Origin of the sequence: Comamonas sp. E6 (genome assembly GCF_001010305.1) — a bacterium.
GTDB lineage: Bacteria > Pseudomonadota > Gammaproteobacteria > Burkholderiales > Burkholderiaceae_C > Comamonas > Comamonas thiooxydans.
The window spans coordinates 1-54,701 of the sequence record NZ_BBXH01000033.1 but is presented as its reverse complement, the minus strand read 5'-3'; the positions used below and the strand labels follow the sequence as shown (position 1 = coordinate 54,701).

Sequence of the window (54,701 nt, the reverse complement as noted above, 5' to 3'; positions counted from 1 at the left end):
ATCTACCGAAGCCCAACATTGTACAACGTTGTTTGCTGCGATGGATGAATTGTAGCGCAGTTCTGAGCCCTCCCAGAAAAAACGCCACAATTTTCACAAACAAGCATCAATGCTTGATGGCCGCCTCTACCGGCTTGGCATCGGTGGACGCCACGGCAGCTACAGCTTCCTCAGTCAAAGGATCCGGCACGCGCTCCAGCGCCACCTTGAGAACCTGATCGATCCATTTCACAGGAACGATTTCCAGACCGCTCTTCACATTATCGGGAATGTCCTGCAAATCCTTGGCATTCTCTTCAGGAATGAGCACGGTCTTGATGCCACCACGCAGAGCAGCCAGCAGCTTTTCCTTGAGGCCGCCGATCGCCGTGACTTCACCGCGCAAGGTGATTTCACCGGTCATGGCCACATCAGCTCGCACGGGAATGCCAGTGAGAGCCGAGACAAAAGCTGTCGTCATCGCTGCACCGGCGCTGGGGCCATCCTTGGGCGTAGCGCCGTCAGGCACGTGCACATGAATGTCCTTTTTCTCGAAGGCTTCATCCTTGATGCCAAGCAGACGAGCGCGGCTGCGCACCACGGTGCGAGCAGCTTCGACCGACTCCTTCATCACATCGCCCAGAGAGCCTGTGCGCGTAATGACACCCTTGCCTGGCATGGTGGCGGCTTCGATGGTCAGCAGATCGCCGCCGACTTCGGTCCAGGCCAGACCCACAACCTGCCCCACCTGATTGGCATGCTCGGCACGGCCATAGCTGAACTTGCGCACGCCCAGATATTCATTGAGGTTGTCGGCATTCACCTCCACCTTGGGCTGAAGCTTGCCAAGTTGCAAGCCCTTGACCACCTTGCGGCAAATCTTGGACAGCTCGCGCTCAAGCGAACGCACGCCCGCTTCGCGGGTGTAGTAACGCACGATGTCACGAATCGCGGCTTCGGTCACTTCCAGCTCGCCGTCCTTCACGCCGTTGTTGGTGATCTGCTTGGGCAGCAGATAGCGGATGGCAATATTGGTCTTTTCGTCTTCGGTATAGCCCGACAGACGAATCACCTCCATGCGATCCAGCAAGGCCGAAGGAATGTTCATGGAGTTGGAGGTCGCCACAAACATCACGTCGGACAGGTCGAAGTCGACCTCCACGTAGTGGTCACCAAACTTGTTGTTCTGTTCGGGGTCCAGCACTTCCAGCAGCGCGCTCGAAGGATCGCCACGGAAGTCCATGCCCAGCTTGTCGATTTCGTCCAGCAGGAACAGGGGATTGCGCGTACCGACCTTCTCCAGGCTCTGCAGTACCTTGCCAGGCATGGCGCCGATATAGGTACGGCGGTGACCGCGAATTTCCGCCTCGTCTCGCATGCCGCCCAGCGCCATGCGCACGTACTTGCGACCTGTGGCCTTGGCAATGGACTGACCCAGCGAGGTCTTGCCCACGCCGGGAGGACCCACCAGACACAGAATGGGCGCCTTGACCTTGTCCACACGCTGCTGCACAGCAAGATACTCGAGAATGCGGTCCTTGACCTTTTCCAGGCCAAAGTGATCTTCGTTCAGCACTTCCTCGGCATTCGCCAGATTGTGCTTGATCTTGGTCTTCTTGCTCCAGGGCAGTCCAGTCAGCACTTCGATGTAGTTGCGCACCACCGAAGCTTCAGCCGACATGGGCGACATCAGCTTGAGCTTCTTGAGCTCGGCCTCAGCCTTTTTGCGAGCATCGGCAGGCATCTTGGCGAGCTTGATCTTTTTCTCGATCTCCTCGATGTCGGCACCATCCTCACCCTCGCCCAGCTCCTTCTGGATGGCCTTGACCTGCTCATTCAGATAGAAGTCGCGCTGATTTTTCTCCATCTGGCGCTTGACGCGACCACGGATGCGCTTGTCGACGTTGAGGATGTCAACCTCGCGCTCGAGTTGCTCGAACAGGTTTTCCAGACGCTCCTTGATGTCCACCAGATCCAGCACCGCCTGCTTGCTCTCGAGCTTGAGAGGCAGGTGCGCCGCAATGGTGTCGGTCAGACGACCGGCATCATCGATGCTGGCGATCGAAGTCAGGATTTCCTGAGGAATTTTCTTGTTGAGTTTGACGTACTGGTCAAACTGCTGGGTCACGGCACGGCGCAACGCTTCGATTTCGCTTTGCTCATGGGCATCGCCTTCGGGCTCCACAGGCGTCACAGATGCCGTGAAGTGAGACTCTTCGTCGGCAACCTGCTTGACCAGCGCGCGCTGCTGGCCTTCCACCAGCACCTTCACGGTGCCGTCGGGCAGCTTGAGCATCTGCAAGATGGTGGAGACACAGCCCACATCAAACATGTCTTCCGCTGCAGGCTCGTCCTTGGAGGCCGTCTTCTGCGCCACCAGCATGATGCGACGGTCGCCTTCCATGGCCAGCTCCAGAGCCTTGATGCTCTTGGCACGCCCCACGAACAGCGGAATCACCATATGCGGAAACACCACTACATCGCGCAGCGGCAGCAGTGGCAGGTCCAGCTCGGTAGAAGGCAAAGGGGTTTGTCCAGACATAGGTATCCTCGGTTTCTCAGCGGAAGATGGTCCGCTTACCGGTGTATTTCAACCCCTGGGGGCAAATTGTTTTTGCCGCCTCAGGGGCATTGCCTTTCAGCCGCAGGCGACAAAGCGAGCCCATTGGAGGGCCCGCCTTGCACGCAAGCACAGTATCAGGCCTTTTTGGCCGCTTCGCGGTAAACCAGCAGCGGCTCCTTGCCGTCTTCAATGGTGGCTTCTTCCACCACTACCTTTTCCACATTCTCGGCGGTTGGCAACTCGAACATGGTGCTGATCAGTGCCTGCTCGACGATGGAGCGCAGGCCACGGGCACCGGTCTTGCGAGCCAGGGCCTTGCGGGCAATCGCCTTCAGGGCCGCGGGGCGTATCTCCAACTCCACACCCTCCATGGCCAGCAGCTTGCTGTACTGCTTGACCAGCGCATTCTTGGGCTCGGTCAGGATCTGTACCAGTGCGTCTTCGCTGAGTTCGGCCAGCGCCGTCACCACGGGCATACGCCCAACCAGCTCGGGGATGATGCCGAACTTGATCAGATCCTCAGGCTCGATCTCGAGGAACATCTCCGAGATGGAGCGCTGCTTCTTGCTCTTGACGGTAGCGCCAAAGCCTATGCCCGAAGCCTCGGTGCGGTTCTCGATGACTTTCTCCAGTCCCGCGAACGCGCCGCTGCAGATGAACAGGATATTGGTGGTGTCGATCTGCAGAAAGTCCTGGTTCGGATGCTTGCGTCCGCCCTGGGGAGGAATGCTGGCCATCGTGCCTTCGATCAGCTTGAGCAGCGCCTGCTGCACGCCCTCGCCCGATACGTCGCGCGTGATGCTGGGGTTGTCCGACTTCCGGGAGATCTTGTCGATTTCATCGATGTAGACAATGCCACGCTGAGCACGCTCGACGTCGTACTCACAGCTTTGCAGCAGCTTCTGAATGATGTTCTCGACGTCCTCGCCCACATAGCCAGCCTCGGTCAGCGTGGTGGCATCGGCCATCACGAATGGCACATTGAGCTGACGCGCCAGCGTTTGGGCCAGCAAGGTCTTACCCGAACCCGTGGGACCGATCAGCAAGATATTGCTCTTGCTGAGCTCCACATCGTCCTTGCCAGCCTTGTCCTTGTGGTTCAGGCGCTTGTAGTGGTTGTAGACCGCCACGGCCAGCGTGCGCTTGGCCTGCTCCTGACCGATCACATAGTTGTCGAGATTGGCCTTGATTTCGGCGGGCGTAGGCAGATCGCCGCGACCTTCCTTGGCATCGGCGGCAGGCTGTTCGTCGCGAATGATCTCATTGCACAAGTCGATGCACTCGTCGCAGATGAACACGGACGGGCCGGCGATCAGCTTCTTGACCTCGTGCTGGCTTTTGCCGCAGAAGGTGCAATACAAATTCTTTTCGGTGGAAGAGCCTTTTTTATCGGCCATGGGGGCTGTGCCTCGTTACGAAAAAACGAAAATTAATGATAACCAAAGACAAGGCGGCGTAGGCCATCAGGGACAAACGCCGCCGAGCAAGTCCCGGGAGCCAGTCAGCAACTCCCAGGTTTTTCATTGCCAGCACCCGCAATCCCAATCAGACATGGGACTCGGTGCTATGTATTTCAGGAACGCTTGCTGATTACCTGGTCAACCAGGCCGTATTCCTTAGCCTCATCGGCGGAAAGGAAATAGTCGCGCTCGGTGTCGTTCTGAATCTTTTCCAGGGGCTGGCCGGTACGCTCGGCGAGTATTTTGTTCAGGCGCTCGCGGGTCTTGATGATTTCGCGGGCATGAATTTCGATTTCGGTCGCCTGACCACGTGCACCGCCCAGAGGCTGGTGAATCATGACCTGGGCATTGGGCAGTGCATAGCGCTTGCCCTTGGCTCCGGCCGACAGCAGGAAAGCGCCCATGCTCGCCGCCATGCCGGTGCACAGCGTCGAGACATCAGGCTTGATGAAGTTCATGGTGTCAAAAATCGCCATGCCTGCCGTCACGCTGCCGCCGGGGGAGTTGATATAGAAGGAAATGTCCTTGTCAGGATTTTCGCTTTCCAGGAACAACAACTGGGCTACCACCAGGTTGGCGGTCTGATCGTTAACCTCGCCCACCAGGAAAATCACGCGCTCCTTGAGCAGACGCGAATAAATGTCATAGGAGCGCTCACCGCGACCCGACTGTTCAATGACCATGGGCACCATGCCCAAACCCAATGTATCCAATGCGCTCATGTTTTCTCCAGTGCTATGCGCCTACTGTAGCCGCATTCTGAAAAGAAAATGGGGCTTGCGCGCAAAAGCACAAGCCCCGCAATTCAAGTTATCGGAACTTGCCTAGGGCAAGCACCGATAAAAGGTTCAGCCCTTAGGCCTGACCCATCAGCTCGTCGAAGGAAACGGCCTTGTCGGTGACCTTGGCCTTGGCCAGAACGAAATCGGTGACGTTGTTTTCGATCACAACGGCCTCCACTTCGGCCAGACGGTTGCGGTCGCCGAAGTACCAGCGCACCACGTCTTCGGGCTTCTCGTAGCTGGAAGCCAGCTCTTCGACATGAGCCTTGATCTGCTCGGCAGTGGCTTGCAGGTTGTTGGTCTTGACCAGCTCGGCCACCACCAGGCCCAGACGCACGCGACGCTCGGCTTGGGGCAGGAAGATGTCTTCAGGGATTTCAGCCTTGGCTGCGTCCTTGATGCCGCGCTGTTCCAGTTCGGCGCGCGCGCCTTCCAGCAGACGGCCCACTTCAGCCTGCACGGAAGCCTTGGGCAGATCCAGCTCGGCCACGGACACCAGAGCGTCCATCACGGCTTGCTTGTTGCGGCCTTGAACGCGGAACTTCACTTCGCGCTCCAGGTTCTTCTTGATGTCGTCGCGCAGGGCTTCGACGGAGCCGCCTTCCACGCCCAGGGTCTTGACGAACTCTTCGTTCACTTCGGGCAGGTTGGGAGCTTCCACCTTCTTGACGGTCACCAGGAAGTCGGCAGTCTTGCCGGCCACGTCGGCGCCGTGGTAGTCAGCAGGGAAAGCCAGGGGGAAAGTCTTGGACTCGCCGGCCTTCATGCCGCGGGTTGCGTCTTCGAATTCCTTGAGCATCTGGCCTTCGCCGACCAGGAACTGGAAGTCTTCAGCCTTGCCGCCGGAGAAAGTCTCGCCGTCGATCTTGCCTTCGAAGTCCACGGTCACGCGGTCGCCGTCCGCAGCTGCTTCACCGGCAGCGCGCTCGGTGAAGGTGCGACGCTGCTTGCGCAGAATGTCCACGGTCTTGTCGATGGCTGCATCGTCCACGCTGGTGGACAGCTTCTCCACTTCGGCTGCAGTCAGATCGCCGATCTTGACTTCGGGCATGACTTCGAACACAGCATCGAATTGTGCTTCGCCTTCGGGAGCGCCTTCCTTCTCGGTGATCTTGGGCTGACCAGCAACGCGCAGATCGGCTTCGTTCACGGCAGCGGCAAAAGCCTCGCCCACCTTGTCGTTCAGCACTTCGTATTGCACGGAGTAGCCATAACGCTGAGCCACAACGCTCATGGGCACCTTGCCAGGACGGAAGCCGTCCATCTTCACGGTGCGTGCCACCTTCTTCAGGCGAGCATCAACTTCAGACTGGATCGCAGACAGGGGCACGCTCAGCGTGATCTTGCGCTCGAGCTTTTCAAGAGTTTCAACGTTAACGGCCATGATTTTTCCTAAGAGGGATGAGGACCGTGCAGATTGCCAAGCAACCCGCACCGTATTGCGCAAAGTCACAGTGCGCGCATACCCAACGACATGCGGCACCACAAATTTCCAGAGCCTGCCCCGGTCATTTGCCCCAGCGTCTGGCGCCAGGCATTTGCTCAAATCAGGAACAGGCGAAGCCGACCATTATAACGAGGCGCCGCGCAGGCTCCGCCATCGCCCTACAGGGGTTTGCCTTAAAAGCTGACGCCGCGCCTGCAAAGCAGGGCAGGAAAAGAAAAAGCCCGTAACGGCTTGGGGTTACGGGCTTGAGGCAGCATGGACTGCCAATGTCTGGTGCGCGGAGCCGGACTCGAACCGGCACGGTGTTGCCACCGTCAGGACCTAAACCTGGTGCGTCTACCAATTTCGCCACCCGCGCGGTCAGCAATGCGCAAATTTACGCTTACTGAGGTCAAGACGCAGATTCTAGCCGCAAAATTGGCGGTCTTTCTTTCAGAACAGGCTCAGGCCGTGTCCTTTCTGATGCGGAAAGCCGCCGCATACATGGCGGGCAAGGCCAGCAGGGTCAGCACGGTCGCCACAATCAGACCGCCCATGATGGCCACAGCCATGGGGCCCCAGAACACGCTGCGCGACAGCGGAATCATCGCCAGTACGGCAGCCGCTGCAGTCAGCACGATGGGGCGCAGGCGATGCACGGCAGCTTCCACAATCGCATCCCATGCCGGCACGCCCTGGGCACGTCCGCTCTCGATCTGATCGATCAGGATGACCGAATTGCGCTGAATCATGCCCATCAAGGCCACAACGCCCAGCAGAGCCACAAAGCCAAAGGGGCGATTCAGCAGCAGCAAGGCCGCAGCCACACCAGGGATGCCCAGCGGGCCGGTGATAAACACCAGCAGCGAACGGCTGACGCTGCGCAACTGCAACATCAGCAGGGTGAAGGTCAGGAAAAGCAGCACCGGGACTCCTGCCACGATCGCACCCGACCCCTTGGAACTTTCCTCCACGGCACCGGCCACTTCGATGCGATAGCCGGTGTCGCCCGCAGCATGCCAGCCAGCCTCCATCTTGCGCAACTGCGGCAACAGCTCGTTGGTCAGCGTTGCACCTTGCAGGCCTTCGCGCACATCGCCTTGAACGGTAATCGCGAAGTTGCGCTTTTCGCGCCACATCACACCCGGCTCCCAGACCATGACGGGCTTGGCTATCTGCGTGAGCGGAATGGACTGCCCGTTTGCCGTTGTGACATAGACACCCGCGATATCGGTAATTGCATCGCGGTCCTGCTTGGGCGGGCGCATCACGATATCGATCAGCTTGTCGCCTTCACGAAACTGCCCCACTGTGGTGCCGCTGAAGTTCATGCCCGTTGCTTCGGCGATCGACTGGCTGGTCACACCCAGGGCACGCGCCTTGTCCTGATCGACCTGCAGGCGAATGACCTTGACGGACTCATTCCAGTTATCGTTCACGCCACGCATATCGGCATTGGCCTGCATGAGCGCCTTGACTTCATCGGCGTAGGTGCGCAGCTTGGCGGGGTCCGAGCCCATGACACGGAACTGCACCGGATATTGCACGGGCGGCCCGTTGGGCAGCAGCTTGGAGCGCGCCCGCACCTCGGGGAATTCCTCGGCCATCAGCGCCGGCAACCGTTTGCGGATTTCCTCGCGCGCCTTCAGGTCTTTGGCCACCAGAATGAACTGGGAGACGTTGTTCTGCGGAAACACCTGGTCCAGCGGCAGATAGAAGCGCGGTGCTCCGGAGCCTATCCACTCGCTGACGGACTCCACTCCGTCGAGCTGCAAAAAGCGCTTTTCCACGCGCAGCGTCACTTCCTTGTTGGCCTGCAAGGACGTGCCCTCGGGGAACCATATATCGACCAGCACTTCGGGGCGGCTGGAATCAGGGAAGAACTGCTGCTGCACCTTGCCCATGCCCGCCAGACCCAGCACGAACACCAGCACCGTCGCGCCAATCGTCAGCCAGCGGTGCTGCACACACCAGTTCACCGTGCGGCGAAAACGGTTGTAGAACGGCGTATCGAACAGCTCATGCTCACCTGCATTGGTGTTGATGCCTGCTTCTTCAGCCGACACCTCACCGGATGCCACTTCGGGTGGCAGCTTGGCGGCATGCGGCGGCTTCTTGAGCAGCAGCAGGCCCAGATAGGGCACGAAGTACACCGATGCAAACCAGCTGAGCACCAGCGCAATCACCGTCACCGCGAAGATGGCGAAGGTGTATTCACCCGTCATGGACTTGGCCATGCCGATGGGCAGAAAGCCCGCTGCCGTGATCAGCGTGCCGGTCAGCATGGGCTTGGAGGTGATTTCATAGGCAAAGGTGGCGGCACGGTACTTGTCGTAGCCCTCCTCCATCTTGCGCACCATCATCTCCACGGCAATGATGGCGTCGTCCACCAGTAAACCCAGCGCAATGATGAGCGAGCCCAGCGACACCTTGTGCAGACCGATATTCCAGTACCACATGGCCAGGAAGGTTGCGGCGAGCACCAGCGGAATGGTGATGCCCACCACCAGTCCGGGGCGCGGGTCGATATACCAGCGCTTCCACAGCGGATGCTGCCCCGGGCGCTTGTGCAGGCCCAGGCTCAGAAAGCTCACGGCAAGCACCACGACCACTGCCTCGATCAGCACCTGGAGAAACTCGCTGACCGAATCCGCCACCGCCTTGGGCTGGTTCTGCATATTGCTCAGCGTCACGCCCACGGGCAGGCTTTTGGCGATGCGCTCCGTTGCCTGCGTCAGCGCCTTGCCCAGCGCAATGATGTCGCCGCCCTTGACCATGGACACCCCCAGGGCCACCGTAGGCTCGCCCTGAAAGCGCACCATGACATTGGCCGGGTCAGCATAGCCGCGATGCACCTCGGCGATATCGCCCAGCCTGAACTGCGCTCCGCCCTGGCCGATGATGGGCATGGCACGCAGTTGCTCCAGATCGTTGAACTGGCCTTGCACACGCAACACAATGGTTTCGGCTGGCGTTTGCAAGGTACCGGCCGATGCCACGGCATTTTGCTGGTTGAGCTGATCGAGCACCTGCTTGAGGTTCAGCCCCATCTGCGTGGCGCGGTGCGACAGCTCCACATAGACCTTTTCGTCCTGCACGCCGAACTGCTCGACCTTGGCCACATCGGGCACCTGCAGCAGTTGCTGACGCACATCGTCGGCCAGAGTCTTGAGCTCGGCATAGCTGAAGCCCTTGGCCTGCAGCGCATAGATCACGCCATAGACATCGCCGAAATCGTCGTTGAAGAACGGTCCCTGAACGCCCTGCGGCAGGGTGTAGCGCATATCCCCCACTTTTTTGCGCACCGTATACCAGAGCTGCGGCACCTCCTTGGGGGGCGAATAGTCCTTGACCTGGAAGATGACCTGCGACTCGCCAGGCTTGGAGTAGCTGCTGATCTTGTCCGCATAGGGCACTTCCTGCAGCGTGCGCTCGATCTTGTCCGTCACCTGCTGAGCCACCTGCTCGGCAGTCGCACCGGGCCAGTAGGTGCGAATGACCATGGCGCGGAAGGTGAACGGAGGATCTTCGTCCTGGCCCAGCTGGAAGAAGGCAGTAAAACCCAGCAGCATCAGCACGACAATGAAATAGCGTGTCAGCGCCACATGATCGAGCGCCCAGCGGGAAAGATTGAAATGCGCGCTACTGGTCTTTTTGTGTCCAGCGCCGCTCATTTGCCCGCCTCCGCAGCCGCCGCAGGCTGATCCACACCTGATTCCTGAGCATCCTGCCCTTGACCCGCCTGCGTTTTCGGCTGATTTGATGCAGAACCCTGCAGCGGCTTGGCATACTTATCGCGATATACCGTCACCTTCTGCCCGGGGGTCAGCACGTGGACGCCTGTGGCCACCACCTGCATGCCGGCTTGCAGACCCGAGGCAATCACCGCCTCGTTGCCGTCGGCGCTGGCAATCTGCACCGGCTGCAGCTTCACCGAACTGCTGGCCGCGTCATACAGCCAGACGGCCGTACCCTGACCGTTACCCCCCTCCTGGCGCAAGGCCGTGGTTGGCAGCTTGATGACCTGGTTGCCTATGGCTTCGCCGCTGACGCCCATGCCCTCGGGCATGACATGCACGGTCGCGCCCAATGAAGGCAGGTCCGCGCCCTGCAGCGCAGCCTTGACCACATAGGTGCGTGTGGCCGGGTCGGCACTGGCCGCCACCTCACGCACCTGTGCGTTGATCACGCGCGACTCGTCCGACCAGGGACGCACCTTCACGCCCTGGCCCGGCTTGATGGCGCTGCGCCGGTCTTCGGGCACGCTGAACACCGCATCGCGCGCGCCGTCCTGGGCAATCCTCACCACGGGCGTGCCGGCCGCAACCACCTGACCGGGTTCAGCCTCCACGGCGGTGACCACGCCATCGGCATCAGCCAGCAACTGGGTGTAGTTCTCCTGATTGGACTGGCTCGAGAGCTGGGCACGGGCCTGATCGAGTGAGGCCTGGGTCGCCTTCAGATTGGCCTCATAGCGCTCCATCTCTGCGGCGCTGATGAAGTTCTGGGCGCGCAGCGTGCGAAAACGCTTGGCATTGGCCTCGGCCAGATCGCGCTGCGTGGTGGCCGAGGCCAGTTGGGCACGCGCGGCATCGGCGCTGAGCTGGTAATCGCGCGCATCCAGTCGCGCCAATACCTGTCCAGCCTTCACATGCTGACCCAGCTCCACTTCGCGCCTTGTGATCTTGCCCGCCACGCGAAAGCCGAGGCGAGATTCGACACGGGCCCGCACATCGCCCGAATATTGCTGAGCAGACTCGATCTGCCCCTCACCCACGGTCACCAGCTTGACTGCGCGCACCGGCTCGGGCGCGGCCTCTTTCTTGGAGCAGGCCGACAGCATGACGGCAGCCGCCACTATGGACAGCGCAGCCAAGGGCGCGGCAGGCCGGCGCGGCAAAGACAACATTGCAAAACGACGAGAAGACGAAACAGCCATGGTGTTCTGGGCTTGTAAAAATAGGAAAAGCGCAGCTGCCGGGCAGGCCGCTGCACCCAAGTCAGCGCTGATTGTGCACGCACGTGCGCTTTTGCGCCGTCTTTTTATGGGCTGCCGCCAGCCGGCAAGTCCACCCGGTCCACAATACGGGCGTGAACCATATGCCCCCAGCGAGCCCCGCCGCCAACGCGCCGGCCAGCATCAACCACTACGAAAATTTCCCTGTCGCCTCCTGGCTGTGCCCGCCACGACTGCGTGCGCCCATCGCCGCCATCTACCACTTTGCGCGCACCGCCGACGATCTGGCCGACGAGGGCCAGCACGGCACCGAGCAGCGCATCGCACAGCTGCAGCAATATGGCGCAGATTTGCAGCAGCTGGGCTGCTCCGGCGAAGCCGCCATGCTGATGCGCACCGCCTGGCCGCATGTCTTTGGCCCGCTGGCAGTCCAGGTCCAGGCCCATGGTCTGCCCAAGCCATTGCTGGCCGACTTGCTCAGTGCCTTCGAGCAGGATGTGCGCATGACGGCCGCCCAGACCCGCTACACCGACATGGCCCATTTGCTGGATTACTGCCGCCGCTCGGCCAACCCGGTCGGCCGCCTGCTGTTGCACCTGTATGGCGTGGTCAACGCCAAGGCACTGATTCAGAGCGACGCCATCTGCACCGCCCTGCAACTCATCAACTTCTGGCAGGACCTGAGCCAGGACTTGCCGCGCCAGCGCCATTACCTGCCGGATGCCGACCTGGCCCGCCATGGCATTGTGCGAAGTTCCATCAAGCCGGAGGCTGCGGCATTGACACCCGAGCTGCAGTCCCTGCTCGGCGAACTCAACCGCCAAGCCCGCAGCCTCATGCACCATGGAGCGCCCCTGGTGCATCAGTTGCCCGGCCGCACGGGCTGGGAGCTGCGCCTGGTCGTGCAAGGCGGTCTGCGCATTCTGGACAGACTGGACGCCATGCAGGGGCGCAACCTCTATCAGCGCATCAAACTGGGCAAGCTCGACATGATCGCTATGCTCTGGCAAGCCGTGCGCATGTGAGCGAACAGATAGCCCCTATCCCCTGATGGGCCTACGCAAGGCGCTATTGAATTTGAAGTCTGACTAGGCGCATGCCGCACATTTCACTGTTGTGTCGGCCAACTGCCCGCGTCATGGGACAATGCTCCCCCTATGAATCCGGATCAGTACGTCCAAGACAAAGCCGCCTCTTCGGGCAGCAGCTTCTATTACGCCTTTCTCTTCTTGCCCAAGGAGCGCCGCGCCGCCATCACGGCTTTCTATGCCTTCTGCCGCGAAGTGGATGACGTGGTTGACGAGGTCACGGACCCTGGCGTGGCAGCCACCAAGCTGGCATGGTGGAAGACCGAGGTACACAGGGCATTCACCAGCCAGTCCGCTCATCCCGTGATGCAGGCACTGATGCCCCACGCCAAGACCTATGGCATCGAAGAGCGCCATCTGCAGGCCGTCATTGAAGGCTGCCAGATGGATCTGGATCAGACCCGCTACCTGGACTTTGCCGGTCTGCAGCGCTACTGCCATCTGGTCGCCGGCGTGGTAGGCGAGGTTGCCGCCCGCATCTTCGGGCAGACCGAGGAGCGCACCACCGAATACGCCCACACCCTGGGCCAAGCCCTGCAGTTGACCAATATCATCCGCGACGTGGGAGAAGACGCCATGCGCGGGCGCATCTACCTGCCTATCAGCGAGCTTCAGCAGTTCGACGTCAAGGCCCACGAGATCAACAAGCGCGAGTATTCGGATCGCTTCACGGCGCTGATGCGCTTTCAGGCCGAGCGTGCCCACAGCCTGTATGACAAGGCGCTTGGCCTGCTGCCCGATGCCGACCGCCACGCACAAAAGCCCGGCCTGATGATGGCAAGCATCTATCGCACCCTTCTGCGCGAAATCGAGTCCGAGAACTTCCAGGTACTGCACCAGCGCATCAGTCTCACGCCACTGCGCAAGTTCTGGCTGGTCTGGAAGATGCAGGCGCTGGGTCGCATGTAAGCGCGCCATGGAAGTTGCCATCATCGGTGGCGGCTGGGCCGGCATGGCTGCCTCTGTACAGCTTTCGCTAGACGGCCATCAGCCCACGGTTTTCGAGGCCGGTCGTCAACTGGGTGGCCGGGCCCGCAATCTGGAACTGCCGGGCGGCACCATCGCCGACAACGGCCAGCACATTCTGATTGGCGCCTATGCCGAATGCCTGCGGCTCATGCGCATCGTGGGCGCGACGCCGGAGCAAGCCCTGCTGCGCAAACCACTTACCATGCGTTACGCCGATGGCAACGGCCTGTCCTTCCCCGACCTGCCGGCGCCGCTGGACGCCTTGATCGGCATTGCCAGCGCCAACGGCTGGTCACTGCGCGAACGTGCCGCCCTGCTGGGGCGCGCCCTGCGCTGGCGCGTTCAGGGCTTTTGCTGCGCAGAGGCTGCAACCGTTGCCGATATCTGCAGCGGTCTGCCAAAGCGCCTGCTCGACGAATTCATCGAGCCGCTGTGCGTGTCGGCCCTCAACCTGCCAGCCTCACAGGCAAGTGGCAGCATCTTCCTGCGCGTGCTACATGACGCGCTGTTCGCGGGTACGGGCGGCTCGCATTTTCTGCTTCCGCGCTACGAACTCGGTGATCTGTTTCCGAATCCGGCTGCGCAATGGCTGCAAGGCCGCGGACATGCGGTACATACTGCAAGTCGGATTCAGGAGCTAATTCCCCATGGCCGGCAATGGCTGCTGCGTACATCCAATGCGGCACTGAGACCAGCGCTTGAGCAATCGCGCTTCGATGCCGTGCTGCTGGCCTGCCCACCTCAGGAAGCCGTCCGCCTGGCCCTGCTGGCGGCCGAAGACCAGCGCCTGCCCGCACGCGACGCGGTGGCTTACCAGCACTGGGCACAGACCGCGCAGGCGCTGGAGCACACGGCCATTGCCACGGTCTATGCGCGCACCAGCCATCGCCTTACCGCCGGGCAGCCCTGGTTGGCACTGCAACCCGGCGAGCAGGCTCCAGCCCAGTTTGTGTTTGACCGCGGGCACCTGCAGCCATCAGATGACACCCAGCAAGGCCTGATGGCCTTTGTCGTCAGCGACTGCCGCACGGACCGCCAAGCCCTGGAGCAGCAGGTGCTGGAACAAGCCCAGCAACAGCTGGGCTGGCAGGACATTCAAGCTGTGCTGACCGTGGTTGAAAAGCGCGCCACATTTGCCTGCCGGCCCGGCGTGAAGCGCCCTGGCTTGGAGCTGGGCCATGGCCTCTGGGCTTGCGGCGACTATGTGAACGGGCCCTATCCAGCGACGCTGGAAGGTGCGGTGCGTTGCGCACTCGAGGCAGCCGAGCAACTGGTCCGCAAGGACTAGGACTGAGTAGCTCTAGCGCAAACCCTATCAGCACAATCCTGATGCCTGGATAGTCCTGCTGCACCAGGTTTGACAGCGATTTGACAGCCACAGTTGCAACCATGGCTTGAGAGGCAATCTCTCAGCCGCATAAAGCCAAAAGCAACGGAGACAACATGGCATCCACATTCGACAAGTCCACTCGCGAAGTTCTGAGCATCTCGCGCCGCCATCTGCTGACCAGTGCAGGAGCCCTGGCCTGCAGCGGCCTGCTGCCCGGCATGGCCCGCGCTGCCGATGACGGCTGGCCCAGCCGTCCGATTCGCTTTGTCGTGCCTTTTGCGCCTGGCGGCAGCTCTGAAATCGTGGCCCGCTCCACCGCCGCAGAGCTATCCAAGACCATAGGCCAGAACGTATTCGTGGACAACAAGCCCGGCGCTGCGGGCAATATCGCCATGCAGGAAGTGGCTCGCGCCGATGACCAGAGCACGGTCATCCTCGGCCATATCGGTACCCTGGCCGTCAACCCTTATATTTTTGACAAGCTGCCCTGGGACCCTAAAAAGGACTTTGTGCCCGTGAGCCTGCTGGCCAAGGTGCCCAGCCTCTATGTGGTGCACCCCGATCTGCCCGTCAAGAACATTGCCGATCTGGTGGCCTATGCCAAGAAGAACCCCGGCAAGCTCAGCTATGGCTCGGCCGGCAACGGCAGCGCAGGACATCTGGCATTCGAATACCTGAAAATGACGGCCAACATCTTCATGCTCCACGTGCCCTACCGCGGCACCGGCCCCATGATGACCGACCTGCTCTCCGGCCGCCTTGATGCTGCCTCGGTTGGCGCCGCCGCGCTGCTGCCCTTCATCAAGGCCGGCAAGGTGCGCTGTATCGCCACCGGCTCGACCAGGCGCCTGCCGCAATTACCCGATGTGCCCACGGTGGCCGAACAGGGCTTTTCGGGCTTTGAAATGACCCAGTGGTACGGCATGCTGGCCCCTTCCAGCCTGCCTCGCGCCCATGTAGACAAGCTGGCTGCAGAGTGCGCCAAGGCCGTCAAGGCGCCCGATGCACTCAAACGCTTGCAAGGCGATGCGGCCGAGCCCATTGGCAGCACGCCGGAGCAGTTTGCCCAGTTCATCGCCACCGAGCAGAACCGCTGGCAAAAAGTGCTCAAGCGCGCACAGGTGAAACCGGGTTAACCCACTGAGACACCGCTTCTTCCCCCTTCTTTTCGGAAGGGGGCTAGGTTCTCTCTGCGGGGCGGACCTTGCTCAAGTAGTGAGCCGGTCAGCGCCGCCCCATGTATCAGCTCAGCGGCTCTCTATCCACCACTGGATGATGATCTTGGCGAGATAGCCTACAAAGCCCACGCCCAGGCCCAGAAAGATCACAAAGGTGCCGAACTTGCCTGCCTTGGACTGACGCGCCAGCTGCAAGATGATGAACACCATGAACAAGATGAAGGCACCCACCCCCCAGGTCAGGAAAAAGTGGGCAAGCTGTTCTTCCGTATATCCGAATATCACGACAACCAGGTCCTTACAGCCTTTGCCAGGCCCTGGTCGCGCAGCGCTCAGACGGCAGGCACTATCGCTTCATCTCTGGCGGGGAATGCAGAGGCATCCACCAGGTCTCGATAGGCGTGCCAGCTGGCATGGCCCAGCAGGGGCATCACAACCACCAGCCCCAGCAGATAGCTGCCAAGGCCCAGCAAAGTCAACATCACAATCAGCGCCGCCCACAAGGCCATAGGGCCAGGGTTGGCCAGCACCACGGACCAACTGGTCAACACGGCCTGGCGCACGGTCACTCGCCTGTCCAGCATCAGCGGCATGGCCACCACGCTGGACGCAAAAATCGGAGCAGCCAGAAAGCTGCCCAAAGCCATCCATTGCACAAATAGCTGACCATCCCTGGCCAGCACCACATGCACAATGAAATCCTGCAGGGTTTGCACGCGCACGGGCGACATCACGGTGATCAGCGATGCCGAAATAAGCACCCAGCCCGTGGCTGCCAGCGCCAGCAAGGCGCCGAACCTGACCATGCACCAGTACCCTCCCCGGCCCGTGGCATGGCAGCTCTGCCATTGCGTCCAGGTGCGGCGAATCAGACCCCAGTCTGCCACCTCACCGCGCTCTATGGCCCGGCTGACGGCATAGAGGCTGGTGGCCACCAGAGGCCCCACCACCAGAAAGCCCGACAAGGCCCCTGCCATCAACCAAAAGCGATTGTGCCCCAGGGTCAGGATTGCTGCACCGATCAGGATCAAGGCCAGACCATGCGCCAGACTGATTAACGGAGCGTTAGAAATGTCCTGCAAGGCTCTGGACAGCCACACCATAGGCCGGCTCCAGGCAATGGTTCGCACAGGTGCCAGCGGAGGCGGCGTGAGAAGACAGGCAGACAGACAGGTAGGCATAGGCGGTCCTTGTTCGCTGACCCGCACTGCTCCCGCTCGTCCCGGTCAACGATCTGCCAGCCCCTGACACAACTGCCAAAGGCTGGCGACTGTGACGTGGGGTTCAGGTCCCACGCAAGGCCATGCTACCTGCCCGCGGTTGAGCCAGACTGCGTGCATACCCGCATCCATGGCGCCCCGGGCATCCAGCTCCGCATCGTCGCCGATGTGCAGCACATGCTCGGGGGCGACGCCGGCCGCATCCGCTGCGGCCTGAAAAAAACGCGTCTCGGGCTTGGCCATGCCGGCTCCGCTGGCAGACAGCGAGGCATGGAAGTGCTCACCGATACCCACCACATGCACATTCGCGTTGCCATTGGACAGGGCCACCACGGGCCAGCGCTGCGAGAGAAACTGCAGCGCCGGCAAGGCATCGTCAAACAGCTCGACCCGCTGGCGAGCGGCAAAGAACTCGTCAAAGGCCGGTTCGGCCAGGGCGGGATCGTCACCGGCGCGGCTTAGCGCCAGCCGGATGGACTCGCGGCGCAGGCCGCTGAGGTCGGCTTTCAGATCCGGGCGCAGCCCCACGATTTCATGACGCAAGGCACGCACCTTGTCCGTATCGCCCAGGTGCTCGGCCGTAGCGGGAGCATGCTGCGCGAGCCACTGCAGCAAAACGGCCTCAGCCTTGGCAATCGTGGGCCAGATGGGCCAGAGCGTGTCGTCCAGATCCAGACTGATGGCGCGAATCTGGCCACTGTGGCGCAGACGCTGAAGAGTTTCAATGGCAGGGGCTGTGGTGTCTTGGGGTTGCATACCCCGAAGAATAGCGGCCCGGCTAATGCCGCAGAGCGGCTGCGCCTATCCGATTAGCTGACACAATTGCACCATGCCATCACGCTTTGCGCCCGAACCCAGCTTCCGTCACGACCAATCCGCACGCACCGGCATCCTGCTGTGCAATCTGGGCACCCCGGCCGCCCCCACGGCTGCAGCAGTGCGCCCTTATCTGGCGGAGTTTCTCGGTGACGATCGTGTGGTCGAGATTCCCAAGCTCGCCTGGTGGCCGATTCTGCACGGCATCATCCTGCGCACCCGTCCGGCCAAATCGGCCGCCAAGTACGCTACCGTCTGGCATGAAAAGGACGGCTCCCCGCTGCTGCACTGGACCACGCGCCAGGCCACTTTGCTGCGCGGCTGGCTGGGCGAGCGCGGCCACAATGTGCTGGTGCAGCCGGCCATGCGCTACGGCACGCCGTCCATTGCGGCCCAGCTGGATGCCCTCAAGAAAGACGGCGTGACGCGCATCCTGATCCTGCCGCTGTACCCCCAGTACTCGGGCACGACCACGGCCAGCGTGTTCGACGCCGTCTACGACTGGGCCAGGACCCAGCGCCATATTCCCGAGCTGCGTTTCGTCAACCGCTACCACGACGATGCCGGCTATATCGAAGCGCTGGCACAGCGCATAGAAGCCCACTGGCGCGGCCACGGTCGCGGGGACAAGCTGGTCATGAGTTTTCATGGCGTGCCAGAGCGCACCTTGCATCTGGGCGATCCCTACCACTGCGAATCGCACAAGACGGCACGCCTGCTGGCCGAGCGGCTCAAGCTCGCCACCGACCAGTATCTGGTGACCTTCCAGTCGCGCTTTGGCAAGGCCAAATGGCTGGAGCCCTATACCGAACCCTCGCTGATTGCCATGGCCCAGGCCGGCACCCGGCGCGTCGATGTGGTCTGCCCCGGCTTTACCAGCGACTGCCTGGAGACGTTGGAGGAAATCAAGCAGGAAGCGCGTGAAGCCTTTTTGCATGCGGGCGGCCAGCAGTTCGAGTACATAGACTGCCTCAACGACAGTGCGCCCTGGATCACCGCACTCAGCGATATTGCCCGGCAGCATATGCAAGGCTGGCCCACCGGGCGCGAGGACGATGTCGAGCTCAAGGCCCGCGCCCAGCACGCCAAGGCGGCGGGCGCGCCGCAGTAGGCGGCCATCCAGCGAACTGGCACGGCATATGCTGCCTCCGGCTGCATGCATATTCACGCTCGCTCCATTCGCTATTTCGACATGATTCGCCGCTGCGGCTCCATACGCGAAGCCGCGCGCCATCTGCATGTGGCCTCGTCGGCAGTCAACCGCCAATTGCTGCAGCTTGAGGACGAAATCGGCAGCCCGCTGTTCGAGCGCCTGAGCTCGGGCCTGCGGCTCACGGCCGCCGGCGAAGTGTTTTCGCGCCATGTGATCACAGTGCTGCAGGACGAGCACCGCCTCAGCACCGAGCTGGAGCTGCTGCGCGGCGTACGTCGCGGCTCGGTCAGCGTGGCCGCCGTGGAAGGCCTGAACGCCGACCTGATGCCGGCCGTGCTCACGCAGATGCACAGGCGCTATCCCACGATTCAGATTCATGTGCGCACCTGCGGCTCCCAGCAGGCGGCACAGGCCGTGATTCAGGGCGATGCGGACGTGGGCATAGGCTTTTCGATCAAGCGCCACGACAATCTGCGCCAATGCACCATGGGCCGCTTTGCGCTGGGTGCCATCGTGCCGCCCAAGCACCCGATTGCCCAGCTGGAGCGCGTGGACTTTGCGCAATGCGCGGCCTTTCCGCTGATTCTGCCAACGCCCGAACTCTCCATGCACGACTTGCTGCAGCCCTTGCTGGCGCACCACAAGCGTGCATTGCAGGTGTTGCTGGAAACCTCGTCCATCGAGCTGGCCAAGAGTCTTGCCGAACGCGGCGTGGGAATTTTCTTCCAGAGCCGCCTGGGGCTGGAGCGCGAGCTGCGCGAAGGCCGGCTGGTCCATGTGCCGCTGGATACCCCTACCACTCTGTACTCCGAACTTGGCGTCTATGTGCGTGCAGGACGCACGCTGCCATCGGCACTCGACGCCTTCAACCGCATCGCGGCCGATGCCATAGAAAGCCGCGAGGACGAGGAAAGCGTCGCCCTGCGTGAATGGGTGGCCCGCACGCAGACCGCCGCTGCGGCGGCTTCCGCCAGGAGCTGAGAGCGCCCCGGTCCATGACTGCACCGGCATTGTGCGTATCGCCTCTCGCGAATGCACCAATGCCGTGCAACACTTTACCCATCAGCGATTAGCGCTCACATTTTTAGATCACCCCGCAGCAAAAGCTGCGCTATCCAGCACGGACTGTGCTTTCTAAACTGACTCCAGTTCTTCAGTTTCTGGACGCCATTCGTGAGCACCTCTGCCCTCCCCCTCATCGACATCAGCGGCCTGCGCAGCCATGACCCTGTGGATCAGCACCTGGTGGCCGAGCAACTGCGCCAGGCTTGCGAACAGCGCGGCTTCTTCTATATCACCGGCCATGGCATAGACCCTGCGCTGATCAGCAGCCTGTTTGCCGCCAGCCAGCGCTTCTTTGACCTGCCCATGACCGAAAAGCTGGCCGTGGACAAAAAGCTCTCCCGCTGCAATCGCGGCTATGAGCCGCTGCGCGCCCAGACGCTGGAGAGCGGCGCACCGCCCGATCTCAAGGAAAGCTTTTACGCTGGCGCCGAGGTCGCGGCCAACGATGCGCGCGTGCTGGCCGGCCGCTTCAATACCGGCCCCAACCAATGGCCCGAAACCCTGCCCGACTTCCGCGCCGTGATGCAGAACTATTACCAGGCCGCCTACGGCCTGGGCGCGACCATTGTGCGCGGCCTAGCCTTGTCGCTGGGCGTGCCGGTCAGCCACTTCGACGGCTATCTCAAGGAGGCCGCCGCGACCCTGCGCCTGCTGCATTACCCGCCCCAGCCTGCCAACCCTGAACCCGGCGAGAAAGGCTGCGGCGAGCACACGGACTTCGGCGGCGTGACCTTGCTGCTGCAGGACGAGGCCGGCGGCCTGCAGGTCTGGGACAAGGATCTCGGCAGCTGGATCGACGCCCCCCCCGTACCCGGCGCATTCGTCGTCAACATCGGCGACCTGTTCGCGCGCTGGACCAACGACCGCTATGTCTCTACCTTGCACCGGGTCATCAATGTCTCGGGTCGCGAACGCTATTCCGTGCCCTTTTTCTTCACGGGCAACCCGCTGCACAAGGTGGAATGCATTCCCACCTGCCTGGACGATGGCGAGCAGCCCAGATACCCGGCCGTCACGGTGGAGCAGCACCAGATCGAATGCTATCGCCGCACCTACGGTTGACGGAGACCACGATGACAAGCTCACGCAATATGGTGCTGATCCACGGGGCCTGGCAAGGCAGCTGGGCTTTTGCGGCCTGGACGCCGCTGCTGCAGGCCCGAGGCTGGAAGGTGCTTGCCGTCAATCTGCCGGGCAACGATGCCGCCGCCGAAGACGACAGCTGCGCCAATCTCGACGGCTACACCGCCCATGTGCTGCGCGTGCTGGAAGCGCTGGACGGCCCTGCCGTGGTGGTCGGTCACAGCGGTGGCGGCATGACAGCGTCTCAGGTCGCCCAGGCCGCCCCCGAGCGGGTCAGCGCCCTGGTCTACCTGTCCGGAATGATGCTGCCCAGCGGCATGAGCTATGGCGATGTGATCGCACAATGCCGCGCCGCCGATCCGGGCTTTGACTACCAGGGCATAGGCCCGCATCTGGCCTGGAACGAGCAGCGCAATGCCAGCAGCGTGTCGCTGGAAGCCGCCATGGATTTGTTCCTGCATGACTGCCCTCCGACCGCAGCACTCAAGGCGGCCAGCCGTCTCTGCGTCCAGCCCGAAGCGGGCCGGGCCATGGTGAACCGGCTCAGCGCCGAGCGTTTTGGCCGGGTGCCACGTATCTATGTGGAATGTCGCCAGGACCGCTCCGTGACGCTGCCGCTGCAGCAGCGCATGCAGCAGCTCACGCCGGGCGCCAGGCGCATCAGCCTCGATTGCGGCCATGTGCCCCAACTGGCCTGCCCTCAGGCCCTGAGCGACGCCTTGCTGCCGGCTTTAGATGAAATTCAATCAAAACCTTTTATGAGCTTGCGCATGCCGCTCATCAATGTATAGCAACCAATTACCCAAAACTCGCATTCTTCAGGAGTTATTCATGACGCGCCCCGCTACCTACTTCAAACGCTCCGCCCTTTTCGCCATGCTCGTCGCCTGTGGCGCAGCGGCCCAGGCAGCCGACAAGCTCACGGTGCAGCTCGACTGGCTACCCGGGGGCGACAAGTCCTTTGTCTATGCCGGCGTGCAGCAAGGCTTTTTCAAGGACGAAGGCCTGGACGTGAAGATTGTTCCGGGCCGAGGCTCGGCCGATGCCGTGACCAAGGTGGCCTCGGGCTCTGCCGATGTGGGTTTTGGCGGCATCTCGGCGCTGATGATGGCCGCTGCCGAAGGCAGGATTCCCGTCAAGGCCGTGATGTCGCTGTATTCCAAACAGCCCGATGCGCTGTTCACGCGCGCCGACAGCAAGATCAGGAACCTCAAGGACATGGAAGGCAAGACGGTGGCCATGCCCACCTTCTCCTCGTCGAATGCGCTGTGGCCCATCGTGCTGCAGAAGAACGGCGTGGACGCCAGCAAGATCAAGGTCATCAAGTCGGACCCGGCGACGCTGGCGCCCATGCTGGCTCAGGGCCGCGTGGATGCGACCATCAACTGGGTGACCGTGGCTCCGGCCTTCGGCGCCGTGCTCAAGCAGGCCGGCAGGGAACTGTCGGTCCTGCCCTGGACGCAGTTCGGTCTGGACGGCTATGGCTGGTCCGTCATGGCCAGCGACAAGACCATCAAGGAACGCCCCGAGGTGCTCAAGCGCTATGTGCGGGCACTGGGCAAGTCGCTGGAGTTCTCCATCCAGAACCCGCAAAAGGCGGCCGAGTCGCTGAAGGCCCAGGTACCCGAAGCCGACACTGCCGTGGTCAAGGCCGAATTTGAAGCCTCCATCCCGCTGCTCAGGAACGAGATCAGCCAGCGCGACGGCCTGGGCAAATTCGAGCCCCGGCTGCTGGCAGCCACCTGGGGCTGGGTGGCCCAGTCCATGAGTTACGACCCCAAGAAGGTCGACCCGGAAACGCTGGTGGATCGCCGCTTTCTGAGCCAGTAAATGCCATGTGAGCGCGGCGCAGCGCCGCCCTCACGCTCCCGCCCTTGTTCTTTCCTGGATCGCCTGCCATGCAATACGTAATCGATCTGAACGCGGTCACCCAGACCTTTGTCTTCAGCGATGGCAGCCCTGTCACGGCCCTGCAGGGCGTGGACCTGCATCTGCGCCGCCACGAATTCGTCTCGCTGATCGGCCCCTCGGGCTGCGGCAAGTCCACCATACTGCGCCTAATTGCAGGCCTGATCCGCCCCAGCAGCGGCGAGGTACGTATCTTCGATCTGCCCGTGACCGAACCACGCGACGAGATCGGCATGGTGTTCCAGAAGCCCACGCTGCTGCCATGGCTCTCGGTGCTTGACAACATCACCTTCCCCATGCGCCACAAATACGGCCATGTGGAAATGAAGGAAGAGGCCCGCGCCCAGCAGTTGCTGGAGATGATCGGCCTCAGGGACTTCGGCCACAAGCGGCCCCACGAACTCTCGGGCGGCATGCAGCAGCGAGTCGCGATTGCACGCTCCTTGCTGCATGACCCGGACATCCTGCTGATGGACGAGCCCTTTTCGGCGCTGGACGCACTCACCCGCGACGAAATGAGCCTGGAGCTGCTGCGCATCTGGAACGAGCGCCCCAAGACCGTGGTCTTTGTGACCCACTCCATCCAGGAGGCCTTGCTGCTGTCCGACCGCATCGTGGTCATGAGCGCCCGCCCGGGCCGTGTGGCCGACATCATCGATGTGCCGCTGCCACGCCCGCGCAGCATGGCCACTCTGGCCGATCCCGTGTTCACCGAAATGGCCAACGAGATTCGTCTCCAGGTCTTCAGCAAACACCCGGCACACGCCTGAAGATCCTCCCGCAGCCCCAAGAGGCCCCCTATGTCTGCCCTCATACAACGCCATGCGTCGCTGCTGGTTTTCCTCGCCGTCCTGCTGTTCTGGGAGTGCGCCTGCCGCCTGGCGCATATACCCGAGTACATTTTCCCCGCTCCCAGCCAGATCTGGCGCTCTGCTGCCGAGATGGGGCTGCAGCGCTGGCTGGAGCATGTCACGGCCACCTTGCAGGTCGCGCTCATAGGCTATGCGCTGGCGATCGCACTGGCCATTCCGTTAGCCATTGCCATCACGCGATCGCAGTTGCTCTCGAAAATCATCATGCCCTGGCTGGTGGTGATCCAGTCCACCCCCATCGTGGCCGTCGCCCCCATCATCGTCGTCACTCTGGGCGCAGGCCTGCTGCCCCGCGTGGTCATCACCACACTGATTGCCTTTTTCCCGCTGGTGGTTTCCACGGCCCTGGGCCTGGCTTCGGTGCCGGCAGAGCTGGTGGAGTTGTCGCGTTCGCTGCGCGCCACCACCAGCCGCCAGTACTGGCAGATTCGCATGCCGTTTGCCGTGCCCTATGTGTTTTCAGCCCTCAAGGTCTCCATCACGCTGGCCATTGTGGGCGCCGTGGTCGCCGAGTTCGTGGCTGCGGAAAAAGGCCTGGGCTATCTGATTCTGTTTGCCACCTCGTCCTTCAAGGTACCCGTGGCCTTTGCCGCACTGGCACTGCTGGTGCTGTGCAGCCTGCTGCTCTATGGTGGTGTACAGCAGCTGCACAAGCGCCTCTTTCCCTGGAGCCAGAGCACTCCAGCCTGATCAACACAAGGACCGCCACCATGACAGACAAGAACTTCCCCCCTCAGGGCCTGATGCCCTCTGCCGAACAAATCCAGTGCAATCTGCGGCGCGCGCAGGCCGTGGCCCAGCGCGCTACACAAATGGGCCACCACCCCTTCGGCGCCGTGCTGGTGGGTCCCGACCAGGAGACCGTGCTCATGGAGCAGTGCAATATCGACACCGTCAACCACGCGGAATCGACCTTGGCGCGCATGGCGGCCACCAATTACACGGCCGAGTTTCTCTGGAGCTGCACGCTCTACACCAATGTAGAGCCTTGCTGCATGTGCGCCGGTACGGCCTATTGGGCCAATATCGGTCGCATCGTGTTCGGCATGACCGAGCATCGCCTGCTGGAATGCACGGGCAGCCATGGCGAGAACCCGACCATGAGCGTCTCGTCGCGCTATGTCTTCGACCATTGCCAGAAGGCCGTGGAGCTGATCGGCCCCGTACCCGAGATGGAGGCCGAGATCGCCGCCCAGCAGCAAGCCTTCTGGGCACAGCGCTGAGGACCACGCCAGCAGGAGGCTGCCATGCTGCTCACCCACCCCTCGTCACCCCAGGCCGCACAGGCCCTGGCCCGCAAGCTCGGCGATGCCGCTTGCTTCATCGCCGGGGGCACGCTGCTGCAGCAGTCATGGGCAGAGCCTCGCTTGGCGCCGTCGGCCACGCATTTCATCAATGTGATGCACTGGCCCGAGATGCAGCAGATCAGCCTCGGCCCGCAGTATTTGCATATCGGTGCAGGCATGCGGCTGGAAGCCGTCCGCTGTCACCCCTGGGTACAGCAGCACGCGCCCGTGCTCGTCCAGGCCCTGGATCAGCTCGGAGCCATGGGAATACGCCGCCTGGGAACCCTGGGCGGCAATATAGGCTGGGGCGAAGGCGACTGCTGCCCGGTATTGCTGGCCATGGATGCACAGGTCGAATTGACGGACGGCAACCTGCAGTCGCTGGCGCAGACGCTCAAGCTCATGGACCGGCCTCTGATGCTGTCGTTCCTGCTGCCGCGCAGCGATGTGATGGAGCCCCGGCCACTGGTGTTCGAGAAGGTCGGCTACCGCGCGGCATTCTCCCCCGCGCGCCTGCGCATGGCCTTGCGCTGGAGCGATGCACAACAGCTGCTGAGCGTGGACCGAATCGCCGTGGCGGCTCCCGGCATAGGAGTGCACCGCCTGCAAGCCACGGAAAAGCTGCTGAGCTATGCGCAGGAGCTGCAGATCCATCCCTCCCTCGGCGATATACGCACCACCTGCGAGCAAAGCCTGCCTCCCGATCTGGCCCGGATTGCCAGCCGCCTGATTGCCGGACATTGCGGGCTGCTGGCCTGAACCATCATGGAATTCCTTACCCCTCATCACATCCGCGAGCTGAGCCTTGAGGCTTTACCGACCCGGCCCGATGCCAGGGCCAAGCTCGGCGGCAACCCGGGCTTTCTGAGCGACCGCATTCAGCCGGGTCAGCTGCGCGGAGCGATTCTCGGTAGCCCCCACCCCCATGCGCGTATTCTGCATATCGATACCAGCGCCGCCCAAGCCCTGCCAGGCGTCCATGCCGTGGTCACCCATGCCGATATCCCCGGCATCAAGCACTATGGCTTGCGCAAGGTAGACCGGCCCGTGCTCTGCATCGACAAGGTGCGCCATGTGGGCGACCCGGTCGCCGCCGTTGCGGCCGTGGACATGGAGACGGCGCGGCAGGCTCTGGCGCTGATCCGGGTTGACTACGAACCCCTGCCCCCGGTCTGCGACCCGGTCGCCGCCCTTGACGGTACGGCGGCCTCCGAGCAGGCGGTCCATCAGGACGGCAATCTGCTGCATGCCGCCAGCCACCGCCAGGGCGACATGTCTGCGGCCCGGGCAAGCACAGTGCACCGGGTGCAGGACAGCTATGTCACGCCACGCCAGATGCATGCCTTTCTCGAGACCGAAGGCGGTGTGGCCGAGCCCGATGGCGCGGGCGGCCTGCGCCTGTTCTTCGGCGGCCACAACCCCGCGCGGGAAAAGCAGGTCATCGCCGACATGCTGGGCCTGCCGCACGACAGGGTTCACGCCGTGGCCACGCCCGTGGGCGGCTCCTATGGCGGCAAGGACGAGCTGACGATTCAACCCATCGCGGCCCTGCTGGCCTGGAGGGCACAGCGCCCCGTACGGTTGCATCTGACACGTCCGCAATCAGTGGATCTGGGTGTCAAGCGACATCCCATGCAGATCGACATGCAGACCGGCTGCGATGCACAGGGGCGGCTCACCTACCACCAGGTGCAGATAGTGGCCGACACCGGGGCCTATGCCACGCATGGCCCCGAGGTGCTGGATGCTGCGCTCGAGCATGCCCCCGGCCCCTACCGGTATCTGGCACTGGACCTCGGCGCCAGGCTGGCCTATACGAACAACGGCATCGCCGGTGCGTTTCGCGGCTTCGGCGCCGTGCAGGTGCAATTTGCACTTGAGCAGCAGATGGACAGACTGGCTGCGCTGGTCGGCATGACAGCTGACGCGTTTCGCGCCCTCAATCTCGCCGCTCCCGAGGCACCCGGCCCGCTGGGCCAGCATGTCGTGCCGTTCGACGGCGCCCTGCGCGCACTCGATGTCGCCCACCAGCAAGCGCTGTGGCGCGGACCGCACCGCTGGGCCAGCGCGGATGGCCGCCATCTGCACGGCGTGGGCCTCACGCTGATCCACCGCAGTGACGGCTTTGGCAAGGGTGGCCCCAGCGACTGCCGCATGGAGCTGGCCCTGGCCGCCGACGGTGCGATCGAGCTGCGCTGCGGCTTCACCGAGCTGGGACAAAACCTGGTCGGAACCATCCAGAGCCTGGGCGCGCAGCATCTGGGCTGCGCCGCCGACGCCATCAGGCCGGTGCTGGGCGATACCCGGCTGACGCCCGACTCGGGCCCGGTCGCCGCCTCGCGCGCCACCACGCTGGTATGGCGCGCCTTGCAGGAGGCGGCCCAGCCCTGGCAGCAAGCCTTGCTCCTGACCGCCGCAAGACTGCTGCCCAATATTCCTCTGCGCTGCGGCGCCTGGGGCCTGGAAAGCGCTGCGGGCCTGTGCCTGAGCTACGCCGATCTGGCAAAGGCATCGGGCGAACAAGCGCCCTGTATCTCCATAGACCTGCGCGCAGAGGACCCGGAGGGCAACGCGCATGACACCCACTTCGTCTTCGGAGCCTGCGCCGCCATTGCCCAGGTACGCGTCGACACCTGGAGCGGCATGGTCCAGGTGCAGCGGCTGGTGATGTGCACGGCCCTGGGCCCCGTGGCATCGGCCCAGGGCTATCTGGGCCAGATGGAAGGCGGCGCCCTCATGGGCCTGGCCATGGGCACGCAGGAGGAGCTGGCCTGCCTGGACGGCCACTATCAGGCGCGCAATCTCGACAGCTATCTGATCCCCACGCTGGCCGATGCCCCTGAAATGCAGGTGCTGGCGATCGAGAACCTTCCCGAGGCTGACCCCATAGGCCCGCGCGGAGCCGGCGAGATCAGCGTCAACCTGGCCCTGCCCGCAGTGGCCAATGCCCTGGCCGCCGCACTGCAGCGCCCCATCACCCAACTGCCCATGACCCCGGAGCGCGTGATTGCGCTGCTGGAAGCGGGCGCGGAGCCCTCCACACCATGACGACGCCCCACATCCCGGAGCACGGCGGCAAGCCACCCGCAGCAAGCGCAAAGGAGGCCTCGGCTTTTGTGCTGCAACTGAATCTGAACGGCCAGCCGGTCAGCGCCAGCTGCAGCCCCGATACCCGGCTGCTGACCTTGCTGCGCGAGCACTGGCACCTCACCGGGGCCAAGCCCGGCTGCGAAGTGGGACGCTGCGGCGCCTGCATGGTCTGGCTCAACGGCGAGCCCGTGAACGCCTGCCTGCTGATGGCCTATCAGATCCAGGGCCAGACGGTGCGCACCATCGAGTCCGTGGCACAGGACAGCGCCAGCGAGCCCGTGCGCGAGGCGTTGGCGCGCTGCGGCGGCGTGCAATGCGGCTATTGCAGCCCCGGCATGGTCATGAGCATGAGCTGGCTGCACCAGCAGCAGCCCCGCCCCACAGCCGCCGAGGCCGAGGCCCTGATGTGCGGAAACCTTTGTCGCTGTACGGGCTATGGCGGCATCCGGCGTGCCGTGCAGGAGCTGTTTCCGGCCCTGCAAAGCACATTAATCATCTAAATCAATAGCTGCAATCGCTCACCCACAAAGCGATTCAACCACTTTTAGCTATCATCATCAGAAGTCACGCCGTTTGCTCTCCGGTTCATGACCCCAGGCAATAAGCAGACAAGTTTTTCTTGGTTGGCCCTGTCGCGGCAAGGCCGGACAATAGAGGCCCTGGGCATAGCCATGCCCCTGACGACTCGGTTTTGCCGACTCCTGCCATGAAAAACTCTCTGACACGCTATGCACTGGGTCTGGGCTTGGGCCTGGGCGCCAGCAGTTGGGCGCTCGCGGCCCAGCCCCTGCTCAACCCCGAACAGCTGCAGCCTCTGCTGCAGCAGGCCGATGTCCGCCTCATCGATATCCGCGACCCCAAAGCCTTCGAGGCAGGCCATATCGCCCAGGCTGCCAACGCCCCCTACGGCAAATGGCGCGGCCCGGCCACCAATCCTGGCGAACTGCCTGACCAAGCCAAGCTGGTGGCGCTGGTGCAGTCCCTGGGCCTGACGCCAGCCACGCATGCCATCGTGATCTCCAGCGGTGCCGACGCCACGGACTTCGGTGCCACTGCCCGCGTCTACTGGACGCTCAAAAGCCTGGGTCTCCAGGAGCTGTCCATCGTCAACGGCGGCATGAAGGCCTGGGAAGGCGCAGGCAAGCCCCTGGCCAAGACCCGCACACAGATCGCGCCCAGCAGCTACGCACCGACCTTTGACGCCAGCTGGCTGGCCACCCAGCAGGACGTGGGCAGGCATCTCGACCTGTCCAACGCGGCTCTGGTGGACTCGCGCCCCGACGCCTTCTATCTGGGCAAGACCCGCGCGCCAGCCGCCAAGCTCTCGGGCACCCTGCCCGGCGCCCAGCAGCTGGATTTCAACCAGTGGTTTGTGCCCGGTACTTCGCAGTTCGTGGATGCCGCCAAGGCCAGGGAAATCGCTGCCAAGGTCCAGCGCCCACAAGGCCAGGACATGGTGGCCTTCTGCAATACCGGTCACTGGGCGGCCACCGACTGGTTCGGTCTGTCCGAAATGGCCGGCCTGCCCAATGTGAAGCTCTACGCAGGCTCCATGGTGGACTGGACGCAGTCCAAGGACGCGCCGCGCATGGCCAACCAGCCGGGCCGCGCCCAGTCACTGGCCTATGACGCCCAGAAATGGTGGGAAAAAACTTTTAAATGACTCCCCCTGAGTCGCTTCGCGCCTTCCCCAAGCCCGGCGCCCCCAAGGGGGACGACAACTTCGCTGCAGGGCGGCCTTTGCTCGTTGTCTCTGATCTGGGTGCATGCCCTTTGCGGAAAGTGCGTCGCAGTCCTTACCCATCAATTCCATAAAAACACATGAAACGACTTCCCATAACGGCCTTGCTGGCCGTTTTCTTTGGCTGGCTGCTGTGGTCGGTCTCGGTGCGCCAGGCGGCGCTGTTCGCCGTGGGCATAGGCCTGGGCGCGGTGCTGGCCGGCAAGCGCTTTGGTTTCACCACGGGCTGGCGCATGCTGGTCGAGGAAAAAGACGGCAGCGGCATCTTTGGCCAGTTGCTGCTGCTGGCGCTGGCTGCGGCACTGGCCATGCCTTTGCTGGGCCATTTCCCCGAGCTGACGGCAGCTCTCGGCCCCCCCAGCATCAGCCTGCTGGTCGGTGCCTTTGTCTTCGGCCTGTGCATGCAGATCGCCGACGGTTGCGGCAGCGGCACCCTCTACAAAGCCGGCATGGGCATTCCCATGAACACGGCCATACTGCCCTTGTTCGCGATCGGCAGCTTTCTGGGCAGCCTGCACCTGGGCTGGTGGCTGGACCTGGGCAATGCTGCCCCTGTGGGTCTGGTCACGCAATGGGGCTGGGCTCCAGCGCTGATCGCCACGCTGATCGCACTGGCCGTGATCGCTGCAGGCGTGGCCCTGTATGTGAAAAAAGCCAATGCCGCCCTGAACCGCCCGGCCAAGCCGCTGCTGGTGCGCAAATGGCTGGTTGGTGCCGTGCTGCTGGCCATCCTGGCCACGCTCAACCTGATCATCGCGGGCCAGCCCTGGGGCGTGGTCTACGGCTTTGGTCTGTGGGCCGCCAAGATCGCCAACGCCACGGGCGCCGTCGATCTGGCCAGCAACTGGTTCTGGAGCCAGCCCGGCAATGCGGCGCGCCTGCATGAGACCGTGCTGCTGGACGTGACCAGCATCACCAATATCGGCATTCTGGGCGGCGCACTGTGGATTGCCGCCGGCAAGCCCGCGGCTGCCAAGGCACTCACAGGCACGCAATGGGTCGTGGCCCTGGTGGCGGGACTGGTGCTCGGCTACAGCTCGCGCCTGGCTTTCGGCTGCAATGTGGGCGCCATGCTTTCGGGCATCTCCACCGGCTCCATCCACGGCTGGATCTGGGTCCCACTGGCATTTGCGGGCACCATCTTCGGCCTGCGCATCCGCCGCCATTTCGGCTTCTGAGCAAGGAACAACCATGACCTCACCAAGCACCTTGCGCACCGTATTCTGGGCTCTGCTGCTCGTCTTTCTGGCCTGGGACTTTCATACATCGCCGGCCATCGACCTGCGCTTTGAAGCGCCGCTGATTGCAGCAGGCTCCGGCCAGGCAGCACAGGGCGGACATTGCTCCATGCCTGCCGGAAAATAAGCGCCACAGTCCCTGCCCCGACGCCCTGCCCTACGGTCAGGGCGTTTTCTTTGGGGCCTGCTCAGGCCCGGGGCTTTTCCAGCTCAAAGCCCGCTGCCTCCCAGGCCGTCAGGCCACCGGACAATGGCCGGACGTTGTGAAATCCCGCACGCTGCAATTGCCTCGCCACGCGCGCGGCGGAGATCTCGTCGGGACAGTCGCAGTACACAACCAGGCCATGCTCATGCCGCTCACGCGGCAGCAAATGTTCGTAGGCCGCCTTGCCCTTGCCCTGATGCTCCAGCCAGGAGCTGGCCCCGGGAATATGACCCTGGCCGAAGAGCAGGGGTTCGCGCACATCGATCACCGTCGGCGTGATGCCCTGGGCGTTGAGCCCCGCCAGTTCCTCGACCGACATGCGCGGCATCTTCAGCGAGCGCACCACGCGCTGCCTCTGCCACCATTTGCGCGCCACGAAGACCGCGAACGCCACGCACAGCAGCAGCAGCCCCCATTTGCCCAGCGCCGTCAGCACATCGAGCAGATCCTGCACCGTGGAACTGAACAGCGAGCCCAGAAACACCGCCGAGCCCACCCAGATCAGGGCCCCCAGCGTATCGAACAACACAAAGGTGCGCAGCGGCGTGCCCACCACACCGGCCAGCGCACTGGCAATGGAGGCAAAGCCCGGCACGAACTTGGCCACCAGCAGGGACTTAGCGCCCCAACGCCCATAAACCGACTCGGTCTGGCGTATGCAGGCATCGGGCGAGAGCGAAATGCGGCAGATACGTCCCAGCACCCTGTGCCCATAGGCCCTGCCAGCGTGGTACCAGAGCACATCGGCTATCAGCGCTGCAGCCACTGCAATCACAGTGAGCCAGCCCAGACGTGCCAGGCTGCCCCCCTCCAGCGCTCCGGTCACCACCAGCACCGGATAGGCCGGGATGGGCGCGCCCAGCTGCTCTATCAGCACATTGAGAAAGACAATGCCGAAGCCGTATTCCCGAATCAGATCCACGACAAAACCCATGACCCACGCTCCTTACCCCGACCAGGGTTAGCCACCGATGCTAGCGAGACGCGAACATCCCCGGGGCTGCGAGGTTTTGCGCGTCAAGCCTAGTGCAGATGGGACAGAACGGCCTCGAAATGCGTGCTCACATTGAGCGCCGGCGCATGGCCGCAATCCGGCACTTCCAGCCAGGTCAGCAGACCTCGGGCACCGGGGCCACGCTGCAGCATCTGCTCGGCCACCGGCTTGAGCACCAGATCGGACTCCACGCCGCGCAGCAACAGCACGGGCAGTTGCAGCACGTCATAGTGATCCCAGAGCAGATAGTCGTTGTCATGCTCGGTGAACTGCTCGATCATGCGCGGATCGTAATGCGGGGTGACGCGGCCGTCATCGCAACGACGCGTGCTGGTCTCGGTCAGCTTGCGCCACTCGAAATCGCTGAGCCAGCCATAGGGCTTGTAGGCCGCGCGAAAAAAGCCTTCCAGCTCGGCGACGGTGTCGAACACCGGCGGCCGGCCCGCGTAGCTCTTGATGCGGGCCAGCGCAGCCTCCGCCAGTTCGGGCGCGTTGTCGTTGAGCGTGAGTGTGAGAATGCGCCGCCTGAGATCCGGCTCGAACAGGCCGGATGCACAGACCGTGCCTATCGCTCCGCCCATGCTGGTGCCCACCCAGTGCACCTGCTGCAGCGCCAGCGCATCCATCAGCTCGCGTGCCAGCCTGGCATAGAAGCGCAGCTGATACTCCTCGCGCGGGTTGCGGCTCCATTGGCTCAGGCCGCGGCCCAGCGTATCCGGGCAGATGACGCGATAGCCTTGCGCCGCAAGAAACTGCGCCAGTGCATCCATGTCGCGGCCCGTGCGTGCCAGGCCATGCCAGGCGATCACCGTAGCCTTGGTCGGGCCTTGCGGCTGCCAGTCAAGGTAATGAATCTCGTAGCCAGCGCAGTTCGCATAGCGGGATGCCGGCACGATGGCCGCAGAAGCGCAGTTGTTGGGCATGGCAGGTTTCAGCATCAAAAAGGCCTCCAGCGCATATGTGATAAGCGCTATCAGCTATCAACTTCGGTAGTCAGCCGGCAGCCGTAGCCACCGGCCGGTCATGCGTATCAGTCCGGCACGCGGATGGCTCCGGCACTGACCTCTATCCTGTCGGCCGCTGCCGGCGTGCCGGCAATCAGCGGCAGATTGGCTGGCTGTATGGCCGGTGCCTGGCCCGGGTTGCCACCACGCGGCACGGTGCGCACCACCTGGCTGGGAGGCAGCGCCTTGCCGTTGGCAAGGTGGTCATACATGGCATCGAGCGCGCGGTTCAGATAGACATGCAGCGGGATGTAACGCGTGTCGTACCCCGGCAGCACGGTGGGCAGGCCGATGAAGCTGTCGAAGTGCTGGGCATTCGTGACCTCCACATAGCTGAGCTTGCTGGCAGCGCCTTCCACTTTCCGGTTGAGCGCCACATAGGGCCGCGTCGTGTGGTTCACGGGCAGCAGCGCATCCGCGCGGCCATGGACGATGATGGCCGGCTTGCCCTGCAGATTGCCGTTGCGCCTTGTCTCGTCGACACCGGCCTGCAGCGCCCTGGCGGCGCCATCATTGCCCGTGACGAGATTGCGCAGACATAGCGCACCCGGCGTGTTCCAGTCGGCCAGGCCCGAGTCCACCGAGACGGAGAGGAAGTCGCGCGCGGCACCGAACTTGCCCTTGTTGTTGATGAGCTGCACGCCGCTCGATGGCGGCACGCCGTTGCCCGTGGAGAACATGCTGGCCAGCGCCTCTGGGGCCAACGGCGTCACTGCGCCCGCAGCCGTCGCACCGGCATAGCTGTAGCCGCAGAGGTTGTCCTTCACGCTGGCGCGCGAGAACGAGTTGGCAAAAGTGACCGACACGGCGGGCGCCACCTCAAAGGCGGCCAGCGAGGCGTGCAGCTCGCTGGACTCCGGCTCCCAGCCATAGTCGCGCAGCTTCTGCAAAGCTTCTTCGGCCTGTGCCGCCGTGGTCGTGGCATTCAGCAATCCGGCAGTCCTGAGTGCCGCGCAGCGGTTGGGCGCAATCGGCAGAGCCGTGCTGGCAAAGCCCGCAGCAAACGCAGCCGCATAGGGAGAGCCGCTGACCGATGCCGCCAGCGAGGCGCAGGATTGATAGAGGTTGGCATAGCTCGTGAAGTCCACCAGCGTCTTGCCCACCACGGGCAGTGCCGTGCCGCCGCGCTGCACGGTCACGCCGGGGCTGGCGGGCAACTCCACCGCAGGCTCGGACACGGCTACGCCGTTGATCAGCCCCTGCGAGTCCTGCTCGGCGGCGGCAATCGCCGCGCCGCCGCCGTTGGAGATGCTTGATGCAATGACTATGGTGTTGCTCGGCTTGAGCGTCCGCAGGCGTTCGCCCAGAATGTTGCGGTCCCCATAGTGCTCGTTGAGCACGTAGTAGGCGAACTCCACGGCCTGCAGCGTGGTGCGGCCCCAGTCCTTCTCTGGGTTCTGGCCCGAGTGCGCATGCTTGAAGGCAAAGCGGTTGGGTGTGGCAGTATTGAAGGCGGCCAGTTCGCCAGCCGTGAGCCCCGCATTGAATGCAGCCTGCTTGCCCGCTGCGGCAGCCGTGCTGCGCGTGCCGTCGATCAGCGACACGGTGTCGTTCATGAGGTCGTGCGGAGCGGCGCCCGTGCCCTTGTCGGAATAGGCCACCGCGCAGCCGCGCTTGAGCCCCCATTCGCCCGTGGTGATGGCGCCGTACACGCCGCGCGAGCCCGAAGCCGTGGCGGTGATGATGCAGGCCTTCCTGGGATCGAAGCTGTCCGGCACCTGCACCATGAGCGTGACGTTCTTGCGGCCCGTGCCGTCATCCGAGAACGCGATGTACTCGGTGCCGGCAATCCTGCCTTCGCCGGCCGTCACCCGGCCCTGCGCATCCACATTGGGGCCGTAGAGCGTGCCGTAGCCGCCCGCCGCAATCATGTCCAGCATGGCGCGGTAATTGGTGTAGATGGCCAGGCGGCGCAGCTCGGCCGCCGTGGGCTGGAGCGCAATGGCAAAGCCCGGCGCCGTGGCCACGGCCAGGCCGCTCTTGCCCAGGCCCGCGGTCAGCAGGTCATCGCTGCTGCCGTCATAGCTCTGCTGCCGCACCGTGCCCAGGTAACCGGGTTTGGCATTGAGCTCGCCTCCATCGCCGCCCCCGCAGGCGGTCAGCACGGCGGCCGCCAGCACCGCAAGGGCCGCGGGTGGCAAGGCAATCGCATAGGTCTTCTGCATGGGCTTTGTCTCCTGTCGTAGTGAAAGCAGTCAGAGAAGGGATGCCAGTAAAAGATGTCAGGGCTTGCGCGCCGCAGCCGCGCGCAGCCTCCCCACGACACCCGTGGGGAAGTAATAGACCGAAAGCACGAACAGCAGGCCCAACCACAGCAGCCAGCGGTCGGGCGACAGCAGTGCGGCCAGCCAAGGCAGACTGGCACTGGCCTCGCTGGCCATGCGCAGCAGATCCTGCAGATAGCTCTGGGCGATCAGGAATACCACGGAGCCGATCACCGCGCCGTAGATGGTGCCCATGCCGCCGATCACCACAATGAGCAGACAGTCCATCATGATCTCGAATGAGAGCGAGGTATCGGGCCCGTTGTAGCGCAGCCAGACGGCCAGCATGGCGCCAGCCACGCAGGCGAACAGGGCCGACAGCACGCTGGAGGTGGTGCGATAGACCACCACGCGGTAGCCAATGGCTTCTGCACGGAATTCGTTCTCGCGGATGGCTTGCAGCACGCGGCCGAACGGCGAATTGACGATGCGCAGCAGCATCAGCACCAGAACCACGGCCACGGCAAACAGCAGGTAGTAGCTGATGATCCTGCCGTCGATGAGGATGCCGAAGATCTCGTTCTCGAACGGCTCGAAGCTGGGCGACAGCCATTCGGGCATCTTGAAGGTCAGGCCGTCCTCGCCTCCCGTCCAGTCCGACAGCTGCGACGCCAGGGTCTGAAATGCAGCCGCCACGGCCAGCGTGATCATGGCAAAGAAGATGGCACGCACACGCAGGGAGAACAGACCGATGGCCAGGGACAAGAGCAGCGACACCAGCAGCGCCGCCCCCAGTCCCAGGGCCAGCGCCCCCCAGCCCGGCCCCAGCCTGCCTGAGGCAATGGCCACACCATAAGCGCCTATGCCGAAAAACATGGTGTGGGCAAAGCTGACGATGCCTGTATAGCCGAGTAGCAGATCAAAGCTTGCCACCAGCACCACGAAGATCAGCACCTTGGCCGCCACATTGAGCGCCTTGACACCGGGAAAGAGAAACGGCGCCAGGGCCAAGCCCGCGAAGATCAGCAACAACACCATGGCCAGCACGCGGCTGCGCGGCAGGTCGCCGGAGAGCAAACGGTTGAGCATCAGACTAGCCTTTCAAACTTTCATGGCGCCACGTATGCAGCCGGCATGCACCAAGCCAGTTGCCACCGAGCAAGGGCCTGGGCCGGCCGCGCCGCCCCGCAGCGAGGGTGGCGTCCCCCTTCCAGGGGGAAGGCGCGAAGCGACTCAGGGGGTATCTCATCTGTTGGCGACCGGATAGATGCCTTGGGGACGCCACAGCAGGACGGCCACCATGAGCGCGATATTGGAAAACAGCGCAACCTTGGGCACCAGAAAGCCCGCGTAGTTGGCCATCAGTCCCACAAGCAGCGCACCGATCAGCGCACCGCCCGTGCTGCCCAGGCCGCCGATGATGATGACGATGAAGATCAGCACATTGACCTGGGCGCCCATCTGGGCCACCACGTTCTGCTGGTACAGGCCCCACATCACGCCGCCCAGGCCGGCCAGGGCCGAGCCCGCGACGAACACGGCCACGAACAATCGGCGCACGCGGTAGCCCAGGGACTCGACCATCTCGCGGTCCTGCACGCCGGCGCGGATCAGCAGGCCGATCTTGGTGCGCGACAACATGAAGGCCAGCACGGCAAACACGGCAGCGCCCACCAGCACGGCAAAGACCCGGTATTTCTCCACGGCCGCATCGCCCAGCAGCCAGGCGCCCTTCATGGCTTCGGGCAGCGGCAGCGGAATCTGCTGCGGACCCCAGATGACCTTGATCAGCTCCTCGCCGATGATCATGCCGCCCATGGTGATGAGAATCTGCTTGAGGTGCTGGCCGTAGACGGGCCGCACGATGAAGCGCTCGAAGGCCAGGCCCAGGGCCCCAGCCACCAGCATGGCCACGACCATGGCCGGCAGCACGGCCACCAGGTTGCGCCACAGCTGCGCCGAGCCCGTCCAGTCGCCCATGGCACCGAGCACGCTGGTGGCGACGAAGGCGCCCAGCGCGATGAACACGCCATGGCCGAAGTTGAGCACGTCCATGAGGCCGAACACCAGGGTCAGCCCCGAGGCGATGATGAAGATGATCATGCCCATTGCCAGGCCAGCCACCGTCAGCGTAAGCCAGGTGCTGGGAGAGCCCACCAGGGGCAAGGTAGCAAGCGCCAGCAGCGGCACCAGCAGCAGCGGCTTGTAATCCAGGTCCTTGCGTATCATGTCCTCACCTCGGCGCGAACTTTCATATCCATAGCGGCCTGCGCTTGACCAGCAAGCGCTCGATCTGCTTTTTGCTTTGACTCTTGTGACTTCATAGCGCCAGCCCCAGCAGCGACTGCTGCAGTTCCTCGTCGGCCGCAAGATCGGCCATGCGGCCCGCGTGCACGACACGGCCGTTGTCCATTACAGCCACGCCGTCGCCCAGGCGCTTGGCGAAGGCAAGGTTCTGCTCGACCAGCAAAATGCTCACGCCGCTGGCCTTGAGCTGGGCGAAGGCCTCGATCATGTTGTTGATGATGGCCGGAGCCAGGCCTTTGCTGGGTTCATCCACGATGAGCAGATCGCGCGGCTCGACGATGGCGCGCGCCACGGCCACCATCTGCTTTTGCCCGCCGCTGAGCTTGCCGGCCGGGTGGTCCCAGAATTTCTGCACGGCCGGGAACAGCTCGTAGATCCAGTCCAGGCGCGAGCGGTCCATGCGCGCCGCATGCGAGGCCGAGCGTGCAGCCAGCAGCAGGTTTTCCTTGACCGTGAGGTCGGCAAAAATGCCCATGTTCTCAGGCACATAGGCGATGTTGAGCTGGGCAATCGCCGGCGTGGCCAGGCGCATGATGTCCTGCCGGCCAAAGCGGATGCTGCCCTGACCGGCCTGCCACAGGCCCATGATGGTGCGCAGCGTGGTGGTCTTGCCCGCGCCATTGCGGCCCAGCAGCATGGTGACCTCGCCGCGCGGCACAGCCAAATCCACGCCGTGCAGGATGTGATAGGCGCCTATATGGGTGTGCACGCCCTGGAGCTCCAACAGTATCTCGCTCATGATTGTTCTCCTCTTCCCTCTGACGGGGGAAGACCGGGATGGGGGTGAACGTCAGTGCCGCCAACGGCATCCTGGGGCGTCAACCCCAGGTATGCCTGCTGCACCACGGGCGAGGCAATGACTTCGGCCGGTTTACCGTCGGCCACCAGCGTGCCATTGGTCAGCACGATGATGCGGTCGGCCAGCTCGCGCACCACGTCCATCTTGTGCTCCACCAGCAAAATGATCTTGCTGCGATCCTTCTTGAGTTCGCGTATCAGGTCCAGAATCACCGGCGCCTCGTCATGGCTCATGCCCGCCGTAGGCTCGTCGAACATATAGACCTTCGGCTCCAGCGCCATGAGCAGCGCCACCTCAAGCTTGCGCTGGTCGCCATGCGGCAGGGCCGAAACCGGCTCATCGCGCCGCGCCCACAGCGCCACCTGCTCCAGGATTTGCTGCGCGCGCGCCAGCAATGCGCGGTGGTCGCTCCAGATGCTCCAGAGATTCATGCCGCGCCGGTGCGCGCCCTGGCGCGTGGCCTGCACGGCCAGGCGCACGTTCTCCAGCACCGACAGGGCCGGGAACAGATTCGTGAGCTGAAAGGCCCGCCCCAGGCCGGCACGCGTGCGCGCCGAAGGCGGCAGGCCCGTAAGGTCGCGCCCCTGCAACGACACCCTGCCCTCCGTGGCCCGCAACTGCCCCGAGATCAGATTGAAGTAAGTGGTCTTGCCCGCGCCATTGGGGCCGACGATGGCCGTCAGCGTGCCCGGCTCGAAGGAGCAGGTCACGCCGTTGACCGCAACATGGCCGCCAAAGCGGACGGTGAGCTTGTCAGTGGTCAGCATGAGAAATAGGCAAATACAGCCCCTAGCGCCTTACACACAAGCGCATGCAGCTATCAAAAAGTGAACTGAACCTTGCCCGCACGCTGACCAAGTCAGAGACGCCGAGCAAGAGCCGCCTCACGACGATGGCGTCGTTCCCCTCCCGATGAGAGAGGGGACGCCCGGTTAGGGGAAGGCGCGGGGCCGCCTAGGCGAAGTAACTCAGGGGGTGGTTACCGTCCGTTCCGGACGGGAACGTTCATTTCTTCAGGCTTGATCTCGCGCACCAGCTCGGGCACGCCCCAGGCCATGGCCGGATCGTTCTTGATCCTGAAGTGGTACATGCTCTGCATGGCCTGGTGATCTTCCTTGCGGAAGGTCATGACGCCCTTGGGTGTATCGAAGCTCATACCTTCCATGGCCTTGATCAAGGTGTTGGTCTTGGTGTCGCCGCCTGTCTTCTTGAGTGCCGTGACGATGGCCATGGCGGCCGAGAAACCGCCCGCCGTGAAGAAGTCCGGCGGAGCCTTGAACTGCTTGTAACTCATGGAGACCATGGCTTCGTTCACCGGGTTCTTGGGAATGCCGAAGTAATAGTAGGTGGCGCCCTCCATGCCCGGCAGATTCTTGTAGGCCGCCATGGCGGGCAGTATGTTGCCGCCCGTGGCGATCTCGATGCCGAAGCGCTTGAGGTCCATGTCGACGATCTTGAAGGGGTTGCCGGCACCGGCCCAGACAATCCAGATCACCTTCCTGCCCGGAACATCCTTGAGCCTGTCGATCAGGCGCTGGGCCCCGGCCGTGAAATCGGTGGTGGCGGCGGGCAGGTACTCCTCATGCACCAGCTTGCCTTTTTTGACCGCTTCCTTGAAGGCCTTGACGCCATCGCGACCGAAGGCATTGTCCTGGGCCAGCGTCGCAATCGTCACGCCGGGCCTGTCGATGGCCACGGCATTGCTGATCGCGTCCTGGCTGGAGTTGCGGCCCGTGCGGAAGATGTACTTGTTCCACTTGTCGCCGGTGATGGAATCGGCCACGGCGGGCTCGACGATCAGGATCTTCTTGTACTCCTCGGCCACGGGCAGCATGGCCAGCGCCACGCCCGACGCGCTGGGGCCGACAGCCAGATCTGCCTTGTCGTCCGAATAGGCTGCGGCCAGCAGGCTCTTGCCCAGATCGGGCTTGCCCTGGTCATCCTTTTCGATAAGCACCAGCTTCTTGCCTGCCACCGTCATGCTGCCGCCCGTGGCATATTCAAGCCCCATCAGCAGCCCGGCCTGCGTCTGCTTGCCGTAGGCCTCAAGCGGCCCGGTCTTGCTGTAGACATGGGCAATGCGGATTTCGGATTGCGCCAGGGCGCCGGGAACATGAACCACCATGGCCGCCAGAACGGCCGCCTGCAGCAGGCTGCGCTTGTGCATGTGTTGTCTCCTTGAGGATGGATGCGGTGTGTCCGCTTGTCTTTCTATGGTGTGCAGACAGCAGTCTTCGTGCCAGTCTGGTTTTCCTCTGAGGAGCCGCTATACGCAGCTCTATATCGCCTGAAAATCAGGCAATAAATGTCTTTAATTCAGACAGTGACTGATTTCAATACAAATCAACAACCGCCTTAGGGCTCGTCTCTGGCTTTGCTCAATCCGCCATGAAAAAAGGATCACCGGGGTGATCCTTGTGGCTTTCATGCGGCATCGCGTTTTCCGTCCAGCTCCAGCAGCCGCACGGCGTTGTCCTTGAGAATGCCGGGCATGACCTCGGGCTTGAAGCCGGCGACCTCGAAGTCCTTCATCCAGCGCTCGGGCGTGATCAGCGGGAAGTCGCTGCCGAACAGCACACGGTCCTTGAGCAGGGTGTTGGCGTACTGCACCAGCTGCTTGGGGAAATACTTGGGACTCCAGCCCGAAAGATCGATCCAGACATTGGGCTTGTGCAGCGCCACCGAGATCGCCTCGTCCTGCCAGGGAAAGCTGGGATGGGCCATGACGATCTGCATATCGCCGAAGTCCACAGCCACGTCGTCCAGCAGCATGGGGTTGCTGTAGGCCAGGCGCAGACCGCCGCCGCACTTCATGCCGCTGCCGATGCCGCTGTGGCCGGTGTGGAAGATGGCGGGCAGCTTGTAGTGGTTGATGACCTCGTAGATGGGCCAGGCCATGCGGTCATAGGGATGGAAGCCCTGCACCGTGGGATGGAACTTGAAGCCCTTGACGCCGCATTCGGTGATCAGGCGCTCGGCCTCGCGCGCGCCCATCTTGCCCTTGTGCGGGTCGATGCTGGCGAACGCCACCATCATGTCGCTGTTCTCGCGCGCGGCATCGGCGATCTCTTCGTTGGGGATGCGGCGGCGACCCAATTGCGCCTCACTGTCCACCGTGAACATCACCAGACCGATCTTGCGCTCGCGGTAATAGGCAATGGTTTCGGCGATCGTCGGGCGCAATGAGCTGCCGAAGTATTTGTCGGCCGCGCGGTCGTACTCCTCGCCGTAGCTGTCAAAGGGATTGCGGCAGCTGACTTCCGCATGGGTGTGGAAATCGATGGCGATCAGATCTTGATGGTTCATGGGTGGGTCTGCTTTGGGTATTGAGTCAAATCAGCCTCAAGCGCCTGTCACGCCTGCGGTACCTGCTCTCGAAATTGAATGAAGAAATCAATGCTGGATGGATTGGCCATGGCATCGGGGCTGGCCACCTTGGCCGCGTCCGCGCCCAGCAGCAGCTTGCGCACCGGCACCTCCATCTTCTTGCCGGTGAGGGTGCGCGGAATCTCAGCCACCTGAACCACCACATTGGGCACATGACGTGCCGAAGCCTTGGTCTTGATGGCGTTCTTGATCTGGGCGGTCAGCTCGCCCGTCAATGCCTGGCCTTCGGCCAGCGTCACGAACAGCGGCATGAAGGAAGGTCGACCCAGATATTCGAGGTCGACCACCAGGCTGTCCTTGACGGCTTCGAGCTCCTCGACGACACGGTAGATCTCCGCCGTGCCCATGCGTATGCCGAAGCGGTTGATGGTGCTGTCCGAGCGTCCGTAGATCACGGCCGTGCCGCGCTCGCTGAACTCGATCCAGTCACCATGGCGCCAGCAGCCGGCAAACACGTCGAAATAGCTGTCGTGGTAGCGCGCCCCGCTCTCGTCGTTCCAGAAGAACACGGGCATGGAGGGCATGGGCTCGGTAATCACCAGTTCGCCGACTTCGGCGATCACCTTCTGGCCCTGTTCGTTGAAGGCATGGGCGGCCACGCCCAGTTCGCGGCACTGAATCTCGCCCGCGTTGACGGGCAGTATGGGCGCGCAGGCCACAAAGCCCGAGGCGATATCAGTGCCCCCGCTGATCGAGGCCAGCCACAGATCTCTTTTGACGTTCTCGTAGACCCAGGCATAGGCATCGAGAGGCAGCGGCGAGCCCGTGGAGTTGATGGCACGCAGCTTCTCGAACTGGCGCCTCTTCTTCGGCGAGATGCCATCCTTCATGCTCTTGGTGAGGAAGGCCGCACCGCAACCGAAGATGCTGACCTGGTATTGGTCGATGAAGTCCCAGAGCGCATCGTCGCTCGGCGCCGTTGGGTTGCCGTCGGACAGGACCACGGTCGCGCCGGCCAGCAGGCTGCCTATCATCAGGTTCCAGACAATCCAGCCCGTGCTTCCCAGGAACATGAAACGATCGCCGGGCAACACGTCGTGCTGCAGGCGATTGGTTTTGAGATGGGTGAGCACGATGCCGCCATGACTGTGCACCATGGCCTTGGGCAGGCCGGTGGTTCCCGACGAGTACACCACCCACAGCGGATGGGAGAACGGCAGGCGCTCGAACTGCAGCGGCGCTGCATGGCACGTCGCATCGGCCCAACTCATGCAGTCACGCCAGGGCACGGCCGCGTGTTCGGCATCGCTGCCGAACAAGGGGCCAGGAACATGGATCACCTGGGCGATTTCGGGTAGACCCTGGAGCACCTCGTCCAGCACTTCACGGCGATCGAACTGCCTGCCGGCATAGCTATAGCTGTCGGTCGCAAAGATCAGCTTGGGTGCGATCTGCTGGAAGCGGTCCAGCACCACGGATACGCCCATCTCCGGCGCGCAACTGGACCAGATGGCGCCGATGCTGGCACAGGCCAGAAACGCCACCACAGTCTGCGGCACATTGGGCAGATAGGCCACCACGCGATCGCCACGCACTATGCCCAGACCGCGCAGGCTTGCCGCCAGGGCGCCCACATCGCGCTGCAGCTGCTGCCAGGAGACTTCGACTGGGGTCTGGCCCTCGCAGCGCGCAATGATGGCCGGACGCTGGTCGCTGGCCTGGCGGAAGATGTGTTCGGCATAGTTGAGCCGGGTTTCGGGAAACCACTCGGTACCCGGCATCTTGCGGCCGGCCAGCACCTGCGTCGGGTCACCATCGGCCTGAATGTCGAAATAGTCCCAGACGGAGCGCCAAAAGCCTTCGATATCCGTCGCCGACCATTGCCACAGCGCTTCATAGTCGGAGAAGTCATGGCCACGGCTGTCGCGCAGCCAGTCCATGTAATGCCACAGGCCGCTTTGCTCCTGCTGCTGCTGCGTGGGCCTCCACAACTCCTGCCCTTGTACCAATGCCATGCTGTCTCCGGACTCAAATTAGATATTTTTTATAACTATAAAAACAAACCAAGTCCTACCCACCAAGGGCAATCCCTAGCATGGCTCAGAAATTCAGCTTCTCGAGCCGGTCGTAGAGCTTGGCGCGCGATATGCCGAGCGTCCTTGCGACGGCCAGCTTGTTGCCTCCATGGGCCTGCATTGCGGCCCTTATCGCACGGGCTTCGAGCTCGGCCATTTGCTCGGCAAGCGGCTTGAGCAAATCGCCTGCCGCAGCCACGGGTTCCTGCGCCAAGGGCTGCCGATGCGGAACCTGCAGCTCTACCCCGGACGAGCGCAGCACCTGTGCCAGCAGGCCGGCATCAATGTGCGAGTCATCGCAGCGCATGGCTGCCTGCTCCAGCACATTGCGCAGCTCGCGAATATTGCCGCGCCAGGCCTGTGCGACCAGCAATTCCAGCGCCCCCTTTCCCAGCTCCGGCGGAACCATGTCGTTGCGCAGCGCCAGGTCCTCGCAGAGCATTTCCACCAGGGCTGGGATATCGCTGCTGCGCTCGCGCAGCGGCGGCACGCGCACGGGCAGCACATGCAGCCGGTAGAACAGGTCTTCCCGGAAGCGCCCGTCGCGCACCATCTGCAGCAGATCCCGAGAGGTGGCGGCCACCACGCGTACATCGAAATGCACGATCTGGTTGGAGCCCAGCGGCTCGATCTCTCCCTCCTGCAAGGCCCGCAGCAGCTTGGCCTGCAGACTGGCGGGCATGTCGCCGATTTCGTCGAGAAACAGGGTGCCGCCATCGGCGAGCTTGAACTTGCCATCGCGCGTCTTGCGGTCGGCTCCGGTGAATGCGCCCGGAGCCACGCCGAAGAATTCAGCCTCCAGCAGCGTTTCGGGAATGGCCGCGATATTGACGCTCACAAAAGGACCGGCAGACCGAGCCGATGCGGCATGGATGGCATGGGCCAGCACCTCCTTGCCGGTACCGGTCTCGCCCAACAGCAGCACCGGACTCATGGACTGGGCCGCCCGTCGCGCCTGGCGCTTGACCTCGACCGCAGCCGGGCTGCTGCCCACAAAGCTGGCAAAGCTGTATTTGCTGCGGCGCGAACCCTGTACGGACGCCTGCAGGCTGCGGCTGCGCTGGGCAGCCAGCTCGCGCCGCGCTTCATCGAGATCGCGCTGCAGCATCGCAAACTTGCTGATCAGCGGCTGTAAGGTCGTCTCGGGCTGATCGAACAGCACAATGCCGATGGCACCGATCACGCCACCTTCATCGTCATGCAGCGGCAGGCGGCTGACGACAAAGGTTCCGGCGCTATTGGTCAGCAGATCGATCAGGACCGGCTTGCCGGTCTCCAGCACGCTGCGCATCTGCGTGTTGGGGATGACCTCCTCCACCTTATGCCCGAGAAAATCGCCCACGCCGGCTACTCCCAGGCGTGGCAAAAAACGCTCGTAGCCTTTGTTGACCCAGACAATGCGCCCGCTTCTGTCGACCAGAAACATGCCCTGGCTCATTGACGAGAACAGCTGAAACATGGACCGTGCCGCCAATGCATAGATGCCGTCGGCATCGTCGGGCAGCTCGCAAGCGAAATCGTTGGGTAGCCGTTGGCTCATTTCCATCATTGCGCCATGGTAGGGCGACATTGCCCCAAAACCATCGGCACAGACCTCCAGCTAGCGCATTCAAAGCATGCTTTAGCCGGCCTCCATAAAAAAAATCCCCTGTCCAGCTCACCGAACAGGGGATATGAATGCAACGGGCTCCATGCGTACAGCACCCGCAGCAGGCTAGGAAACGGGACTCAGGCGGCGCTTGCCTCCCGGGCCTGCTTGGCCTCCGACAGGCGCTTGAGCACACGGGGAATGATCAGTACGGCCAGCACGATGATGATCAGCGTCAGCGACATGGGACGCTGCAGGAAGATCCACCAGCTGCCTTCGCCAATCGACACTGCATTGCGCATCTGCGCTTCCGCCAAGGGGCCGAGGATCATGCCCACCACCACGGGAGCGGTGGGGAAGTCGAAGCGGCGCATGATCACACCGAGCAAGCCAATGCCGTAGAGCAGGAACAGATCGAACGCGCTCTGGCGCATGCCGTAGGCACCGACCGTTGCAAAGATCAAGATGCCGGCATACAGCTGGGGACGCGGAATCTTCAGCAGCTTGACCCACAGACCCACCATGGGCAGGTTGAGCACCAGCAGCATCACGTTGCCGATGTACAGCGAGGCAATCAGCGCCCAGACCAGGGCCGCCGAGCTGGTGAACAGCTGGGGGCCGGGGTTGATACCGTAGTTCTGGAAGGCGCCCAGCAGCACGGCCGTGGTGTTGCTGGTAGGAATGCCCAGCGTCAGCAGCGGAATCAGGGCTGCGGTCACGGTGGCATTGTTCGCAGCCTCCGGACCGGCCACGCCTTCGATGGCGCCCTTGCCGCCGAACTCGGCCTTGTCTTCGCCCTTGGCCAGCTTCTTCTCGGTCGCGTAGCTCAGAAAGGTCGGGATCTCGGTGCCGCCAGCGGGAATGCAGCCAAACGGTGTACCCAGCAGCGTGCCGCGCATCCAGGCGGGCCAGGAACGCTTCCAGTCACGCTTGGTCATGTGCACACGGGTCAGCTTGTTCTGCGACTCCTCGACCTTGCCTTCATACATGGCGGCATACAGCACTTCAGCCACAGCAAACAGACCCACTGCCACCAGCACGATGTCGATGCCGTCCAGCAGTTCCATCTTGCCGCCGGTATAGCGCGCGGCACCGGAGATCTGATCCATGCCGATGCAGCCTGCAGCCAGGCCGACAAACAGCGCCGTCATGCCGCGCAGCGAGCTTTGGCCCAGCACGGCGCTCACGGTGGTGAAGGCCAGCACCATCAGCATGAAGTACTCGGGCGGGCCCAGCTTCACGGCAAAGTCGGCGACATAGGGAGCGAACATGGTCACCACCACGGTGGCAAAGGTCCCCGCGACAAACGAGCCGATGGCGGCGGTTGCCAGCGCCGCACCCGCTCGGCCGCTCTTGGCCATCTTGTTGCCCTCCATGGCCGTGACCATGGACGCCGTTTCGCCGGGCGTGTTCAACAGAATCGAGGTGGTCGAGCCGCCATACATGGCACCGTAGTAGATGCCGGCAAAAAAGATCATGGATGCCGTCACATCCACCTTGGCGGTGATGGGCAGCAGCATGGCCACTGCCACGGCCGGGCCGATACCGGGCAGCACGCCCACAGCCGTACCCAGGGCACAGCCCACCAGGGCCCACAACAGATTGGCGGGCGTGATGGCGGTGGCAAAGCCTGCCATCAAAGCATTGAAGATATCCATTACAGCCACCCCGTCTGAGTCAAGCCAGGCAGATTGATTGCCAGGAACTGAGTAAACATCCAGAAAACGGGCGCTGAAATCAGCAAGCCAGTGATCACATCCTTCACCCAGGTGCCGATTTCAGAGGCCTGAGGCTGATGCGCGGCGCGGCGCAGGCCCTGCACGGCCAAGACATAGCAAATCGTGCAGCTGAAGATAAAGCCGACGGTTCCAATCAAAGCCGCATTGATCAGCAGACCTGCAGAAACCCAGACAAAAGACAATATATCGGCCTTGGCATGGCCGCCAGGATCCGCCGCATGGCGAAAGCCGCCGCTCCGAGCTTCCCAGATCAACAGCGCACCGCAAACGGCCAGCACGATGGCGCACAGCCAGGGCAGAAAGTTGGGGCCGACGCCGCCATATCCCGAATCGGAAGGAATCTGCAGTGCGCCGACAGCCAGGCCGACAGCGACCAGCAGCACGCCCGAACCGACAATGGTTTGCGCTCTTTTGGACGGTACATTGGGGCTTTGCGGCTGATCGGGGTCTGCATAGGCCGAAACCTGTGCGGCCTCCGCTGCCCGGGCCAGATCTTGGAATGAATCAGACATGATGAATGTGTTTGATTTCAATGGTTTTCGGAACCCGTCAGAGCAAACTTGCCAGTAGCTCTCACGGCATCATGGGGTTGCACAAACCCTGGCTTGCGCCGTCAGGGGCAGGCCATCAATCAGTGCGGGGAAAACAGCAGGACACAACGCGATCAGGGCTGAAGTCGCCAGCCCTGTACCATGTCCCTGGAGCGTGTTCACGCGCCAGAGGCCGCTGCAGAACGCAGCGGCCTGATGATCATCAGATCATGCCGGACTTGGCCATGGTGGCGCGCAGGCTGGCGAACTCGTCATCCACGAACTTGCCAAAGGCATCGCCGCCCAGCCAGGCAGGTGTCCAGTCGTTCTTCTGCAGCGCTTCGGCCCAGGCCTTGCTCTTGGTGGCTTTTTCGATCTGGGCGACCAGTTCGTCGCGCTGGGCCTTGGAAATGCCGGGCGCGCCATACACACCGCGCCAGTTGCCGATTTCCACATTGATGCCCTGCTCCTTGAGCGTGGGAATGCTGGAGGCCGCACCCTTGAGGCGTTGAGCCGAAGTCACGCCGATGGGCTTCATCTTGCCGGTTGCGATGTATTCCGCAAACTCGCTGAAGCCGCTGCCGCCCACGGTGACGTTGCCGCCCAGAATGGCGGAGATGGCCTCGCCGCCCCCACGGAAAGCCACGTAGTTGATCTTGGCTGGGTCCACACCCACTTCACGGGCGATCATGGCCGCAGCAATATGTTCGGTGGAGCCACGCGAGCCACCGCCCCACTTGATGGATCCAGGGTCCTTCTTGAGCTGGGCCACCACTTCCGCCATATTCTTGTAGGGCGAATTGGCGGGCAGCACAAACACGTTGTACTCGCTGGTCAGGCGCGCCAGAGGCGTGGCCTGGCTCAGGTTGACGGGAGGCTTGCCGGTAATGATGCCGCCCAGCATCACGGCGCCCATGACCATCATGGCATTGGGATCGCCCTTGCTGCCGTTGACGAACTGGGCCAGACCGATGGCGCCGGCAGCGCCGCCCTTGTTGTCATAAGTGACGGAAGAAGCCACACCTGCGTCCTGCAAGGCCTTGCCCAGGGCACGGCCTGTCGTGTCCCAGCCGCCACCAGGGTTGGCGGGCAGCATCATCTTGATGGCTGCCGCTGCCTGGGCCGACAGGGGCAAAGCACCGGCCGCCGCCAAGGCTGCCAGAGACTTCAGAAACGTATCACGACGCATGATGTACTCCTTATGTAGTTGGTGAATGCAATCATGGACAGCCTGCCTGTCAAACGGCTGTCCAATCACCTAGGGCTATCCCCTAAGCAAGCCCGGTAGTTTCACGACTTGTCTTCGCATTCGCAGCGCAGTGCTATGTTCGGCTCCATGCAATTACTGCTTGTTGAAGATGATTCCGCCATGCGCACCACGCTGCAGCGCACCCTGATGCGCCGCGGGCTGCATGTGGATGTGGCGGCCGACGGCCCCAGTGCACTTGCTCACTGGCAGACCCGCGAACCCGATGCCGTGGTGCTAGACCTGAGCCTGCCCGGCCTCGACGGCCTGCAGGTGCTGGAGCGCGCCCGGGCCCTGGGCCTGCGCACACCGGTGCTGATACTGACGGCACGTGGCACCGTGGGCGACCGCGTCATGGGGCTGAACGCCGGTGCCGACGACTATCTGGCCAAGCCCTTTGACCTCGACGAACTGGAAGCACGCCTGCGCGCCCTGCTGCGCCGCAGCCAGGATAGCTTCACACCCAGATCGGCCTCTGAAGTTATCACCCTGGGCGCATTGCGCTATGAAAAGGAAAGCGGCGCCATTTATCTCGACGACAAGGTCCTGGAGCTGACCCCGCGCGAGCTGTCCATGATGCATGCGCTGCTGGCCCGCCCCGGCCATGCGGTCACCAAGGAGCGGCTGTTCAGTCTGGTCTTCCCCGGCGAGGTCGATGTGCAATACGAGGCCGTGGAAGTCGTGGCCTACCGGCTGCGCAAAAAGCTGGGCGGCACCGGCGTGCAACTGGTCACGCTGCGCGGACTGGGCTATCTGGTCAAGGCCGAGGCGGCCGCATGACAGCTGCTGGTGCCAAAGCGCGGCTCAAGACGGCCTGGTCGCTGCGGCGCCTGCTGCTCACCGGCATCTTGCTGCCTGTGCTGGCGCTGATTGCCCTCAACGCCTGGAGCCTCTATCAGCAAACCCTGGCATCGCTGCATACGGCTTACGACAGAACCCTGCTGGCCTCGGCCAAAAGCATCAGCGAGCAAATTGGCGTCACGGGATACGACGATCAGGCACAGTTGCGCGCCATTGTTCCCTATTCGGCACTGGAAATTTTCGAGGCTGACAACCAGAGCCGCATGTTCTACCGCGTCTCCACGCTGGACGGACAGTTGATCTCCGGCTTCGAGGAACTGCCAGTCTGGAACGGCAGGATTCCGCAGCGCCCGCCCTATGCGGCGCTGGTGGACTTCTACGACGACGAGTTTCGCGGCCACCCCGTGCGCGTGGCCGTGCTGCTGCAGCCGGTTGCCAGTGCCAACGGACGCGGCATGGCCGTGATCCAGGTGGCCGAAACCCTGGAACTGCGCGAATCCCTGGCCTTGCAGATTCTGCGTGACACCTTGATTCGTCAAGCCTTGCTGGTGCTGGTCGTCGCCCTGATCGTGATCATCGTGGTGCAGCGCGCCACCCAGCCCATACGCCAGCTCAGCCAGGATCTGCAGGGCCGTGCCCAGGGGGATCTGAGTCCGCTCGCTGCGCCCGAGGTCCCGCGCGAAGTCCAGCCCCTGCTGGAAGCCACCAACCAGACCATGCAGCGCCTGCAAGGCCTGCTGAGCAATCAGAAGCGCTTTGTGCGCGACGCCTCGCACCAGCTGCGCACGCCGCTGGCCGTGCTCAAGGTTCAGGTTCAGTCAGCCAAGCGCGGCGATATTCCTCCGGCCCAGGCCTTTGCCGAGATTGACGACACGGTGGACCGCGCCACCCGCGTCGCCAATCAGATGCTGGCCCTGGCCAAGGTCGAGCAGCTGCGCCAGGAAGACAGCAACCAGAGCAGCGCCATGCTCGCCCAGCTCGACGATATCGTGCGCGACGTGGCGCTGGAGCTGTCGCCGCTGATTGCCGATCACGACATGGACTTCGGCATCGAAACCCAGGCCTGCTGCGTGGCCGCCCATGAATGGATGCTGCGCGAGTTGACCCGCAACCTGCTGCACAACGCCATACGCCACACCCCCAGGCACGGAAGTCTGCAGATCGATGTGCGCGCGCACGACGGCATGGCGCAGCTGAGTATCGAAGACAGCGGCAGCGGCATCGACGATGAACTGGCCCAGCGACTGTTCCAGCCCTTTTCGGCGGGCAACACGCGCAGCGGCTCGGGCCTGGGCCTGGCCATCTGCCAGGAGATCGTGCAGACCCTGGGCGGCCAGATCGAGCTGCGCAACCTGCACGACGGACTCGGCCGCGTGCGTGGCCTGCAGGCGCTGATTCAGCTGCCCCTGCACAATGGCGATGCCCAGGACATGGATACTGCTCTGACTTGAATCGCCATCCCTTCACGCCGCAAAATACCGATATGAGTGAAACTGAATCCATGCGTCTGGACAAATGGCTGTGGTGCGCGCGGTTCTACAAGACCCGCAGCCTGGCTGTGGAGGAGATTGGCAAGGGCCGGGTCACGGTCAACAACGCCAATGCCAAGGCCTCGCGTGAAATCCGCCCGGGCGACCACATCCACCTGCGCCAGGGCAATATTCCCAGGGAAGTCATAGTGCGCGGGCTGAGCGGCATGCGCGGCCCGGCACCCGTGGCCCAACAGCTATACGAGGAAACGGCGCAAAGCATTGCCCAGCGCGAACAGCTGGCCGAGCAGCGCCGTCTGGCACCTGAGCCCGCCGAAGCACTGGCGGCCCAGCACACCGGCCGCCCCACCAAGCGCGACCGCCGCGAAATCGACCGCGTGCAGCACAACAGCGGCTGGGGCGACCGCTGGAGCGCTTCCATCGATGACTGAAAACCTTCGCCCATGAAGCGCAGGCTGCTGATCTCCGCACTCTCCACCGTGGCAGTTGCGGCAACCGGCGCCTTGAGCTGGTCGTGGCTGCGCAAGCGTCAGGGCAGTACCGAACGTCGAGCCGTGATCCAGATGGTCTTCAGCCAGGCGCTGCCGCCGCTGAGCGCCCAGCATCTGCAGCTGATGCGCCTGCTGCGGGTGCAGTGGATGCCCGTAGAGTCTGGGGCACCCGGCTTCGATCCCGTGCAGCCCTTGGGCGGCGATCTGTCCACCCTCGACACGGCCCAGCAGGTGCTGCGCAATCACGATCCTGCTCTGGCCACCAGGCTCCTGGCCGAGGTCTGCCTTTGGCTGCCGCAGTTTGTGGCCACCGCCACCTTGGCGCCCGGTCGCTATGCCTTGCCGCCCGACTTCTCAGGTCAGGCGCCAGACAGCAGCTTCGACTTTCGTCCCGAACACCTGACGCTGCTGCATGCCGCCCTGTGGCGAGAAGTCGGTACCGATGACCTGCCTTATGTCTTGGCCGAGGAGGAAGACGGCCAGGCGATCTGGCCCTTGCCCTATATCGACGGCAAGCGGCCGTATGGCGACCGCAGCTACTACCAGATCGACATGGCCGACATTCTGGGCAAGCCCTATGCCAGGAACGCACAGGGCCAGTACATTTTGCCGCCCCAGAAAGACGAGGCGCTCAAACAGTTGCATCTGCAAACCCAAGCCGCGCTGCAGATCCTGCTCATGCATGGAACGCCCTCAGGGATCCGAAGCTTGGCGACGTAAGCAGGGACAGGACTGTGGCAAAGTCCACCCCTCATAAAATATGAGCATTTAGCGCTTTATTACAAAGCTTTTCAGGAAACTTTCACCTTGAAAAGCTTTCAAAGCTTGCGCAAGCAGCTCTTATTCAAGTAGCAATCACTCCTCCTCGATGACGGCCAGACTCGCTCTTGCGCCTGGGCTGCTGGCACTCTTTTCATCTCCCTCGGCCTTCTTCGCGCATGTCTTCCGCTTTTTCAGCACCGCTCTCCTCTTTCTCCTCACGCTCCCCACTATGGCTGCGCCATGCCGGCATCGCAATGCTGGCCATCGGCAGTGTGGCCTGCTCCGCCCGGATGCCTGCGCCCTCGGCAGCGGTCAGCCCCGCATCGCTCATCCAGGTCAGCAATCCCACGCGCAGCACCCAGGGCTTTGAGCAATGCCCGCAGTTCTTTGCCAATGGCAAGGCCCCCGTGCTCAGCGATCAGCCCAAGCTGCGTGCGCTGTGCTATGACGCGTTTGCCGTGCTGCACAGCGGCCAGAGCAAGACGCCCGTCTTCGTCGCTCAACGCCTGAACAAGGCCCTGGTCGCCGATGCCGACGAAAAGCGCACCAACAAGTTCTACAGCGATGCCCGCCTGCCTCGTGATGAACGCGCCGAGCTGGACGACTACAAGCGTTCCGGCTACTCACGCGGCCACATGGCTCCCGCTGGCGACATGCCGACCGCACAGGCTATGGCCCAGAGCTTCTCGCTGGCCAATATGGTGCCCCAGTCCATCAAGCAGAACGGCGGCCCCTGGGCCCGCATCGAAAAAGACACACGCAGCTATGCGCAACGGGCTCAGGGCGATGTCTACATCATCACCGGCCCGGTCTTTGATACCAATGCAGCCTCCGTCGGCCACAACCAGGTGCGTGTGCCCAGCTTTCTCTACAAGCTGGTTTATGACGCTCAGAGCCAGCGTGCCTGGGCGCACTGGCAGGCCAATGATGATGCGGCCCGTGTCACCGAGCCCATCAGCTACACGGAGCTGGTGCGCCGCACCGGCATCGAATTCCTGCCCGGCGCTGCGCTGCAAGCCTCGGGCAAGCTCCAGCAGACGTCCATGCTCCCTGCGCAGAGACACTGATTTACCGTGTCCCCAATCAAAAAGCCTGCTGGCGCAAGCCAGCAGGCTTTTTATGGTTCTCTGTCTTACTTGCCCGGCTTGAACAATTCCAGCTCATCCGCCGTAAGCCAGCGCCATTGGCCAGGCTCCAGCTCTGCGGGCAACTCCATGCCGCCGATTCTTCTGCGATGCAGACCTTCGACCCGGTTGCTCACGGCCGCAATCATGCGCTTGACCTGGTGATACTTGCCCTCGGTCAGCGTCAGATCCAGCACATGGCTATCCACCTGCTCGCAGGCCGCTGCCTTGACGGACTTGGGATCATCATCGAGCACGACACCATCCAGCAGCCGCTGTATCTGCTTGGCATCCACTGGATGCTTGCAAGTCACCCGATAAACCTTGGAGACATGCTTTTTGGGCGACGACATGCGGTGGATGAACTGGCCATCGTCGCTGAGCAGCAGCATGCCCGTCGTATCCTGATCCAGGCGCCCCACCGCCTGAACACCTTGCACCGCCCCTTTGTTGGGTCGTTGACGCAGCGGAGCTGGCAGCAAGGTGTAGATGCTGGGATAGGCCGATGGCTTTTGCGAGCATTCGGTGCCAGCAGGCTTGTTCAGCAGCACATAACCCAGCTCGTGATACTCCCACTCCACGCCTTGCACCTTGAAGCGCAGACCTTCGGGATCCACCTGCTGGGTGGAATCCAGGACCTTCTCCCAGTCAGAAGTCTGCGGGTTCCACAGTTCCACCCAGCCTTGCTGCACCAAGCCGGAGCAGACACGGCGAATGCCAAAGCCTTGTGAATACAACATGTCCTGCAGCTGCATGCTCATCCTTTCCATGTCCACTACTGCGCAAGCAATATCAAGAATACCGATTGATC

47 protein-coding genes and 1 tRNA gene are annotated in these 54,701 nt (G+C 63.0%); 23 read left to right on the top strand and 25 right to left on the bottom strand.

What is annotated here, in order from left to right; genetic code table 11:
• Positions 1-106: 106 nt before the first annotated feature.
• The 7 genes from lon to CSE6_RS23490 all read right to left on the bottom strand — a co-directional run bounded on the left by lon (position 107) and on the right by CSE6_RS23490 (position 11,119).
• Positions 107-2,521, bottom strand: coding sequence for an endopeptidase La (gene lon, locus CSE6_RS23520; protein ID WP_034360129.1), 2,415 nt, complete (start codon positions 2,519-2,521; stop codon positions 107-109).
• A gap of 155 nt (positions 2,522-2,676) precedes the next feature.
• On the bottom strand, positions 2,677-3,939 hold the full coding sequence (gene clpX, locus CSE6_RS23515; protein WP_012837449.1) for an ATP-dependent Clp protease ATP-binding subunit ClpX: 1,263 nt from the start codon (positions 3,937-3,939) through the stop codon (positions 2,677-2,679).
• Between the two features lie 176 nt (positions 3,940-4,115).
• On the bottom strand, positions 4,116-4,724 hold the full coding sequence (gene clpP, locus CSE6_RS23510; RefSeq protein WP_003068910.1) for an ATP-dependent Clp endopeptidase proteolytic subunit ClpP: 609 nt from the start codon (positions 4,722-4,724) through the stop codon (positions 4,116-4,118).
• Between the two features lie 133 nt (positions 4,725-4,857).
• Positions 4,858-6,168 carry a trigger factor gene (tig, locus tag CSE6_RS23505; protein WP_034378282.1) on the bottom strand — a complete coding sequence of 437 codons (1,311 nt, stop codon included), beginning with the start codon at positions 6,166-6,168 and terminating at the stop codon, positions 4,858-4,860.
• Between the two features lie 334 nt (positions 6,169-6,502).
• Positions 6,503-6,589: transfer RNA gene (locus tag CSE6_RS23500), tRNA-Leu, on the bottom strand.
• 85 nt (positions 6,590-6,674) lie between these two features.
• Positions 6,675-9,884 carry an efflux RND transporter permease subunit gene (locus tag CSE6_RS23495; RefSeq protein WP_059441621.1) on the bottom strand — a complete coding sequence of 1,070 codons (3,210 nt, stop codon included), beginning with the start codon at positions 9,882-9,884 and terminating at the stop codon, positions 6,675-6,677.
• Positions 9,881-11,119: an efflux RND transporter periplasmic adaptor subunit gene (locus tag CSE6_RS23490; protein WP_059441620.1), complete on the bottom strand. Its 1,239-nt coding sequence runs from the start codon at positions 11,117-11,119 to the stop codon at positions 9,881-9,883. Before CSE6_RS23490 ends, CSE6_RS23495 begins: the two co-directional genes overlap by 4 nt.
• Before the next feature lie 191 nt (positions 11,120-11,310).
• Here CSE6_RS23490 and hpnC point away from each other — a divergent pair, with 191 nt between their 5' ends.
• The 4 genes from hpnC to CSE6_RS23470 all read left to right on the top strand — a co-directional run bounded on the left by hpnC (position 11,311) and on the right by CSE6_RS23470 (position 15,690).
• Positions 11,311-12,192, top strand: a complete 882-nt coding sequence (hpnC, locus tag CSE6_RS23485) for a squalene synthase HpnC (protein ID WP_059441619.1) — start codon at positions 11,311-11,313, stop codon at positions 12,190-12,192.
• A gap of 132 nt (positions 12,193-12,324) precedes the next feature.
• Positions 12,325-13,164, top strand: coding sequence for a presqualene diphosphate synthase HpnD (gene hpnD, locus CSE6_RS23480; protein WP_003068899.1), 840 nt, complete (start codon positions 12,325-12,327; stop codon positions 13,162-13,164).
• Positions 13,165-13,171: 7 nt separating this feature from the next.
• Positions 13,172-14,512: a hydroxysqualene dehydroxylase HpnE gene (gene hpnE, locus CSE6_RS23475; protein ID WP_059441618.1), complete on the top strand. Its 1,341-nt coding sequence runs from the start codon at positions 13,172-13,174 to the stop codon at positions 14,510-14,512.
• A 155-nt stretch (positions 14,513-14,667) separates the two neighbouring features.
• Positions 14,668-15,690, top strand: a complete 1,023-nt coding sequence (locus tag CSE6_RS23470) for a tripartite tricarboxylate transporter substrate binding protein (RefSeq protein ID WP_059441617.1) — start codon at positions 14,668-14,670, stop codon at positions 15,688-15,690.
• 111 nt (positions 15,691-15,801) lie between these two features.
• Here CSE6_RS23470 and CSE6_RS23465 read toward each other — a convergent pair whose 3' ends face one another.
• The 3 genes from CSE6_RS23465 to CSE6_RS23455 are packed head-to-tail and all read right to left on the bottom strand — an operon-like array spanning position 15,802 to position 17,708.
• Positions 15,802-16,017: a DUF2788 domain-containing protein gene (locus CSE6_RS23465; protein ID WP_003068886.1), complete on the bottom strand. Its 216-nt coding sequence runs from the start codon at positions 16,015-16,017 to the stop codon at positions 15,802-15,804.
• Between the two features lie 47 nt (positions 16,018-16,064).
• Positions 16,065-16,913 (bottom strand): DUF2189 domain-containing protein, encoded by an 849-nt coding sequence (locus tag CSE6_RS23460; RefSeq protein ID WP_034358000.1) that lies wholly within the window; start codon positions 16,911-16,913, stop codon positions 16,065-16,067.
• Positions 16,914-16,958: 45 nt separating this feature from the next.
• Positions 16,959-17,708: an HAD family hydrolase gene (locus CSE6_RS23455; RefSeq protein ID WP_080746956.1), complete on the bottom strand. Its 750-nt coding sequence runs from the start codon at positions 17,706-17,708 to the stop codon at positions 16,959-16,961.
• Positions 17,709-17,781: 73 nt separating this feature from the next.
• Between CSE6_RS23455 and hemH the strand changes: the two genes are divergently transcribed.
• The 14 genes from hemH to CSE6_RS26250 all read left to right on the top strand — a co-directional run bounded on the left by hemH (position 17,782) and on the right by CSE6_RS26250 (position 31,331).
• Positions 17,782-18,879 carry a ferrochelatase gene (gene hemH / locus CSE6_RS23450; RefSeq protein ID WP_034378276.1) on the top strand — a complete coding sequence of 366 codons (1,098 nt, stop codon included), beginning with the start codon at positions 17,782-17,784 and terminating at the stop codon, positions 18,877-18,879.
• Positions 18,880-18,924: 45 nt separating this feature from the next.
• Positions 18,925-19,902, top strand: coding sequence for a LysR family transcriptional regulator (locus CSE6_RS23445; RefSeq protein WP_034357991.1), 978 nt, complete (start codon positions 18,925-18,927; stop codon positions 19,900-19,902).
• Positions 19,903-20,094: 192 nt separating this feature from the next.
• Positions 20,095-21,048, top strand: a complete 954-nt coding sequence (locus CSE6_RS23440; RefSeq protein WP_034357988.1) for an isopenicillin N synthase family oxygenase — start codon at positions 20,095-20,097, stop codon at positions 21,046-21,048.
• Between the two features lie 11 nt (positions 21,049-21,059).
• A complete protein-coding gene (locus tag CSE6_RS23435; protein ID WP_059441616.1) occupies positions 21,060-21,860 on the top strand; it encodes an alpha/beta fold hydrolase in 801 nt (266 codons plus the stop codon).
• A 40-nt stretch (positions 21,861-21,900) separates the two neighbouring features.
• Complete coding sequence (locus CSE6_RS23430; protein WP_034410279.1) at positions 21,901-22,899, top strand: ABC transporter substrate-binding protein; 999 nt, start codon at positions 21,901-21,903, stop codon at positions 22,897-22,899.
• 68 nt (positions 22,900-22,967) lie between these two features.
• Complete coding sequence (locus CSE6_RS23425; RefSeq protein ID WP_059441615.1) at positions 22,968-23,747, top strand: ABC transporter ATP-binding protein; 780 nt, start codon at positions 22,968-22,970, stop codon at positions 23,745-23,747.
• Positions 23,748-23,777: 30 nt separating this feature from the next.
• The gene (locus CSE6_RS23420) at positions 23,778-24,539 is read left to right on the top strand and encodes an ABC transporter permease (protein WP_003068866.1); all 762 of its coding nucleotides are present in this window, start codon (positions 23,778-23,780) and stop codon (positions 24,537-24,539) included.
• Between the two features lie 20 nt (positions 24,540-24,559).
• Positions 24,560-25,072 carry a nucleoside deaminase gene (locus CSE6_RS23415; RefSeq protein ID WP_059441614.1) on the top strand — a complete coding sequence of 171 codons (513 nt, stop codon included), beginning with the start codon at positions 24,560-24,562 and terminating at the stop codon, positions 25,070-25,072.
• 24 nt (positions 25,073-25,096) lie between these two features.
• Positions 25,097-25,894 carry a xanthine dehydrogenase family protein subunit M gene (locus CSE6_RS23410; protein ID WP_034357970.1) on the top strand — a complete coding sequence of 266 codons (798 nt, stop codon included), beginning with the start codon at positions 25,097-25,099 and terminating at the stop codon, positions 25,892-25,894.
• A 6-nt stretch (positions 25,895-25,900) separates the two neighbouring features.
• On the top strand, positions 25,901-28,183 hold the full coding sequence (locus CSE6_RS23405) for a xanthine dehydrogenase family protein molybdopterin-binding subunit (RefSeq protein ID WP_059441613.1): 2,283 nt from the start codon (positions 25,901-25,903) through the stop codon (positions 28,181-28,183).
• On the top strand, positions 28,180-28,725 hold the full coding sequence (locus tag CSE6_RS23400; RefSeq protein ID WP_045840424.1) for a (2Fe-2S)-binding protein: 546 nt from the start codon (positions 28,180-28,182) through the stop codon (positions 28,723-28,725). The genes CSE6_RS23405 and CSE6_RS23400 overlap by 4 nt, the downstream gene beginning before the upstream one ends.
• A gap of 206 nt (positions 28,726-28,931) precedes the next feature.
• On the top strand, positions 28,932-29,888 hold the full coding sequence (locus tag CSE6_RS23395; RefSeq protein WP_059441612.1) for a sulfurtransferase: 957 nt from the start codon (positions 28,932-28,934) through the stop codon (positions 29,886-29,888).
• A 158-nt stretch (positions 29,889-30,046) separates the two neighbouring features.
• Positions 30,047-31,144: a YeeE/YedE thiosulfate transporter family protein gene (locus CSE6_RS23390; RefSeq protein WP_034378269.1), complete on the top strand. Its 1,098-nt coding sequence runs from the start codon at positions 30,047-30,049 to the stop codon at positions 31,142-31,144.
• A 13-nt stretch (positions 31,145-31,157) separates the two neighbouring features.
• Positions 31,158-31,331, top strand: a complete 174-nt coding sequence (locus CSE6_RS26250) for a hypothetical protein (protein ID WP_012837430.1) — start codon at positions 31,158-31,160, stop codon at positions 31,329-31,331.
• A gap of 61 nt (positions 31,332-31,392) precedes the next feature.
• On the opposite strand, the gene CSE6_RS23385 is transcribed toward CSE6_RS26250, so the two are convergent.
• The 14 genes from CSE6_RS23385 to CSE6_RS23320 all read right to left on the bottom strand — a co-directional run bounded on the left by CSE6_RS23385 (position 31,393) and on the right by CSE6_RS23320 (position 49,165).
• Positions 31,393-32,343: a VTT domain-containing protein gene (locus CSE6_RS23385; protein ID WP_003068843.1), complete on the bottom strand. Its 951-nt coding sequence runs from the start codon at positions 32,341-32,343 to the stop codon at positions 31,393-31,395.
• Between the two features lie 89 nt (positions 32,344-32,432).
• Positions 32,433-33,341: an alpha/beta fold hydrolase gene (locus tag CSE6_RS23380; protein WP_059441611.1), complete on the bottom strand. Its 909-nt coding sequence runs from the start codon at positions 33,339-33,341 to the stop codon at positions 32,433-32,435.
• A gap of 92 nt (positions 33,342-33,433) precedes the next feature.
• On the bottom strand, positions 33,434-35,572 hold the full coding sequence (locus CSE6_RS23375) for a D-(-)-3-hydroxybutyrate oligomer hydrolase (RefSeq protein WP_059441610.1): 2,139 nt from the start codon (positions 35,570-35,572) through the stop codon (positions 33,434-33,436).
• Between the two features lie 57 nt (positions 35,573-35,629).
• Positions 35,630-36,700 (bottom strand): branched-chain amino acid ABC transporter permease, encoded by a 1,071-nt coding sequence (locus CSE6_RS23370; RefSeq protein ID WP_059441609.1) that lies wholly within the window; start codon positions 36,698-36,700, stop codon positions 35,630-35,632.
• Positions 36,701-36,856: 156 nt separating this feature from the next.
• Positions 36,857-37,840, bottom strand: a complete 984-nt coding sequence (locus tag CSE6_RS23365; protein ID WP_034357952.1) for a branched-chain amino acid ABC transporter permease — start codon at positions 37,838-37,840, stop codon at positions 36,857-36,859.
• A gap of 91 nt (positions 37,841-37,931) precedes the next feature.
• Positions 37,932-38,657 (bottom strand): ABC transporter ATP-binding protein, encoded by a 726-nt coding sequence (locus CSE6_RS23360; RefSeq protein WP_059441608.1) that lies wholly within the window; start codon positions 38,655-38,657, stop codon positions 37,932-37,934.
• Positions 38,654-39,484, bottom strand: a complete 831-nt coding sequence (locus CSE6_RS23355; RefSeq protein WP_059441607.1) for an ABC transporter ATP-binding protein — start codon at positions 39,482-39,484, stop codon at positions 38,654-38,656. The genes CSE6_RS23360 and CSE6_RS23355 overlap by 4 nt, the downstream gene beginning before the upstream one ends.
• Positions 39,485-39,696: 212 nt before the next feature.
• Positions 39,697-40,884, bottom strand: coding sequence for a substrate-binding domain-containing protein (locus CSE6_RS23350; RefSeq protein ID WP_059441606.1), 1,188 nt, complete (start codon positions 40,882-40,884; stop codon positions 39,697-39,699).
• Between the two features lie 257 nt (positions 40,885-41,141).
• Positions 41,142-42,023 carry a 4-hydroxyphenyl-beta-ketoacyl-CoA hydrolase gene (locus CSE6_RS23345; protein WP_012837423.1) on the bottom strand — a complete coding sequence of 294 codons (882 nt, stop codon included), beginning with the start codon at positions 42,021-42,023 and terminating at the stop codon, positions 41,142-41,144.
• Between the two features lie 47 nt (positions 42,024-42,070).
• Entirely contained in the window at positions 42,071-44,059 is a 1,989-nt protein-coding gene (locus tag CSE6_RS23340) for an acetoacetate--CoA ligase (protein WP_059441605.1), read from the bottom strand.
• A gap of 85 nt (positions 44,060-44,144) precedes the next feature.
• Positions 44,145-45,659, bottom strand: a complete 1,515-nt coding sequence (locus tag CSE6_RS23335) for a sigma-54-dependent Fis family transcriptional regulator (RefSeq protein ID WP_046462610.1) — start codon at positions 45,657-45,659, stop codon at positions 44,145-44,147.
• A gap of 188 nt (positions 45,660-45,847) precedes the next feature.
• Entirely contained in the window at positions 45,848-47,365 is a 1,518-nt protein-coding gene (locus CSE6_RS23330; protein WP_034392732.1) for a tripartite tricarboxylate transporter permease, read from the bottom strand.
• Positions 47,365-47,958, bottom strand: coding sequence for a tripartite tricarboxylate transporter TctB family protein (locus tag CSE6_RS23325; protein ID WP_059441604.1), 594 nt, complete (start codon positions 47,956-47,958; stop codon positions 47,365-47,367). The genes CSE6_RS23330 and CSE6_RS23325 overlap by 1 nt, the downstream gene beginning before the upstream one ends.
• A 241-nt stretch (positions 47,959-48,199) precedes the next feature.
• Complete coding sequence (locus CSE6_RS23320) at positions 48,200-49,165, bottom strand: tripartite tricarboxylate transporter substrate binding protein (protein WP_034357938.1); 966 nt, start codon at positions 49,163-49,165, stop codon at positions 48,200-48,202.
• A gap of 135 nt (positions 49,166-49,300) precedes the next feature.
• On the opposite strand from CSE6_RS23320, the gene CSE6_RS23315 reads away from it, so the two are divergent.
• The 5 genes from CSE6_RS23315 (at position 49,301) to CSE6_RS23290 (ending at position 53,833) form a co-directional block, all read left to right on the top strand.
• Complete coding sequence (locus CSE6_RS23315; RefSeq protein ID WP_034357937.1) at positions 49,301-50,002, top strand: response regulator; 702 nt, start codon at positions 49,301-49,303, stop codon at positions 50,000-50,002.
• A complete protein-coding gene (locus tag CSE6_RS23310) occupies positions 49,999-51,474 on the top strand; it encodes a sensor histidine kinase (protein WP_059441603.1) in 1,476 nt (491 codons plus the stop codon). The genes CSE6_RS23315 and CSE6_RS23310 overlap by 4 nt, the downstream gene beginning before the upstream one ends.
• Before the next feature lie 32 nt (positions 51,475-51,506).
• On the top strand, positions 51,507-51,944 hold the full coding sequence (locus CSE6_RS23305) for an RNA-binding S4 domain-containing protein (RefSeq protein ID WP_034357932.1): 438 nt from the start codon (positions 51,507-51,509) through the stop codon (positions 51,942-51,944).
• 12 nt (positions 51,945-51,956) lie between these two features.
• The gene (locus CSE6_RS23300) at positions 51,957-52,724 is read left to right on the top strand and encodes a hypothetical protein (protein ID WP_034378257.1); all 768 of its coding nucleotides are present in this window, start codon (positions 51,957-51,959) and stop codon (positions 52,722-52,724) included.
• Positions 52,725-53,020: 296 nt separating this feature from the next.
• On the top strand, positions 53,021-53,833 hold the full coding sequence (locus tag CSE6_RS23290) for a DNA/RNA non-specific endonuclease (RefSeq protein WP_034357928.1): 813 nt from the start codon (positions 53,021-53,023) through the stop codon (positions 53,831-53,833).
• Positions 53,834-53,898: 65 nt separating this feature from the next.
• On the opposite strand, the gene CSE6_RS23285 is transcribed toward CSE6_RS23290, so the two are convergent.
• Positions 53,899-54,645 carry a 16S rRNA pseudouridine(516) synthase gene (locus CSE6_RS23285; RefSeq protein WP_059441622.1) on the bottom strand — a complete coding sequence of 249 codons (747 nt, stop codon included), beginning with the start codon at positions 54,643-54,645 and terminating at the stop codon, positions 53,899-53,901.
• Positions 54,646-54,701 lie beyond the last annotated feature (56 nt).

Excerpts from the sequence above, each read along its gene's own strand:
- lon (WP_034360129.1), bottom strand. The coding sequence starts at position 2,521 with ATGTCTGGACAAACCCCTTTGCCTTCTACCGAGCTGGACCTGCCACTG.
- clpX (WP_012837449.1), bottom strand. The coding sequence starts at position 3,939 with ATGGCCGATAAAAAAGGCTCTTCCACCGAAAAGAATTTGTATTGCACC.
- clpP (WP_003068910.1), bottom strand. The coding sequence starts at position 4,724 with ATGAGCGCATTGGATACATTGGGTTTGGGCATGGTGCCCATGGTCATT.
- tig (WP_034378282.1), bottom strand. The coding sequence starts at position 6,168 with ATGGCCGTTAACGTTGAAACTCTTGAAAAGCTCGAGCGCAAGATCACG.
- CSE6_RS23495 (WP_059441621.1), bottom strand. The coding sequence starts at position 9,884 with ATGAGCGGCGCTGGACACAAAAAGACCAGTAGCGCGCATTTCAATCTT.
- CSE6_RS23490 (WP_059441620.1), bottom strand. The coding sequence starts at position 11,119 with ATGTTGTCTTTGCCGCGCCGGCCTGCCGCGCCCTTGGCTGCGCTGTCC.
- hpnC (WP_059441619.1), top strand. The coding sequence starts at position 11,311 with ATGCCCCCAGCGAGCCCCGCCGCCAACGCGCCGGCCAGCATCAACCAC.
- hpnD (WP_003068899.1), top strand. The coding sequence starts at position 12,325 with ATGAATCCGGATCAGTACGTCCAAGACAAAGCCGCCTCTTCGGGCAGC.
- hpnE (WP_059441618.1), top strand. The coding sequence starts at position 13,172 with ATGGAAGTTGCCATCATCGGTGGCGGCTGGGCCGGCATGGCTGCCTCT.
- CSE6_RS23470 (WP_059441617.1), top strand. The coding sequence starts at position 14,668 with ATGGCATCCACATTCGACAAGTCCACTCGCGAAGTTCTGAGCATCTCG.
- CSE6_RS23460 (WP_034358000.1), bottom strand. The coding sequence starts at position 16,913 with ATGCCTACCTGTCTGTCTGCCTGTCTTCTCACGCCGCCTCCGCTGGCA.
- CSE6_RS23455 (WP_080746956.1), bottom strand. The coding sequence starts at position 17,708 with ATGCAACCCCAAGACACCACAGCCCCTGCCATTGAAACTCTTCAGCGT.
- hemH (WP_034378276.1), top strand. The coding sequence starts at position 17,782 with ATGCCATCACGCTTTGCGCCCGAACCCAGCTTCCGTCACGACCAATCC.
- CSE6_RS23445 (WP_034357991.1), top strand. The coding sequence starts at position 18,925 with ATGCATATTCACGCTCGCTCCATTCGCTATTTCGACATGATTCGCCGC.
- CSE6_RS23435 (WP_059441616.1), top strand. The coding sequence starts at position 21,060 with ATGACAAGCTCACGCAATATGGTGCTGATCCACGGGGCCTGGCAAGGC.
- CSE6_RS23430 (WP_034410279.1), top strand. The coding sequence starts at position 21,901 with ATGACGCGCCCCGCTACCTACTTCAAACGCTCCGCCCTTTTCGCCATG.
- CSE6_RS23425 (WP_059441615.1), top strand. The coding sequence starts at position 22,968 with ATGCAATACGTAATCGATCTGAACGCGGTCACCCAGACCTTTGTCTTC.
- CSE6_RS23420 (WP_003068866.1), top strand. The coding sequence starts at position 23,778 with ATGTCTGCCCTCATACAACGCCATGCGTCGCTGCTGGTTTTCCTCGCC.
- CSE6_RS23415 (WP_059441614.1), top strand. The coding sequence starts at position 24,560 with ATGACAGACAAGAACTTCCCCCCTCAGGGCCTGATGCCCTCTGCCGAA.
- CSE6_RS23410 (WP_034357970.1), top strand. The coding sequence starts at position 25,097 with ATGCTGCTCACCCACCCCTCGTCACCCCAGGCCGCACAGGCCCTGGCC.
- CSE6_RS23405 (WP_059441613.1), top strand. The coding sequence starts at position 25,901 with ATGGAATTCCTTACCCCTCATCACATCCGCGAGCTGAGCCTTGAGGCT.
- CSE6_RS23400 (WP_045840424.1), top strand. The coding sequence starts at position 28,180 with ATGACGACGCCCCACATCCCGGAGCACGGCGGCAAGCCACCCGCAGCA.
- CSE6_RS23395 (WP_059441612.1), top strand. The coding sequence starts at position 28,932 with ATGAAAAACTCTCTGACACGCTATGCACTGGGTCTGGGCTTGGGCCTG.
- CSE6_RS23390 (WP_034378269.1), top strand. The coding sequence starts at position 30,047 with ATGAAACGACTTCCCATAACGGCCTTGCTGGCCGTTTTCTTTGGCTGG.
- CSE6_RS26250 (WP_012837430.1), top strand. The coding sequence starts at position 31,158 with ATGACCTCACCAAGCACCTTGCGCACCGTATTCTGGGCTCTGCTGCTC.
- CSE6_RS23385 (WP_003068843.1), bottom strand. The coding sequence starts at position 32,343 with ATGGGTTTTGTCGTGGATCTGATTCGGGAATACGGCTTCGGCATTGTC.
- CSE6_RS23380 (WP_059441611.1), bottom strand. The coding sequence starts at position 33,341 with ATGCTGAAACCTGCCATGCCCAACAACTGCGCTTCTGCGGCCATCGTG.
- CSE6_RS23375 (WP_059441610.1), bottom strand. The coding sequence starts at position 35,572 with ATGCAGAAGACCTATGCGATTGCCTTGCCACCCGCGGCCCTTGCGGTG.
- CSE6_RS23370 (WP_059441609.1), bottom strand. The coding sequence starts at position 36,700 with ATGCTCAACCGTTTGCTCTCCGGCGACCTGCCGCGCAGCCGCGTGCTG.
- CSE6_RS23365 (WP_034357952.1), bottom strand. The coding sequence starts at position 37,840 with ATGATACGCAAGGACCTGGATTACAAGCCGCTGCTGCTGGTGCCGCTG.
- CSE6_RS23360 (WP_059441608.1), bottom strand. The coding sequence starts at position 38,657 with ATGAGCGAGATACTGTTGGAGCTCCAGGGCGTGCACACCCATATAGGC.
- CSE6_RS23355 (WP_059441607.1), bottom strand. The coding sequence starts at position 39,484 with ATGCTGACCACTGACAAGCTCACCGTCCGCTTTGGCGGCCATGTTGCG.
- CSE6_RS23350 (WP_059441606.1), bottom strand. The coding sequence starts at position 40,884 with ATGCACAAGCGCAGCCTGCTGCAGGCGGCCGTTCTGGCGGCCATGGTG.
- CSE6_RS23345 (WP_012837423.1), bottom strand. The coding sequence starts at position 42,023 with ATGAACCATCAAGATCTGATCGCCATCGATTTCCACACCCATGCGGAA.
- CSE6_RS23340 (WP_059441605.1), bottom strand. The coding sequence starts at position 44,059 with ATGGCATTGGTACAAGGGCAGGAGTTGTGGAGGCCCACGCAGCAGCAG.
- CSE6_RS23335 (WP_046462610.1), bottom strand. The coding sequence starts at position 45,659 with ATGAGCCAACGGCTACCCAACGATTTCGCTTGCGAGCTGCCCGACGAT.
- CSE6_RS23330 (WP_034392732.1), bottom strand. The coding sequence starts at position 47,365 with ATGGATATCTTCAATGCTTTGATGGCAGGCTTTGCCACCGCCATCACG.
- CSE6_RS23325 (WP_059441604.1), bottom strand. The coding sequence starts at position 47,958 with ATGTCTGATTCATTCCAAGATCTGGCCCGGGCAGCGGAGGCCGCACAG.
- CSE6_RS23320 (WP_034357938.1), bottom strand. The coding sequence starts at position 49,165 with ATGCGTCGTGATACGTTTCTGAAGTCTCTGGCAGCCTTGGCGGCGGCC.
- CSE6_RS23315 (WP_034357937.1), top strand. The coding sequence starts at position 49,301 with ATGTTCGGCTCCATGCAATTACTGCTTGTTGAAGATGATTCCGCCATG.
- CSE6_RS23310 (WP_059441603.1), top strand. The coding sequence starts at position 49,999 with ATGACAGCTGCTGGTGCCAAAGCGCGGCTCAAGACGGCCTGGTCGCTG.
- CSE6_RS23305 (WP_034357932.1), top strand. The coding sequence starts at position 51,507 with ATGAGTGAAACTGAATCCATGCGTCTGGACAAATGGCTGTGGTGCGCG.
- CSE6_RS23300 (WP_034378257.1), top strand. The coding sequence starts at position 51,957 with ATGAAGCGCAGGCTGCTGATCTCCGCACTCTCCACCGTGGCAGTTGCG.
- CSE6_RS23290 (WP_034357928.1), top strand. The coding sequence starts at position 53,021 with ATGCTGGCCATCGGCAGTGTGGCCTGCTCCGCCCGGATGCCTGCGCCC.
- CSE6_RS23285 (WP_059441622.1), bottom strand. The coding sequence starts at position 54,645 with ATGCAGCTGCAGGACATGTTGTATTCACAAGGCTTTGGCATTCGCCGT.